General features: G+C 63.6%; 50 protein-coding genes (1 of these 50 only partly in view). 17 read left to right on the top strand and 33 right to left on the bottom strand.

Translation table 11 applies throughout. From position 1 onward, the window contains the following. The first annotated feature begins 470 nt into the window (after positions 1-470). Positions 471-1,541, top strand: a complete 1,071-nt coding sequence (locus ECTHA_RS0108295) for a hypothetical protein (RefSeq protein ID WP_128571868.1) — start codon at positions 471-473, stop codon at positions 1,539-1,541. Here the strand turns inward: ECTHA_RS0108295 and ECTHA_RS19895 are convergent. The 5 genes from ECTHA_RS19895 to ECTHA_RS0108270 form a co-directional block, all read right to left on the bottom strand. After that, on the bottom strand, positions 1,504-2,220 hold the full coding sequence (locus ECTHA_RS19895; protein WP_128571869.1) for a GNAT family N-acetyltransferase: 717 nt from the start codon (positions 2,218-2,220) through the stop codon (positions 1,504-1,506). The two genes, ECTHA_RS0108295 and ECTHA_RS19895, sit on opposite strands and share 38 nt — an antisense overlap. A gap of 46 nt (positions 2,221-2,266) precedes the next feature. Beyond that, entirely contained in the window at positions 2,267-3,133 is an 867-nt protein-coding gene (locus tag ECTHA_RS0108285; RefSeq protein WP_025281139.1) for a hydrolase 1, exosortase A system-associated, read from the bottom strand. After that, on the bottom strand, positions 3,130-3,945 hold the full coding sequence (locus ECTHA_RS0108280) for a hydrolase 2, exosortase A system-associated (RefSeq protein WP_025281140.1): 816 nt from the start codon (positions 3,943-3,945) through the stop codon (positions 3,130-3,132). Before ECTHA_RS0108280 ends, ECTHA_RS0108285 begins: the two co-directional genes overlap by 4 nt. Before the next feature lie 27 nt (positions 3,946-3,972). Beyond that, positions 3,973-4,227 (bottom strand): acyl carrier protein, encoded by a 255-nt coding sequence (locus ECTHA_RS0108275; RefSeq protein WP_025281141.1) that lies wholly within the window; start codon positions 4,225-4,227, stop codon positions 3,973-3,975. Positions 4,228-4,304: 77 nt separating this feature from the next. After that, positions 4,305-5,042 carry a class I SAM-dependent methyltransferase gene (locus ECTHA_RS0108270; protein ID WP_025281142.1) on the bottom strand — a complete coding sequence of 246 codons (738 nt, stop codon included), beginning with the start codon at positions 5,040-5,042 and terminating at the stop codon, positions 4,305-4,307. Between the two features lie 118 nt (positions 5,043-5,160). Between ECTHA_RS0108270 and ECTHA_RS0108265 the strand changes: the two genes are divergently transcribed. Then, positions 5,161-7,005, top strand: coding sequence for an asparagine synthetase B family protein (locus tag ECTHA_RS0108265; RefSeq protein WP_025281143.1), 1,845 nt, complete (start codon positions 5,161-5,163; stop codon positions 7,003-7,005). Positions 7,006-7,029: 24 nt separating this feature from the next. On the opposite strand, the gene wecB is transcribed toward ECTHA_RS0108265, so the two are convergent. Continuing rightward, entirely contained in the window at positions 7,030-8,160 is a 1,131-nt protein-coding gene (wecB, locus tag ECTHA_RS0108260; RefSeq protein ID WP_026623648.1) for a non-hydrolyzing UDP-N-acetylglucosamine 2-epimerase, read from the bottom strand. A 222-nt stretch (positions 8,161-8,382) separates the two neighbouring features. Between wecB and ECTHA_RS0108255 the strand changes: the two genes are divergently transcribed. Both ECTHA_RS0108255 and ECTHA_RS0108250 read left to right on the top strand, forming a co-directional pair. Further along, positions 8,383-9,600: a TIGR04063 family PEP-CTERM/XrtA system glycosyltransferase gene (locus ECTHA_RS0108255; protein ID WP_025280546.1), complete on the top strand. Its 1,218-nt coding sequence runs from the start codon at positions 8,383-8,385 to the stop codon at positions 9,598-9,600. Then, entirely contained in the window at positions 9,590-10,834 is a 1,245-nt protein-coding gene (locus tag ECTHA_RS0108250; RefSeq protein ID WP_025280547.1) for a glycosyltransferase, read from the top strand. The genes ECTHA_RS0108255 and ECTHA_RS0108250 overlap by 11 nt, the downstream gene beginning before the upstream one ends. A gap of 56 nt (positions 10,835-10,890) precedes the next feature. Here the strand turns inward: ECTHA_RS0108250 and ECTHA_RS0108245 are convergent, their stop codons facing one another. Together ECTHA_RS0108245 and ECTHA_RS0108240 are read right to left on the bottom strand one after the other, a co-directional pair. Beyond that, positions 10,891-11,871: a polysaccharide deacetylase family protein gene (locus ECTHA_RS0108245; protein WP_419397981.1), complete on the bottom strand. Its 981-nt coding sequence runs from the start codon at positions 11,869-11,871 to the stop codon at positions 10,891-10,893. Between the two features lie 32 nt (positions 11,872-11,903). Beyond that, on the bottom strand, positions 11,904-13,241 hold the full coding sequence (locus tag ECTHA_RS0108240; protein ID WP_025280549.1) for a phenylacetate--CoA ligase family protein: 1,338 nt from the start codon (positions 13,239-13,241) through the stop codon (positions 11,904-11,906). A 163-nt stretch (positions 13,242-13,404) separates the two neighbouring features. Between ECTHA_RS0108240 and ECTHA_RS0108235 the strand changes: the two genes are divergently transcribed. Genes ECTHA_RS0108235 through ECTHA_RS0108225 form a run of 3 tightly spaced genes read left to right on the top strand, consistent with a single transcriptional unit; the run spans position 13,405 to position 15,320 of the window. Beyond that, complete coding sequence (locus ECTHA_RS0108235) at positions 13,405-14,472, top strand: 3-deoxy-7-phosphoheptulonate synthase (RefSeq protein ID WP_025280550.1); 1,068 nt, start codon at positions 13,405-13,407, stop codon at positions 14,470-14,472. A 30-nt stretch (positions 14,473-14,502) separates the two neighbouring features. Beyond that, entirely contained in the window at positions 14,503-14,802 is a 300-nt protein-coding gene (locus tag ECTHA_RS0108230) for a nucleotidyltransferase domain-containing protein (protein ID WP_025280551.1), read from the top strand. Continuing rightward, positions 14,799-15,320: a hypothetical protein gene (locus ECTHA_RS0108225; RefSeq protein WP_025280552.1), complete on the top strand. Its 522-nt coding sequence runs from the start codon at positions 14,799-14,801 to the stop codon at positions 15,318-15,320. Before ECTHA_RS0108230 ends, ECTHA_RS0108225 begins: the two co-directional genes overlap by 4 nt. A gap of 109 nt (positions 15,321-15,429) precedes the next feature. Here ECTHA_RS0108225 and ECTHA_RS0108220 read toward each other — a convergent pair whose 3' ends face one another. The 13 genes from ECTHA_RS0108220 to ECTHA_RS0108160 form a co-directional block, all read right to left on the bottom strand. After that, the gene (locus ECTHA_RS0108220) at positions 15,430-15,723 is read right to left on the bottom strand and encodes a HigA family addiction module antitoxin (RefSeq protein WP_025280553.1); all 294 of its coding nucleotides are present in this window, start codon (positions 15,721-15,723) and stop codon (positions 15,430-15,432) included. Positions 15,724-15,860: 137 nt separating this feature from the next. Further along, entirely contained in the window at positions 15,861-17,759 is a 1,899-nt protein-coding gene (locus ECTHA_RS0108215; protein ID WP_025280554.1) for an XrtA/PEP-CTERM system amidotransferase, read from the bottom strand. Positions 17,760-17,916: 157 nt separating this feature from the next. Next, entirely contained in the window at positions 17,917-19,188 is a 1,272-nt protein-coding gene (locus ECTHA_RS0108210) for a glycosyltransferase (RefSeq protein WP_025281421.1), read from the bottom strand. Continuing rightward, on the bottom strand, positions 19,181-20,797 hold the full coding sequence (gene xrtA, locus ECTHA_RS17675) for an exosortase A (protein ID WP_025281422.1): 1,617 nt from the start codon (positions 20,795-20,797) through the stop codon (positions 19,181-19,183). The genes ECTHA_RS0108210 and xrtA overlap by 8 nt, the downstream gene beginning before the upstream one ends. Continuing rightward, positions 20,798-22,018 carry a TIGR03087 family PEP-CTERM/XrtA system glycosyltransferase gene (locus ECTHA_RS17670; protein ID WP_025281423.1) on the bottom strand — a complete coding sequence of 407 codons (1,221 nt, stop codon included), beginning with the start codon at positions 22,016-22,018 and terminating at the stop codon, positions 20,798-20,800. A gap of 127 nt (positions 22,019-22,145) precedes the next feature. Beyond that, positions 22,146-23,210, bottom strand: coding sequence for a FemAB family XrtA/PEP-CTERM system-associated protein (locus ECTHA_RS0108195; RefSeq protein ID WP_025281424.1), 1,065 nt, complete (start codon positions 23,208-23,210; stop codon positions 22,146-22,148). Further along, the gene (locus ECTHA_RS0108190; RefSeq protein WP_025281425.1) at positions 23,207-24,034 is read right to left on the bottom strand and encodes an XrtA system polysaccharide deacetylase; all 828 of its coding nucleotides are present in this window, start codon (positions 24,032-24,034) and stop codon (positions 23,207-23,209) included. Before ECTHA_RS0108190 ends, ECTHA_RS0108195 begins: the two co-directional genes overlap by 4 nt. 38 nt (positions 24,035-24,072) lie before the next feature. Beyond that, the gene (locus ECTHA_RS17665; RefSeq protein ID WP_025281426.1) at positions 24,073-25,107 is read right to left on the bottom strand and encodes an XrtA/PEP-CTERM system-associated ATPase; all 1,035 of its coding nucleotides are present in this window, start codon (positions 25,105-25,107) and stop codon (positions 24,073-24,075) included. An 8-nt stretch (positions 25,108-25,115) separates the two neighbouring features. Further along, complete coding sequence (locus ECTHA_RS0108180) at positions 25,116-26,480, bottom strand: TIGR03016 family PEP-CTERM system-associated outer membrane protein (RefSeq protein WP_025281427.1); 1,365 nt, start codon at positions 26,478-26,480, stop codon at positions 25,116-25,118. Continuing rightward, positions 26,477-27,550 (bottom strand): XrtA-associated tyrosine autokinase, encoded by a 1,074-nt coding sequence (locus ECTHA_RS17660; protein WP_025281428.1) that lies wholly within the window; start codon positions 27,548-27,550, stop codon positions 26,477-26,479. Before ECTHA_RS17660 ends, ECTHA_RS0108180 begins: the two co-directional genes overlap by 4 nt. Beyond that, positions 27,547-29,109, bottom strand: a complete 1,563-nt coding sequence (locus tag ECTHA_RS17655) for an XrtA system polysaccharide chain length determinant (RefSeq protein ID WP_025281429.1) — start codon at positions 29,107-29,109, stop codon at positions 27,547-27,549. Before ECTHA_RS17655 ends, ECTHA_RS17660 begins: the two co-directional genes overlap by 4 nt. An 84-nt stretch (positions 29,110-29,193) precedes the next feature. Further along, positions 29,194-29,817: an XrtA/PEP-CTERM system exopolysaccharide export protein gene (locus ECTHA_RS0108165; protein WP_025281430.1), complete on the bottom strand. Its 624-nt coding sequence runs from the start codon at positions 29,815-29,817 to the stop codon at positions 29,194-29,196. A 279-nt stretch (positions 29,818-30,096) separates the two neighbouring features. Then, positions 30,097-30,513 (bottom strand): OsmC family protein, encoded by a 417-nt coding sequence (locus ECTHA_RS0108160; protein WP_025281431.1) that lies wholly within the window; start codon positions 30,511-30,513, stop codon positions 30,097-30,099. 191 nt (positions 30,514-30,704) lie between these two features. On the opposite strand from ECTHA_RS0108160, the gene crp reads away from it, so the two are divergent. Further along, a complete protein-coding gene (gene crp, locus ECTHA_RS0108155; RefSeq protein ID WP_025281432.1) occupies positions 30,705-31,343 on the top strand; it encodes a cAMP-activated global transcriptional regulator CRP in 639 nt (212 codons plus the stop codon). A 22-nt stretch (positions 31,344-31,365) separates the two neighbouring features. Here crp and recQ read toward each other — a convergent pair whose 3' ends face one another. After that, a complete protein-coding gene (recQ, locus tag ECTHA_RS0108150) occupies positions 31,366-33,198 on the bottom strand; it encodes a DNA helicase RecQ (RefSeq protein ID WP_238984831.1) in 1,833 nt (610 codons plus the stop codon). Positions 33,199-33,211: 13 nt separating this feature from the next. Then, positions 33,212-35,842 carry an aminopeptidase N gene (gene pepN / locus ECTHA_RS0108145; protein WP_025281434.1) on the bottom strand — a complete coding sequence of 877 codons (2,631 nt, stop codon included), beginning with the start codon at positions 35,840-35,842 and terminating at the stop codon, positions 33,212-33,214. A 214-nt stretch (positions 35,843-36,056) separates the two neighbouring features. On the opposite strand from pepN, the gene ECTHA_RS0108140 reads away from it, so the two are divergent. After that, positions 36,057-36,359: a BolA family protein gene (locus tag ECTHA_RS0108140; protein WP_026623646.1), complete on the top strand. Its 303-nt coding sequence runs from the start codon at positions 36,057-36,059 to the stop codon at positions 36,357-36,359. A 2-nt stretch (positions 36,360-36,361) separates the two neighbouring features. Here the strand turns inward: ECTHA_RS0108140 and ECTHA_RS17650 are convergent, their stop codons facing one another. From ECTHA_RS17650 to ECTHA_RS0108115, 5 genes are all read right to left on the bottom strand, one after another. Beyond that, entirely contained in the window at positions 36,362-37,438 is a 1,077-nt protein-coding gene (locus ECTHA_RS17650) for a CobW family GTP-binding protein (RefSeq protein ID WP_025281435.1), read from the bottom strand. Further along, positions 37,435-38,313 carry a DUF2914 domain-containing protein gene (locus ECTHA_RS19000; RefSeq protein WP_084306860.1) on the bottom strand — a complete coding sequence of 293 codons (879 nt, stop codon included), beginning with the start codon at positions 38,311-38,313 and terminating at the stop codon, positions 37,435-37,437. The genes ECTHA_RS17650 and ECTHA_RS19000 overlap by 4 nt, the downstream gene beginning before the upstream one ends. Positions 38,314-38,430: 117 nt before the next feature. Continuing rightward, a complete protein-coding gene (locus ECTHA_RS0108125; RefSeq protein WP_025281437.1) occupies positions 38,431-38,838 on the bottom strand; it encodes a flagellar basal body-associated FliL family protein in 408 nt (135 codons plus the stop codon). 42 nt (positions 38,839-38,880) lie between these two features. Next, the gene (locus tag ECTHA_RS0108120; RefSeq protein WP_025281438.1) at positions 38,881-39,480 is read right to left on the bottom strand and encodes a DUF2058 family protein; all 600 of its coding nucleotides are present in this window, start codon (positions 39,478-39,480) and stop codon (positions 38,881-38,883) included. Then, positions 39,477-40,262: a M90 family metallopeptidase gene (locus ECTHA_RS0108115; protein ID WP_025281439.1), complete on the bottom strand. Its 786-nt coding sequence runs from the start codon at positions 40,260-40,262 to the stop codon at positions 39,477-39,479. Before ECTHA_RS0108115 ends, ECTHA_RS0108120 begins: the two co-directional genes overlap by 4 nt. 151 nt (positions 40,263-40,413) lie before the next feature. Between ECTHA_RS0108115 and gshA the strand changes: the two genes are divergently transcribed. Then, on the top strand, positions 40,414-41,985 hold the full coding sequence (gene gshA / locus ECTHA_RS0108110) for a glutamate--cysteine ligase (protein WP_025281440.1): 1,572 nt from the start codon (positions 40,414-40,416) through the stop codon (positions 41,983-41,985). A gap of 55 nt (positions 41,986-42,040) precedes the next feature. Here gshA and ECTHA_RS0108105 read toward each other — a convergent pair whose 3' ends face one another. After that, on the bottom strand, positions 42,041-42,322 hold the full coding sequence (locus ECTHA_RS0108105; protein ID WP_025281441.1) for a circadian clock KaiB family protein: 282 nt from the start codon (positions 42,320-42,322) through the stop codon (positions 42,041-42,043). Further along, on the bottom strand, positions 42,319-43,992 hold the full coding sequence (gene kaiC / locus ECTHA_RS17640; RefSeq protein ID WP_051582678.1) for a circadian clock protein KaiC: 1,674 nt from the start codon (positions 43,990-43,992) through the stop codon (positions 42,319-42,321). Before kaiC ends, ECTHA_RS0108105 begins: the two co-directional genes overlap by 4 nt. A 203-nt stretch (positions 43,993-44,195) precedes the next feature. Between kaiC and ECTHA_RS0108095 the strand changes: the two genes are divergently transcribed. The 3 genes from ECTHA_RS0108095 to ECTHA_RS0108085 are packed head-to-tail and all read left to right on the top strand — an operon-like array spanning position 44,196 to position 48,437. Then, a complete protein-coding gene (locus ECTHA_RS0108095) occupies positions 44,196-44,855 on the top strand; it encodes an ABC transporter ATP-binding protein (protein WP_128572013.1) in 660 nt (219 codons plus the stop codon). Next, positions 44,855-47,218 (top strand): ABC transporter permease, encoded by a 2,364-nt coding sequence (locus tag ECTHA_RS0108090; RefSeq protein ID WP_025281444.1) that lies wholly within the window; start codon positions 44,855-44,857, stop codon positions 47,216-47,218. The genes ECTHA_RS0108095 and ECTHA_RS0108090 overlap by 1 nt, the downstream gene beginning before the upstream one ends. A gap of 28 nt (positions 47,219-47,246) precedes the next feature. Then, a complete protein-coding gene (locus tag ECTHA_RS0108085; protein WP_025281445.1) occupies positions 47,247-48,437 on the top strand; it encodes an efflux RND transporter periplasmic adaptor subunit in 1,191 nt (396 codons plus the stop codon). 2 nt (positions 48,438-48,439) lie between these two features. Here the strand turns inward: ECTHA_RS0108085 and ECTHA_RS17635 are convergent, their stop codons facing one another. Next, on the bottom strand, positions 48,440-50,983 hold the full coding sequence (locus tag ECTHA_RS17635; protein ID WP_025281446.1) for a protein kinase domain-containing protein: 2,544 nt from the start codon (positions 50,981-50,983) through the stop codon (positions 48,440-48,442). A 160-nt stretch (positions 50,984-51,143) separates the two neighbouring features. Between ECTHA_RS17635 and ECTHA_RS0108075 the strand changes: the two genes are divergently transcribed. Beyond that, positions 51,144-52,130: a glutathione S-transferase family protein gene (locus tag ECTHA_RS0108075; RefSeq protein ID WP_025281447.1), complete on the top strand. Its 987-nt coding sequence runs from the start codon at positions 51,144-51,146 to the stop codon at positions 52,128-52,130. On the opposite strand, the gene msrB is transcribed toward ECTHA_RS0108075, so the two are convergent. Then, positions 52,063-52,491, bottom strand: coding sequence for a peptide-methionine (R)-S-oxide reductase MsrB (gene msrB / locus ECTHA_RS0108070; protein ID WP_025281448.1), 429 nt, complete (start codon positions 52,489-52,491; stop codon positions 52,063-52,065). The two genes, ECTHA_RS0108075 and msrB, sit on opposite strands and share 68 nt — an antisense overlap. A 164-nt stretch (positions 52,492-52,655) precedes the next feature. On the opposite strand from msrB, the gene ECTHA_RS0108065 reads away from it, so the two are divergent. The 3 genes from ECTHA_RS0108065 to ECTHA_RS0108055 are packed head-to-tail and all read left to right on the top strand — an operon-like array spanning position 52,656 to position 57,310. After that, positions 52,656-53,729: an EAL domain-containing protein gene (locus tag ECTHA_RS0108065; RefSeq protein ID WP_025281449.1), complete on the top strand. Its 1,074-nt coding sequence runs from the start codon at positions 52,656-52,658 to the stop codon at positions 53,727-53,729. A gap of 39 nt (positions 53,730-53,768) precedes the next feature. Then, positions 53,769-55,142: a glycoside hydrolase 100 family protein gene (locus tag ECTHA_RS0108060; RefSeq protein ID WP_026623645.1), complete on the top strand. Its 1,374-nt coding sequence runs from the start codon at positions 53,769-53,771 to the stop codon at positions 55,140-55,142. Then, the gene (locus ECTHA_RS0108055) at positions 55,139-57,310 is read left to right on the top strand and encodes an HAD-IIB family hydrolase (protein WP_025281451.1); all 2,172 of its coding nucleotides are present in this window, start codon (positions 55,139-55,141) and stop codon (positions 57,308-57,310) included. The genes ECTHA_RS0108060 and ECTHA_RS0108055 overlap by 4 nt, the downstream gene beginning before the upstream one ends. Positions 57,311-57,340: 30 nt before the next feature. Here ECTHA_RS0108055 and ECTHA_RS0108050 read toward each other — a convergent pair whose 3' ends face one another. After that, positions 57,341-57,450: the final stretch of an ATP-binding cassette domain-containing protein gene (locus ECTHA_RS0108050; RefSeq protein WP_025281452.1), read on the bottom strand. 1,789 nt of this gene lie beyond the right edge of the window; only the last 110 of its 1,899 coding nucleotides appear in the window; the start codon falls outside the window, past its right edge; the stop codon is at positions 57,341-57,343.

Below are 57,450 nucleotides of genomic sequence, written 5' to 3'. Positions count from 1 at the left end.
GTTGACGCCCGGCGGCGGCCCGCACGCGCCAGCACTGAACACCGGCAGGGCAAGCGTTGAGGATACAATCCCCAAGAACAAACTGAAAAGCCATTTATACATCGCTACGACACCCCCTAATCCACATCTTCAAGCCACCCCTTCCTTGCATCGTAACCCAAGCTCAAAGGACTTGCAGCCTGTATGGGGTCGAGGGTAGTTTTTTGGCGGCTTGCCCGCATAGGGAGCGCCGCTTCATGGTTTCGGCACGTTCGCACTCGCAACCATTTGTCCTTTATCCTCGAAGGGAAAAGTCATCCCGATACAGGTACACAGCCATGCCCGACCACCCTACGCCATCTGCCCCTGCGACTGCCGTCGTGGCCGGCCTTTGCGCCCACGGCCTTGCGGTAGTCCGCAGCCTCGGTCGGGCGGGCGTGCCTGTGGTAGCGCTGGAGGCCAGACGCGAGCTACCGGGCTACCGCACCCGAGTGGCCAAGGTCATACATACGCCGGACATCAATGGTATCGGGCTGATTGACGCGCTTCAAACATTGCGCAACCAGCTTCCGGCAACACCAGAACCGGTGCTGTTCCTCACCAACGACAACATGGTACGAGTGGTTGCGCGGCACTGGGAAGATATCGACGGCCTTTACAGGCTAAGCTGGGGGCATTGCCGGGATTCAATACTCTCCTTGCTGGACAAGGCCAGCCTTGAAGCCCACTGCCGGGAAAATGACCTGCCCTACCCCCGCACCTGGACCTTTCACAGCCAGGACAATCCTCACCATGTCAGTTTGAATAACCTCGAGGCACAGGGTCTCACCTTTCCCCTGATCGTGAAACCCACCCAACCGCTTTCCGGATTCAAGGTGCGGCTGGTTCGCAGTCGGAACGAGCTTGTGGAATTGGTCAATTCCTATCCCAACGCGCTACCATTTCTGTTACAGCACTGGATTCAAGGAGGAGATCGCCGCATCTTGTTTGTAGCTTTATACTTGGACCAAGGCCGTATCCTGGCGCGTTTTACGGGGCGCAAATTGGCCTCGCAACCACCAGCCATGGGACAGACAACCGTCGCTGAGTCTTACCAACACGAGCGCATGGAAGCGCTTGCCGAGGAGTTTTTCAAGCCATTGCGGCTATCCGGCCCGGTGTCGCTGGAGGCCAAGCTGGATGATCACGGGAACCCCTGGATCATAGAGCCCACCCTGGGACGCACAGACTACTGGCTGGATTGCTGCACCGCCAATGGGGTCAATCTGCCATGGGTGGAGTACCAGTCGCAGTGCGGCCTGCCTGGTACAACTCCAAGGCAGACAGCAGGAACGATCTGGTTTGACACGGAGAGCAGCCCGGCAAGTTACCTGCGTTTGCGTTGGCTGGGGGGCGAAACGGCAACTGCCCGCTGGAATGCCAGATTCGCCTACTGGGACCGAAGAGATCCGGCGCCGAGCGTCTGGGCCATGTGGCGGTTCCTGAAGTGGTTTATATCGCGCGCCTGGGCAAAAGCCATTCAGGTTATCCGACGGGGCCGTCCCCTAAGGGCCCAACCTTGATGTGCGGACCCGGGGTTCCGGGTCGAGAGACATACCACCTTGGGGTCTGCGAGCCAACGCTCACCTCTAGCCCTCCAAAAACCATGAAAATCCGCGAACCCACCACGTGGGCACCCAAGTGCCGGTGAGCACTCAGCGAGGCCGGATTGAAGGCCGATATACGGCTACAGGTATGAGTGAAACCCCGCTCACGCAATCGCCTCCCAGCCTCTTGCCAGAGTTTTGCAAAGCTTGCGCTCAACCGCTGTGACGGGCAGATAAAGACATCGAAATCCCAGACCGCGCGTCCCTCGGGCTGAGGCAGGAACAGGCAGCGCACCTCGTCTTCCTCGTACGCTCCCCCCTGCCACCAGAGATACCCCACCAAATCGCCGTGTTTGAGCAAGGCCAGACAGTGGGCGCCCTGTTGAAACCGTCGACGCATGGATTGCGGGTTGCGCCCCATGGCCTCCAGTAATGGATCGCCCTCTTCAACTTCCCTGACATGAAGTGCCGCGCCGCGATACGGCGGTATGTGGGGCATGTCGTTCAACGGCTGCACCAATAAATGATATTTGATGATTTGGGCGCGACCACCGCTCAGGCGCCCAACCAGTTCGGACAGCAGGAACCACACGCCGTCGCACCAACCCAATTGGCGCAACGTGAAAAACAAGTGGGTATTCCAGGCATATCTCAAGGTGAAACACCCTCAACATCAGAGCCTGCCCCAGAAGCGCGAGACATCACTCGCTGAACCACTCCAGGGTCCAGCGGGAGACCTGCCCCCTCCATTCCTTTCTGGAAAAGGTGTGATTGGCCTGGGCCAATTCTTGTACCGTCACACGCGATTCGTCCAGCAATCCCGCCCAAGTGGGTGATCCCGCCGCCACATCACGAAACTCCGCTGCCGTCAGGTCATCCCCGCTAAGAATCAGCAGGATGCGCCCCTCGAAGCGCTGCCAGCCACTCGCCATGCGCTCAGGCAGCCCCCCTTGAAGCACCGCATTTCGCGACGATGGCCCGTTGCTCGTGCCCGAGCGTTCAGGGGGTCGCGCCACGGTGCGACGCACGAGATCGGCGAGCGAACAAAGGGAACCAAGCGGATCGAATCGCCCACTGAGCACACCGGACCAAAAGTCGCGACTGAACGCACGTTTCACGTAATAGTGCTTGAGATAGGTCTTGGCAAGGCTTTGTTCGGTGCGCACCCAGGGGTTGAGCAGCACAAGGCCGGCCACTCGGGGGTCGCGCCAAGCATACATGAGGGCGGCCGAGGCGGCGTCGCACAGGCCCCAGATGACCACGCGCTCCAGATGGGGCATCCGGGATTGAAAGGCGTCGATTGCTGCCTCGATATCCTTATCGATATGCTCGAAGTCTCGCTGATCACCTCCGGCGTCGCCCATGCCCCGGTAATCAAAACGCATCACCGGGATACCCTGGGCGGAAAGATCCCGAGCCAGCAACAGGAATTGCCGGTGACTCCCCACCCGGTACTGGGGGCCACCCACGACGATCAAGACCCCGGTACGAGCCTCCTCCGCACCCGGGTGGATAATCCCCACCAGGGGCGCCTCGTCCACATGAAAGAGGAAGGCATCGGGGCTCATCGCGTGATGACCTCTTGGACGCGCCGGGTGGTGGCCTCGATCAATTCCGGCACTTCGCGGATCTCCTGCGTGGTCCAGAAGGGCTCGCCCATCAGCACTTCGGCATGCACGGCCATCCCGGACGCCGTCCAGGCCTGGATCTGACGCTGGGCAGCCGGTGAAAGCGGTGCATCGGCGGTGCCCGACACCTCGAACCAAGCCACCTCACCCGAGGGAGGGGGCTGCAGTGTGGCTGCTGAAAGACCCGCCACCCACTCCGGATGCAGGGCATAGCCCGCCACTTCCAGTGTCTCGCCGTTTTTCAGGCGTTCGCGCAAGCCCTTGGTGGTCTCGCCCTGGGTGCCTGACATCATGCCCGAGGCCAGGCGCAGGCGCAGGATCTGGTTCAGGTGGATATCCCCCTGGGTCACCGGTTGCCAGAGGATCGTCAGGGCAGGCGTGCATGGATGGGAGGACAGCAGGTCACTGATGAGCAGGCAGCCTGCCCTCAGGCCCCACAGGATGAGAGGTTGATGCGCGTCGTGGGGCAGTGCCTGCAAGCCGGCGTGCAGGTCTTCCAGCCACACCGCCCAGCGCGCTTCCTCGAAATCCCCGTCACTGTCGCCGCAGCCGTACAGGTCCGGCTGGAGCACCACCCAGCCTTGGGCGGCTAGTTGCCTCGCCTGAAGGGCGGCCATGCGTCGGGATTTGTTGTGTTCTTCCATGAGGGGATGAACGTATAAAACGGTGCCACGTACGGCGACACCTTCAGGTGGCCGATGCACCACCTGAAAGAGTGCACCTTGCCGGCCCTGGATAAAGCCCACATCCATGCGCGTGTTGGACAAATCCTGGGTCAATCAGGCCCCCGCCAGTTTGGCATCCACGAAATCCGTGAGTGAGCCCAGCGTCTCGAAGGTCTCCGCGCTGATTTCATCATCATCCACCATGATGCCGAACTGCTCCTCCAGGGTGGTGATCACGGTCACCACCGCCATGGAGTCCAGTTCCGGGATGTTCCCCAGCAACGGTGTGGAGGCATCGAACGAAGCCGCCCGCCCGTTCAGGCCCAGGACGGCGTCCAGGACGCCTTTGATCTGTTCCATGCTCGACATCGTGTTCCCCATGTCATTGGTTCGTTCAGGCTCCGTCGGGCGTTACCCCAGAAGATGGCCTGATGGTTATTGTTGGATCATGAATGCTCGCCCTTCCTGGCAGACACCAGAAAGGCATGACTGAACAGCCCCCCGAGCCAGGGCAGACGCTGCAGCAATTCATGCACGACCCCGGACTCCACCCACGGCTGAAACCGACTCAACCGCCCCGGCAGGATGGGAATCCAGTACACCCGGACCTGCTCGGCACCCACCTGCTCCAGGAGCGCCGCCAGCGCCCTGGGGTCATCGTAACGCAGGTTGAGCGGTCGGCGGCGCAGCCTGGCCAACAGGCGCTTGATCAGGGTGGTGAGGCAGCCCCGGTTGAGGGCGTCGATCCAGACCTGCCCCCCTGGCCGGGTGGCGGCCACCAGTTCAGTGACGGCCTGTTCGGGCCCCGAGAGTGCCTGCATGACGCCAAAGCACATGACGCCATCCATGGTGCCTGGCTTCAGGGGCAACCGGGTGGCGTCGGCCACCATCCACTCGATGGCGGCCTCGCTGCGCAACCGGGCCTTTTGCACCGAGGGAAGGGAGTAATCCGCCCCCAGGGGCGCCACGCCCTGCTCCGCCAGGTAACGGGTGTAGCTGCCAGCACCGCAGCCCACATCGAGCCATTGAGCGCCAGGTTCGTCCCCCGGCCACACCCTTTGAAAATGCCGCAGACGAGTCTCCAGGCCCGTATCGGTCCAGCCGGCAATGCCGGCATCGTCATCGAATAGACGCCCCCTTTCGGTAAAACGCCTGCGCCAGACTTCTTCGAATTGGGATCTCATGGCAAGCCAGTTGATCGGGCCGGATGCCCCAGGGGCATGGATGTTTTATGATGGCCCATTGAGTGATTACGTTCAGGCCACGAAGTATATAACCCAATCCCCACAGGCGAACAGGCATATGTCAGGACTCTGCGGTTGGTTTATCACGGATGGAAAGGGGTTGAGCCAGGTTGATGCCGGGTGTGCCGGGGCCTTGCCGGGCCTGCCCGGCGGTGACTCCGAAACCCTGACGACCCGGGGTGGCGCCTGCAACACGCGGGATGGGTGGGTGGCCGGAGGGTCCGGGGGCGTGATCGTCGCGCTGGCCGGGCATCCCCGATGGCGTGACCCTCATCTGGCCGCTCTGGCCCGGGACCACAGCCCAGCGGCTGCCCTGCTGGAAGCCTATCGGCGGCACGAACGCGGCGCCTTCGAGCGCGTGGGCGGGGACTTCTCGGCCTGCGTTCTGGACCCGGACAATCGCCGCCTGCTGGTGGGCATTGATCGCATCGGCCAGTTCCCCATGTTTTTCGCCCGCATCCCGGGCGGCGTGGCCTTTGGAACATCGGCGGCGAGCGTGCTGGCGCATCCGGGCATGGAGCGACGGGTCACCTCCAGCGGCCTGTTTCACTACCTCTTCTTTCACATGCTGCCGGCCCCGATGAGCCTGTATAAGGGGCTGGAAAAACTCCAGGGCGGGCAGTGCCTGATCCTTGAGGGCGATGAGCCGCCCCGGGTGAAGGCTTACTGGCAGCCTGCGTTCCAGGAACCGGACGGGGCCGATGCCGCCACCCTCGGCCAGGAGATGCGCGAGCACCTGGAGGCTTCGGTCACGCGGTTGAGTGAAGAACCCCATACCGGGGCCTTTCTCAGCGGCGGGCTGGACAGTTCCACCGTCAGCGGCTGCCTGGCCCGATTGCGGCCCGGCGAGGCCGATACCTTCAGCATCGGCTTTGATGCCCCGGGCTATGACGAGATGGAATACGCCCGCACGGCGTCGCGCCACTTCAATACCCGCGCCCACGAATACTACGTCACGCCCGAGGATGTGGTGGAGGCCGTGCCTTTGATCGCTGCCGCCTACGATGAACCCTTTGGTAACTCCTCGGCCCTGCCCGCCTATTTTTGTGCGCGCATGGCCGCCGATGCCGGCATCAAGCGCATGCTGGCCGGGGATGGCGGTGATGAACTCTTTGCCGGCAACGCCCGTTATGTGAAGCAGGATGTGTTCGAACTCTGGGGGCGTTTGCCCATGCCATTGCGCCGCTCCCTGCTGGAGCCCCTGTTCACCCGTCTGCCCCGTGGCGTGCCGCTGCTGGGCAAGGCCCGTAGTTATGTGGAGCAGGCACGCATCCCCCTGCCCGATCGGCTGCAAACGTACAACCACCTGCACCGGCTGAGCCTGGCTGACATGTTTGAACCGGACTTTCTGGGGCAGGTGGACCAGGACGCCCCGTGGTCACTGATGCGGGACATCTACCAGCGCCCCGCCGAGGCCTCCACCCTGAACCGCATGATGTATCTGGACTGGCAGCAAACCCTGGCGGACAACGATCTGCGCAAGGTAACCCGCATGTGCCAGATGGCGGGGGTGGATGTGGTGTTTCCGATGCTGGATGAAGATCTGGTGGCGTTCTCCTGCCGGGTGCCCTCTGAGATGAAGGCCTCGAAGGGGCGACTGCGGCACTTCTACAAGGAGGCCACCACCGGCTTTCTGCCCGATGAGATCATCCACAAGAAGAAACACGGTTTTGGTTTGCCGTTCGGGGTGTGGATGCAGGATCATCCGCCGCTCAGGGAGATGGCCTACGACGGGCTGCTGCGCTTCAAGGGGCGGGAGATCATGAAGCCGGGCTTTGTGGATGAACTCATCCGCCTGCACCAGCAGGAGCATGCGGCCTACTATGGGGAGATGGTGTGGATCCTGATGATGCTGGATCTTTGGATGGAGTCCCACCAAATCAAGGGCCAGCGTGCCTCCTGAAAAGCACGGTGACCGGGATGCCGGCTACGACGGCAACCAATCCCGCAGGATGGTCGCGATCCTCTGAGAGGCCTTGCCATCCCAATACTCGGGCCGCCTGGGTTCACCTCTGCGACGGCTGATCGCCTCTCCGACAGCCGCCATGATCCTCCGCGGATCATGGCCCACAAGCACATTGCCCCCTTCCGTCACGGTGATTGGGCGCTCCGTGTTCTCGCGCAGGGTAACGCAGGGGATGCCAAGTGCGGTGGTTTCCTCCTGAATGCCCCCGGAGTCGGTCAGAACGACGCGAGACTCCTTCATCACCCCCAGCAATTGCAAATAACCCATTGGTGGCGTGCACATGATCCGGTTCGACGCCATGCGCTCCATCAGGCCGAAGTCCTCCAGTCTTGCCCGGGTCCGTGGGTGAATGGGGAATATCAACGGGAGCTCGCAAGAGATCTGGCCCAGGCACCCGACGATGCCTTCGAGGATGTCGGGGTCATCCACGTTGGATGGTCGGTGAAGGGTCACCAACGCGAACCCGGCGGGATCATCTGCAATGCGAGGATCAATACCGTATTCTGCAAGGGTGTCGCCGATGGGCTGGGCTCTCGATAGATTGTAATGAAGCGTGTCAATCATGACATTACCGACGAAGTGAACCCGTTCGATGTCGATACCCTCACGAACCAGGTTGTCGGCCGCCGAGCGCTCGGTCGTGAAAAGCAGATCGGATATCTGATCCGTCAGGACCCGGTTGATTTCCTCCGGCATGGTTCGGTCGCGACTTCGCAGGCCTGCTTCCACATGGATCACGGGGATGCCCTTCTTGGAAGCCACGAGAGCGCAGGCAATGGTGGAATTGACATCCCCCACGACCAGGACGGCAGCGGGATGCTGCTCATCCAGGACCGGCTCCACCTTGCGCATGATGTCGGCTGTCTGCTGTGCGTGGGTCCCTGAGCCCACACCGAGATTGATATCGGGCTCGGGTATGCCCAGGTCCCTGAAAAAGGAGGTATTCATATCCTCATCGTAGTGCTGTCCGGTGTGCAGGAGCCATGCGGGTAGGCCCTCTTCACGGAATGCCCGCATGATGGGGGCGATTTTCATGAAGTTGGGGCGAGCGCCAACGACACACAGGATCGGGCGCGGCTGCGGACTGGACATAGGGGGCTCTCCTTGAAACGGCCTCCATGGTAGTCGGTGAACCTGCAGAATTGAAGCTCTGGCCTACCTCCCGCCGATTGCAGGCGAAATTGTGACCAAGAATTTGGCAAGCCGGTCCAAGAACCGGCACACTTCCCTGCGGAGCCAGTCAAGCACGTGCCGTTTTCGCCGCTCAGGGCTTCATGTCCTGTACATGCGCCCCAACACCCATTATCCAAGCCCATGAAAATCCTACACATCCTTGACCATTCCATCCCCCATCACAGCGGCTATACATTTCGTACTGTCGCCATTCTGAAGGAGCAGCGCCGGTTTGGCTGGGAAACGGCCCATCTCACCAGCCCGAAACATACGGGGAATGGGGTGCTTGAGGAGGATGTGGAAGGGCTGCATTTCCATCGCACGCCAGCCGGTCTACCCAAACTGCCGGTACTCCGGGAATTGCGCCTGATGCAACATCTGGGGCGGCGTTTGCGTCAGCTGGCCGAAACGATACGCCCGGATATCCTGCATGCTCATTCACCTGTTCTGAACGCGATTCCGGCGTTATGGGTGGGTAGACAGTTCGGCATACCCGTGGTGTACGAGGTTCGCGCCTTCTGGGAAGACGCAGCCGTGGATCACGGAACGAGTCGTGAAGGAGGCCTTCGCTACCGGCTCAGCCGCGCCTTGGAAACATTTGCGCTCAGGCGAGCCGACCACGTCACGACGATTTGCGAGGGGCTACGCAAGGACATCATTGACCGGGGTGTCCCCCCGGAAAAGGTCACAGTCATCCCGAACGCGGTCGACCCGGACCGTTTCACATTGGGCGGCCAAGCCGATCCGGCACTGCAAGAGTCGTTGGGCTTGAAAGGCTGCCGCGTGCTGGGTTTTATCGGATCTTTTTATGCTTATGAAGGTTTAAGGCTGCTGCTCGACGCTTATCCGCTGATCAAACAACAAGCACCGGACATACGGATATTGCTGGTTGGAGGGGGACCGCAGGAAGATAACCTCAAGCAGCAGGCCGCGCGCATGGGTATCGAGAAAGATGTCATCTTCACCGGCCGCATCCCCAACGAGCAGATACAGATGTATTACGATCTTGTCGATCTGCTTGTTTATCCTCGCCTATCCATGCGTCTCACGGAACTGGTCACCCCCCTCAAGCCACTGGAGGCCATGGCGCAGGGCCGCTTGTTGGTCGCATCCGATGTGGGTGGACATCGAGAGTTGATCCGCCACGGCGAAACGGGTTGGCTGTTCCAGGCTGGAGACTCCCGGGCCCTCGCTGAAACCATTATCGAAACTCTCGGGCGGCAGTCGGAGTGGGATTCCGTAAGAGCCTCCGGGCGACGCTTCGTTGAGGTCGAACGAAACTGGCGCGCCAGTGTTGCGCGTTATCAGGACGTTTATAGAGCTTCCCTGGACGCTCTGGAGAAAGGCCATGCCATCTGAGCGGCGCCCTCGACTCGTGGTTTACACCCACGTCTACCCGAATACAAGCCAGCCCAACTTTGGTTTGTTCGTTCGGGAGCGCATGCGCCGTGTCGCCCAGGAACTGGAACTGGTTGTCGTGGCTCCAGCACCGTGGTTTCCCTTTCAAGGATTACTGAGAAGATTCAAACCCGAATACCGGCCTCGCCTGCCACACCATGAGACCCAGGATGGCATTGATGTATACCATCCACGCTACTTCTCGTTTCCAGGCCTTTTTAAATGGACCGACGGATGGTTTCAGGCCCTGGGATCGTGGAGGGTCCTGCGTCAACTGAAGCGGGAAGACCGCTTCGACATCATTGACGCACATTTCATCTACCCGGATGGCGTTGCTGCCAGACTGCTAAGCCGTTGGTTGGGTTACCCTTACACGATCACCCTTCGGGGAAGCCTGCGGCGTTTCGAGCACAGCCCACTAGAAAAAAAACAGATCCAACAGGCGCTCAAGGGGGCATCCATTGTCCTGTCGGTTGCCGACTCATTACGACAGGATGCCATCGCCTGGGGACACCCGCCTGATCATGTGCGAGTGGTGGGCAATGGGGTGGATCTTGACCGATTCGGGCCGGAGGATCGCAGGTCAAGTCGCGACCGCTGGGGGTTGCCTGCCAACGCCCGCCTGCTGGTTTCGGTGGGTGGATTAACAGAACGAAAGGGCTTCCATCGCATTATCGATGTCATGCCCTCGCTGCTCAGGCGGATCCCGGACCTGCATTTTGTGATTGCGGGCGGGGCTACCCCCGAGGGCAACAATGAACCACAGCTGAGGCAGCAAATTCAGGACCTGAAGCTTGAGGATAGGGTCCATCTTCTCGGACCGGTTTCACCCGATGAATTGAAGTACGTCTATTCGGCCGGGGATGTCTTTGCATTGGCCACACGATTCGAAGGCTGGGCCAACGTCTTCCTTGAGGCGTCGGCTTGTGGTCTACCGATCGTCACGACGCGGGTGGGTGGTAACGCGGAAGTGGTCAACTCACCTGATGTGGGTGTGCTGGTGCCCTTCGGAGATGCCAAAGCCCTCGAGGATGCCCTGCATCAAGCACTAACAACCACGTGGAACACCGAAGTGATCCTGCGTCATGCCCGTGATAACGCATGGCAGCAACGCATCCCGGAGCTTGTCGACATCTTCCGCGACATCCATGCGAAGAACGCGTCCGTTGCATGCCCCGACCTTGAGAGCCATTGAGCGCGGCTCTATAAAGGGACCTGCAGAGTGGCGGCCAGAGGGCGTGAGTGAGTCAGTCAGTCAGGGTGGTGGCGCTTGAGAAGGTTTCTCGCAAGTCTGAGCCCGAAACGACCTGGCGTGGCGTCCCAGGGTGTGAAGCGGGCCAACTGGTAGCGATCGGTGTGCGGGGTGGAAACACCCCAAGTGGTGGAGACGGCGGCATCGAAACCGCACTCGCGCACCATGGCCGCGTGCTTGGGCAGGTAGTCTGAACCGGGCTTGCCGTTGGGGTAGGCAAACATCATCACCGGTTGCCCCAGGATTGATTCCAGCGCCTCTTTGCCCTGGTGGATCTCAGCCCGCGCTTGGTCATCCGTCAGGCGCGCCAGGATGGGATGGCTGTGCGTGTGCCCGCCAATCTCCATGCCGGCGGCAGCCAGGCCCTTCAGTTGCGCCGTGGTCATCATCAGGTCGTCGGGCAGGGCCTGCGGGCACTGGGCCGTCAATTGTTCAACCTTCTCCTCCCGCTCGCCACGCTCCAGGTACTTCACCGACTGGATCACCTCCTTGATCAGAGCCTTGCGTTCATCCAAGCCGTCGATGCTGCGCATGCCGAGTCCGATATGCTCAAGATCCAGCTCACCCGACGGCATGCGGCGAATACTCTCCAGCACGCGGTCATTGAACATCATGCCGCCATCAAGAAAGCCGGTGGCCACGAAGAAGGTGGCAGGCAGGCCCTGCTCACGCAGAATCGGCAAGGCCACTTCGTGGTTGTCGGCATAACCGTCGTCGAAAGTGATACAGGCCGCTCGGGAAGGCAAGGTGCCGTCTTGCAGTCTCCTCACCGCATCGGACAAGGGCAGCACGTTGAATAGCCGTGCGACCAGCTGCATCTGCCATCGAAAGGTGGCGGCATCCGGATCCCCGGTCAGCAAGGGATCGGGTTCGGGGAGCACGCGGTGATAGATCAGGATGGACAGGGGCGCCCGAGACCCGCCTGGGGCCAGCCATTGCAGCACAGGACGCATCGGCCCGATCAGCATTTGGGACATCATGGGCTTTTCTCCACGCCAGTTCCGGGGGGTGGTCATGCCGCCTCACTGATCACCCAACGATATTTGCCCGATTTCTCGGGTGGGATGGTCTCAGCCGGCTGGAAACGCACCGCCACGGATTCATCCAGAATGCGGCACAGACCTGCACGAATGTGTTCCTGTTCCTGGTCCGTCAGGGGCCGGGAGGGCACCACGATCAGGTCGAAGCTGCGATCCGGGCGCTGACGCAGCTGGTATTGGCGCAAGATGGGGATCTCACGAAGGATGTAGTTGGCGGTGGAGCTGTGGATGAGGCGACCCTCGCGGCCCACCAGGAAGTCATTGGCCCGACCCTGTATCTCCCGCAGACGCGGCAGGGGCGACCCGCAGGGACAGGGTTCGTCGGCCAGGGCACCGCGGTCGCCGATGCGATAGCGGATGAAGGGCATGCCGTACCCATCCAGATTGGTGACCAACAGATCACCCACGCCATCTTGATCAGGTTGATCCACCTCCACAATCACGTGCTCCCCAATGATATGAAGATGGCCCTCAGGGCATTCATGGGCGACCAAGCCGCCGTCCCGGGCACCATATTCATTGGCCACGGGGCATTCAAAGGCTTCCGCGATGGCCTCGCGCAGATGCGGCAGCAGCATCTCCGAGGTGCAGGCGATCAGCCGGGGGCGATAGTCGCCCAGCAGACCCGGGTGCTCCAGCAGGTGCTGGGCCACGCGATAGATCACGGTGGGGTAACCGTAGATCAGCCTGGGCTGGAAACGAGCCAGGAACTCCAGATATTCGGCGATACGCTGGGGCGTGAGGTTGGATGCGGAAAGCACCACCTGGTTGAGCAGCCAGCGGTCCTTGAGCACACGCAGCCGGCTCTGTCGGGACATCTCGATGGGCGAGCCCCAGAAGTCCACCTGTCGATCCCCCGGGTGCACGCCAAACCAGGAGCGGGCCCGCAGTTTCTGTGCGTTGAGGCAGGATTCGCGATGCTTGTCTGTGTAAAAGACCAAGGGCTCGCCCGTGGAGCCGCCGGTGCTGTAGCGGATGAGCCGGGGTTCCCAGCCTTCGGTGATCAGGCGCTGCCCCTCATCCCGCAGGGTGGAGCGCTCCAGGATGGGCAGCTGCTTCAGATCCTGCAGGTCGCAGTGCCCAGGGTCGGTCATGCCGATTCGTTCGAAGACCTCGCGGTAGTAGGGAACGTGATGGCCGCAGTGCTGCAGCATTTGCCGCAGTTTGGTGAGTCGCAGTTGGTGGAACGCCTCGGACGAGAGCCTTTCGTTGGCGCGAAACCGCTTCCATTCCCGAACGGTATCTCGCCCCCGCAGTCGTTCATGCAGCGGCAGCAGGGCATGGCGGGTGAGTTGCTCTTTAAGGGTCATGGGCCGAAATCATCCCGGATAGATGGCATTGATCCCTGCCTTCCTCGATCAAGCTTGTGACAGAGGCTCCAGTCTATTCGGCCACTCCCTACCCCGCAACGCACAGCCCCTGCTTTTCGCGTTAAACTGACGAGATTGCCATTCATATCACCCGGACAGCCGCATGAGCACTGCACAGACCGACAACCTCAACATCGCCTCCGTGGACTACATGCCCTCGCCTCGGGAGATCAAGGCCCAGTTGCCCATGTCCGAGGCGGCGGAGCACACGGTGCTGCAGGGGCGCCAGGCCCTGTGCGACATCCTGGATCGCAAGGATCCGCGGCTGTTTGTGGTGCTGGGGCCCTGCTCCATCCATGACCCGGAGGCGGGGCTGGATTACGCCCGGCGGCTGAAGGTGTTGGCGGACGAGGTGGCCGACACCATGCTGCTGGTGATGCGCGTGTATTTCGAGAAGCCCCGCACCGCCGTGGGCTGGAAGGGCTTCATCAATGACCCGTATCTGGATGACAGCTTCCGGATCGATGAGGGCATGGCCAAGGCGCGGCGCTTTCTCATGGACATCAACGAACTGGGCCTGCCAGCGGCCACCGAGGCCCTGGACCCCATCGCGCCTCAGTATTACGGGGATCTGATCGCCTGGACGGCCATCGGCGCCCGCACGGCGGAGTCGCAGACCCACCGGGAGATGTCCTCGGGGCTGTCCACGCCGGTGGGCTTCAAGAACGGCACGGATGGGGATCTGGGCGTGGCGGTGAACGCCATCCTGTCGGCATCCAACCCGCATAGTTTCCTGGGTATCGGCAGCGATGGGCAATCGGTAATCCTGCGCACCCGGGGCAACCGCTACGGGCACCTGGTGCTGCGCGGCGGCAATGGCCAGCCCAATTACGACACGGTCTCCGTAGCCTTGGCCGAGCAGGCCCTGGAGAAGGCGGGCATCCCCAAGAACATCGTGGTGGACTGCTCTCACGCCAATTCCTCCAAGAAGCCAGAATTGCAGCCGCTGGTGATGAAGGATGTGATGCATCAGATCCGCGAGGGGAATCAGTCCATTGTCGGGCTGATGGTGGAGAGTTTCCTGGAGGAAGGGAATCAGCCCATGGCGGAGGATCGTTCCAAGCTGCGCTATGGCTGCTCCATCACCGATGCCTGCGTGAACTGGGCCACCACGGAGGAGATGATCCGGGAAGGGGCCGAGGTGCTGCGGCAGGTGCGCAAGCAGGCCTGAGGGGCCTGCTTTCAGTGTTCGAGTGAGCCGATGCGACTGTCAGCTGAGCAGACCAGCGTCATCAAGCAAACCGCACGGGATCTGTTTGGCCCCGAGGCGCAGGTGTGGCTGTTTGGCTCGAGGGTGGATGATTCCTTGCGGGGTGGGGACATTGACCTGTTGATCCAGTGCCCCCACCCCCTGGAGGAGCGAAAGCGCCAGTCCCTGCGGATGGTGGCGCGGCTTCAGATGGCACTGGGCGACCAACCCATCGATGTGCTGGTACTGGACCCGAATACACCCCGCCAACCGATCCATGATCGGGCGCTGAAAACAGGTATACCTTTATGAGTCGGGAGGAATTTTTACCGGTTGATCGTTTTCTCCACACCCTGGAGATTGTATCTCGAGAGGGGCATCACCTGGCCTACAGTTGGCGACGCCTTTACACCGAAAACATCTCCGAGGAATGGGTTCGCCAACTGGAAGATCGGCCGGAAATGGCTGAAAGGCTCGAGGCCTTTGTATCGAGATTCTCCAGGATGCAGGACACCATCGCCGACAAGCTGCTGCCTCGTTGGCTGAGGGCACTGGCGGAGACTCCCGGCAGCCAGATTGAGGTGCTGAACCGGGCTGAGCGACTTGGGGTGCTGAGCAGCACGTCGGAGTGGTTGGAAGCACGGAAGCTTCGCAACGAACTGGTTCACGAATACATGACCTGCCCCGCAGAGTTTGCCGCGAGCCTGCTGCTGGCCAGGGATCATGCTCTGATGCTGATGGACACCTATGACAGTCTGCGCGAGGATGCTCAGACGCGCCTCAATCTGCCGGACACTCGGCTGCCCGGACAGATCAAGCGTCCGTGTTAAGCGTCTCGGAAGAAGGGCTGGATGCCCGGCCCCGGTTCATGATTCCACCGTATGCAGATCGATGAGGGTGGGACTGAAGACCTCGGACAGAGCGGGACGTAATAACGGATCACGCGGAAATCAGTTCCACCTTGTGGACCCTATCGAGGTCAATGCTCCTGCCTGCGTGCCAAAGATCATAGGAATCTTGCATCGCAAGCCAGCTTTGCGGTGTGCGGCCAAGTGCTTTCGATAAACGCAATGCCATTTCAGGGCTGACGCCGCTTTGCTGCTTGAGGATCCGGCTCAGAGTAGATGGAGAGACGTCCAGCTGCTCTGCCAGGTACCGGCAACTGAGCCCAAAGGGCTCCATATAGGTTGCAAGGATGAACTCGCCAGGATGGGGGGGATTGTACATAGCCATCAGTGATAATCCTCGTCATCAAGCAGATACGCATTGCCATCGTAGAATTCGAGGGTTAGTCGCATGATTTGATCATGACAGACGAGCGCAGCGCACCGCGCAACAATGCCTTCATGTAATGTGAGTCAGCGCGGTCCTTACCCCACACCCTCGTTCCTCCGCAAAAACGCCTCAAACATGAACAGACTCCACAGCGGGGCGCTGTAGTCCCGCTGGCCGCTCACGTGGGCATCCACCAGGTGCTGGAGGGTGTTCATGTCGAAGATGCCGGAGTCTCTGAGGCGGTCGCCCAGGATGGTTTCCTGAAGGCGTTGTTTTAGAGGCCCACGGAACCACTGGGCCAGGGGGACGGCGAAGCCCTGTTTGCGGCGGTAGAGGATGTCTTGGGGCAGGTGCGGCTCCATGGCCTTCTTGAAGATGTACTTGCCCTCCCCGCCCTTGAGCTTCATGTCCGGTGAGAGGCCGGAGATCCATTCCACCAACGGGTGATCCAGGATGGGCACGCGCACTTCCAGGGCGTGGGCCATGCTGGCGCGGTCCACCTTGGTGAGGATGTCGCCGGGGAGGTAGGTTTTCATGTCCAGGTACTGCACCAAGGATAGGGGGTGATCCGTAGGGGAGCGCTGGGCGTGGTAGCGCAGGACCTCCACGGGATGATAACCCTGCAGGCTGCGGCGGAAGGATTCGCTGTACAGGCGCTGCCGCTGCTCGTCGCGGATGATCGCGTTATTGTTGAAATAACCCTGCACAGCATCCCGGGCCAGGGCCTGGAAGGTGGCCTTGGCCCGGAACATGCGGGGTGCCCAATCGGCCTTGGGGTAGAGGTGCGCCATGGCGCCAAACAGGGGGCGGCGCAGACCCAGGGGCATCATGGAGCGCAGACGTTCCTCCTGCATGTGGAACCTGTAGCGCCGGTAGCCGGCCAGGGTTTCATCGCCGCCGTCGCCGGACAGGGCCACGGTTACCTGCTCCCGGGCCAACTCGCACACACGGTAGGTGGGCAAGGCTGAGCTGTCGGCATAGGGTTCGTCGTACAACTCGGCCAGGCGATCCAGTAGTCCAAAATCGTCTGGATCCACCTGACGCACCTGGTGACTGGTGCCGAAACGCTGCGCCACCTGGGCAGCGTGGGCGGATTCATCATAGGCCGGGTCGCTGAAGGCGATGGAGCAGGTCTTGACCGGATCGGATGACAGACCGGCCATCATGGCCACCACGGCGCTGGAGTCTACACCGCCGGATAGGAAGGCCCCAAGCGGTACCTCGGCCACCAGCCGCACACGCACGGCCTCGCGCAGGCGTTCCTCCAGCCCTTCCATGGCCTCTGCCTCGCTCATGGGGCCCGTATCCCGGAACGGCACGTCCCAGTAGATGCGCGGTTCGGGCACCCGCAGGCCGCGGTGGATAGACAGGGTGTGCCCTGGGGGGAGTTTATGAACGGCGTCGTAGATGGTGCGCGGCTCGGGGACGTAGCCATAGGCAAAGTAGTCGTCCACGGCCTGGGGATCCAGGGCACGGGGCAGATCCGGATCGGCCATCAGAGCCTTGAGCTCGGAGGCGAAGGTGAGTATGCCGTCGGGCCTGATGGCGTAGTAGACAGGCTTGATGCCCAGACGGTCCCGCGCGATGAACAGCGTGTCCACGTTCCGGTCCCACACGGCAAAGGCAAACATGCCCCGGAAGCGTTTCACGCAGGCCTCGCCCCATTGCTCCCAGGCGTGGACGATCACCTCGGTGTCGCAGTGGGTCCGGAACTGGTGGCCGGCGGCCTTCAGTTCTTCGGTGAGCTCCGGGAAATTGTAGATCTCGCCGTTGTAGGTGACGACCACGGACCCGTTCTCGTTGAACAGGGGTTGCTGGCCGCTGGACAGGTCGATGATGGACAGGCGCCGGTGGGCGAAACCCAGCCCCGGTTCCACGTGGATGCCGCCCTCGTCCGGCCCCCGATGGAACTGGGTCTTGTTCATGCGTTCCAGCAGCGCCCGGTCGATGGGGCGCTGTTCGCGGGTGTCGAAGATCCCTGTGATGCCGCACATAAACTTGTTCTCTTTAATTGAGCCCCTCTCCCGCCTGCGGGAGAGGGGTTGGGGTGAGGGCCACCGCTGGTACCGTGCCCTCCGTTCCCCTCATCCCCGGCCCTTCTCCCCCGAGGGGAGAAGGGAGTTTGAAGACTTCTCGCTGGGCATGGGAACTTTAGACCCCCTCTCCCCTTTGGGGAGAAGAGGGGTTGGGGTGAGGGGCTGACCCAACCAGCCCATCATAAACATCCATATACCCCTGAACCATCGCATCCATGCTGAAGGATGCCTCAGCGCGGGCGCGTGCATTGGTCCCATGGGCTGCCGCAGTCTCCGGCGAGGCCAGATACCCGGCCAGAGCGTCCGTCAGGGCGCCCACGTCCCCGGCGGGGATCAAACGGCCGGTGCGCCCCTCCTCTACCAGGTCCGGGTTGCCCCCCACATGGGTGGCAGTGACCGGCAGACCCGTGGCCATGGCCTCCAGGATGGTATTGCAGATGCCTTCGGCCAGCGAGGGCACGACGAACAGATCCATGGCCCGCATCAAATCGGGCACGTCATCCCGGGCGCCGGGCAGCCAGGCGCGATCGGTCAAGCCAGCCTGCTCCAGGCGCTCACGTAAACCGGCCAATTTCGGGCCATCACCGATCATGACCAGGCGGGCGCTCTCGTGCCCCGGACGCTGGCACAACTGGATGAAGGCCTCCAACAGTACCTCGGGCGCCTTCACCGCCTGCATGCGCATCACGGCCCCGATCACGGTGGTCCCCTCCGGCGCAAATCCCTCTGGCAATGCTGCGTCCCTGCCCCCCCGTGGGAGCGGCCCTCGGCCGCGAATATCGAAGCCACCATCAGCCTCCCTGACCCCGGAATCATCCGGTAAAGCCGCCGGCCGAAACCGCCCCGTGTTCACACCGTTACATACATGATTCAACCGCGAGGCCGGCACCCCGATTGCGTCCTGCAGATACCCCAACTGGTGCCGCGACAGGGCAATGTACTGCCCCACCAGCGGCCTCACCAGCCGGCGCAGACGCTGGGTCTTGATGCGGGAGCCATCCAGATCCCCCATGTCCCAACCATGCTCACCATGCACCCGATGGCGCACGCCGGCCAGGGCCGCTGTCACCTGGGATTCCAGGGTGGCCATGTTGCGGGTGTGAACGATATCGGGCCGCAGTTCCCGCAGCAGTCGCCAGAGCCGCCCATGTACGACCAAGTCCTTGCCCTCGCGCTTGTTCAGGGCGTGCAGGCTCACGTCGTCACGCTGGATGCGCTGGGCGAAGTCGGTGTAGTCGGTCATGCAGATGATGGCGTGCCGATAACGCTGAGGCGGCATGTGGTTGATCAGGTTCACCAGACCGTTTTCCATGCCGCCCACATCCAGTCGGTGAATGATGTGGGCGACCAGTGGCGGTACGGCATCCTTGCGAGGGCCCTCACTCATCCGCGGCCACCTGGGGCGTCGATTCAACCACGGCCACCCGGCGGGGCGACTGTTCCAGGAATCCCGCCAGGGTGTCCCGGGCCTCGTCGGCTGAGATCTCGTATTCAGCGCTCACCACTACCAGCAGGGAGCCTTCCCGATGACCGGTGAGGCGGGCGCTGGCCTCCAGAAGCTTCACCTCGATGGGACGGACGGTGGTCTGTCCGGCCACCTGATACCAGTGCCATACCACCCGGTCATTCCCTTCCCTGCCCCGCAGCAGCGTCTCGCGCACCGGGCGCTGACTGCCATCAGGCAGGGTCACGTTTTGGCTGCCCTGGCTGATGCGCCGCCAGCGGTCGCCATCAAAGATGCGGTTGTCATAGCGGATCAGGTCAGTACCGGGCTGATCATGCCGGTAATGATACACATGCCATTCCATGTGTCCGCGCGGGCTGGCGTAGGCCACCTGGAGGCGAGTGTCCGGCTCGGCCCAACGAGGGTTCCAGGGGGCCTCGTCCAGGGTTTCCGGACCATCCCAACCGGCCATCAACGGGGCCTCGGGCCGCAGGTCGCCGGCCAGGGCGGCCATGCGCTGGTCAAGCCAGGTCTCGCCGCTGGGGGCCAGGGCAAGGGCCACCACAACGGCCACGATGGGGGTGGCATGGGAGGCGAGGCTGCGGGTCAGCGGAAGGCCTGTGCCCGCACCCGGTGCGGCATCTTCCCCTTTGACCTTGGCACTGAGCGGTTCGTGGTCATCCCTGAAGAAGGTGCCGATCCAGAACAACAGGAACATCACGAACCCGAAGAACAGCCAGCCATAGATCAGGTGATCCACCCCCACGGCGTGCTCCATATTGGTCCAGTGGGCGATCATGATGATGCCGTAGGCGCGCAGGCCATTGGCAACGATGGGTACGAGGATGGACAGGGCCACAAAGGCCAGACGGCGCCAGATGCTGCGATAGACCAGATAGGCATACACCAGCCCCAGGGCCACGGAGGCGATCAGGTAGCGGATGCCGCTGCATACCTCGGCCACCACGAAATCTCCGGCGGGGATGCTGATGTAATAGCCTTCGCTGAAGGTGGGGATGCCACTGGCCCGTAGCATCCACACGGTGAACCAGGCTGTGTAGTCCTGCAGGATGGGCACCAGAAAGTTGCCCACGGGCCAGGCAAAGAACAGATAGGCCAGCGGGAAAATGAGCACCCGGGAAACCTGCCAGCCCAGGATGGCCAGCACCAGCGCCGGGACCATGGCCACCACCACGAAGGTCTGTACCACGGTGACATCGGCGGCGCGGGCCAGGAACCAGCCAACGCCGAGGGCCAGGATGACCAGGGCGCCGAAGAGGCTGGGGCTGGGCGTGACCTGTGCCAGTCGGTGGCGCTGGGTCCAGGCCAGGAAGAGGCTGATGGGGAGGATGACCATGCCGTGGGCATAGGTGTCGGAATTGGCCCAGATGCCCACCAGGCTTTGCACGCTGGGCCAATAGAGGGCCAGCATGGCCAGGAAGGCGGCGGCGAGCAGGCCGAGGGCCAGGGGCCATGGGAGGCCACTCTTCCTGGCCTTGATGGGGGCCGGGGCATCGGGTTGAGCTTGTGTGCTGGATGGGCTGGTGTTCATCTATTTTCCTGCCCCCCGATCACTCTCCAGCAAATCCACAAATCGCCCCATGTGCTCCGCCCAACTGTAATGCCTGCACACGCACGCCCGATTCCGCGCCCCGGTGTCATCGGGGATTTCCCCCGTCAACACCGCGACCGCCAGTGCATTCAGGGCATCGGGTGTGTCAGCCACCATGGGATCCACATCCTCACACACCCGCAGGCCATCCATGGCCTGGGAGGTGGCGATCACCGGGCGGGCCATGGCCATGGCCTCCAGCACCTTGTTTTGCACCCCGCGCGCAATGCGCAAGGGGGCGACGGCGGCTGCGGCATAAGCCAGGTACGGGCGTACGTCCTTGACCGCCCCGGTCACCTGCACACCCTCGATCTCTTCCAGCCGTTTCACCTCCGGACTGGGGCGGGCGCCCACGATGGTGAAACGGGCCTTGGGGCACTGTTTGTAGATCCCCGGAAAGATCGACTCGGCAAACCAACGCACCGCATCCACATTGGCCCAGTAGTCCATGGCGCCCGTGAAGACCAGATGATGCTCCCCTATCTGGAAGGGCGAGGGATAGGCGTGCTCTGGTGAGAAGTAGTCCACATCCACGCCGTTGTCGATGGCATGGGTGATCCGGGCGGTCTCGGGGGACAGTTGGCGGAACAGTTCCGCCTCTTCGTGGCTGACGAAGACCCCGGCCGTGGCCCGCGCAGAAGTCTCGCGTTCGAAGGCCAGCAGTTCGCGTGACTCGCGCAGGTAGAGCTGCTTCATGGGAAACCGATGCGATGGGGCGTACTGACGCCATTTATCGGAATCCACATCCACGAAGTCCACCACCACATGGCACTTTGCATGGTCCTCGGGCCGCAGGTACTGAGCCATGGCCGAGGAAAACACCAACACCCGGTCGATGCCGGCATCCAGCTTTTTATGCACCCAGTCATGCATCCGGGCGTCGGCATAATAGGGCACCGTGAGGGCCTGGCCGGTCAGCAAGCCACGCAGGCTCTTGAGCTTGGCCAGGCGGGGGTGCAGGGCCTGAAGGTGGGCTTCTTCGCAATAGGCGGTGATATCGTCCTGGTAGCGCCAATCTGCCGGGTCGTCCACGAAGCAGCCCAGGTGGATCCGGTAGTGGGCCGCCAGGTGCTTGAGCAGGTTGAAGGAACGGATCTTGTCCCCCTTGTTGGGGGGATAGGGGATTCGGTGGGCCAGGAACAGAAGGTGGGGTTTTGGCATTACCGGGCTCCGGCCTTCGCGGCCGAGGGCCGCTCCCACGGGGTGGTGCTACATAGAGTGGTGCTGGCCCCGCTCCCTGTGGGAGCGACCCTTGGTCGCGAAAGTCGAAGGCACGGACTCCACACCATCAGCCCAACCCCCTTGAGATCACCGGCCCCAACACATTGGCCACCGGCAACGGCAACCGCTTCCAGCCAGCAATGAACAACCGATACTTGGGATTTAAGGGATTGATATCCGGCACATCCTTCGCCCGTACCAGATGGTATTCGTAGTGCAGCGGCTCCGGCTCGAAACCCCAGTTCTTCTTGAAGCTGAAGGAGCCTGTGCCCCGCTTGCTGCGACCATAATCGAACAGGCAGTAGCCCTCCTGGCTGGCCCGGCGCATCACCTCCCAATAGAGAAAATCAAAAGCGGCCAGGTCACGGGCCTCGGGGGTGCCCCCGCCGTAGTAAGGTAGCACCTCATCCCGGAACAGGAAGCTCAGCACGCTGCTCACGGGCTGCCCGTCATGGCTGACCGTGGTCACCTGGGCCGCCTCGCCAAACTCATCCATCAGGGCCTGAAAGAACCGGCGGGCGAACACCGGCGTGCCGTGGCGGCGCACGCTGTCGGCATAAATGGGGAAGAATCGGTCGATGCCCGTATCCCGCTCCGAGGCCAGTTCCCGCTTGATGCCTTTGCGCACCATGGCCCGCTGCTTGCGGGGGATGGCCTTCATGTTCACGTCCGGGTCGGGATCGATGGGCTTGCGGAAGGTCACGTACAGGTCGTCCTTGCAGGGCCATTCGGGCAGGCGACGCTCCCGGTGGCGCAGTTCCAGATAATCCACCTGGAGTTCCTCGGCCAGGTCCTGGGCGGCCTGGATCAGCGCCTGCTCGGCCTCGGCATCCTCGGCGGCCACGCCACCGTACACGCAGAAGGGCACGGAGATCAGGGCATTGCCAAACAGCAGGGTCTTCACATGCCCCAGGGGCAGCACACCGCGGATGCGGCCCCCGGATTCGGCGTAAAGGTAATAGCCCTTATGCCCCAGGGCCTGCTCCAGCACCCGTTTCCAGCCGGCACGGTGGAAAAAGGTGGCGTCGGGGCAGGCATCCACGAAGGCTTCCCAGCCAGACTCCATCGCCGGCTCCAGGCGCTGGATGGTCAGGTTCGTGGACGGGCTTGAGGTCTGTGGCTGTGCGGTCATGGGCTGGGGGCAGGCTCCAGGAACACGCGGTCCATGCGGTCCCAGTGAAAGTCCTTGAGCAGTAGCTTGAGGCGCGATTCCGTGCGCTTCAGGTTGAGGTAATGGCGAACCCGGGTCTTGAGGCCGATGTTCTGCTGGCGGGGCTGGTCCGGGTCGATCTCCCAGGGGTGGAAATAGAACACCGCCGGCTGCCCCTCGGCCTGATTGATACGCTGTATGGCCCAGCGGGACAGGTGATAGGGGAATAGGCGGAAATAGCCGCCACCGCCGCAGGGGAACTTCTGGCCCGCCAGTTCCAGGGTGGTCACCGGCACCTCCAGCAGGTCGCCCTCCACGGGGTAAAAGGCGAAGCGGGGGGCCTCGGGCATGCCGTAGAGGTCGTGGCGGATGGGGTAGATGCTGGAACTGTAGCGATACCCCGTTTCCTGAAGGACATCCAGGGCCCAGAGGTTGTTGCGGCCAATGGAGTAACTGGCGGCCCGATAGCCCTGCACCGGGTCGCCGGTCACGTCCTCCAGCAGCGCCTTGGTGCGGGAGACATCCTGACGGAAGGCCTCCTGGGTCTGTTCCGTGGCACGAATATGGGACCAGCCGTGGCTGGCGATCTCGTGGCCCTCGTCCCGGGTGCGCCGCACCAGTTCCGGATAGCGGCGAGCCACCCACCCCAGATAGAAAAAGGTGGCCTTCACGCCCTGGTCCGAGAAGATCTCCAGGATGCGATCCACGTTCTGTTCCACCCGGCAGGGCAGATCATCCCAACTCCCCCGGGAGATGTGTTCCTCAAAGGCGGAGACCTGGAAGTAGTCTTCCACATCCACGGTCATGGCATTGCGGATGCACTGGGGGGCGTTGGGAACCTGGGTCACTGGGGCTTCTCCTTCAGGAAATGCTTGATGAAGCGGCGGACCTGGGAGATTTCCCGGTAGAAGGTCTTTTCCATGGTCTGGATGCGGCTTTCCAGTGCCGAGACCCGCAGTTCCAGGTTGCTCCAGGAGTAGTGGGCCGGCAGGCCCTCGGCGTCGTACACACCGCCGCGATCCAGGCCCCCTTCCAGTGGCCCGGAACCGGTTTCTTCCGCGAGGGCGTTCATCTCCTCGCCCAGTTCCTGGGCCACGGCACGCACCACGGCACCGTCGATCTCGTGCCGCTCCTCCAGGAAGGCGAACAGCAGCAGGCGGTCGGCCAGGCTGTTGATGCGTCGGGGGATGCCTTCGGTCTGGCGGTGGATCTCGGCGAAGGATTCAGGGGTAAAGTCCGGGTCTCGCTGCCAGCCGGAGTTCTCCAGGCGATACTCGATGTATTCCCGGGTTTCCTCTTCCGACAGGGGCGTGAGGTGGCAAGCGGCCAGGAAGCGCTGGCGGAACTGTTCCAGTTCGGCCATCTGCAGGGTGCGGCGGAACTGGTTCTGACCGAGCAGGAAGCTTTGCAAAAGTGGACGACCGGACACCTGAAAGTTGGAGAGCATGCGCAGCTCTTCCAGGGCATGGGGGGGCAGGTTCTGGGCCTCGTCCACCACCAGCAGCATGCGCTTGCCTTCCCGGGCCCTCTCGGTGAGGAAACGTTCCAGGCGGGAGAGGATGGTCGCCTTGCTGTCCTTCTCCACCTCCAACCCAAAGGCGATGGCCACCATGCGCAGCAGGTCATCGGCCTGGAGTTGAGTGGTGACGATCTGGGCGGCGATGAGGTTGTCATCGTTGAGCTCGTTGAAGAGCATGCGCACCAGGGTGGTCTTACCTGTGCCCACATCCCCCGTGATGGCAATGAAGCCTTCACCCTGGCTCAGTCCGTAACGCAGATAGGCCAGCGCCCGCCGATGAATGCGGCTGCCAAAGAAGTAGCGCGGGTCAGGGCTGAGCTGGAAGGGTTTGCGATCCAGCTTGAAGTAGGCTTCGTACATGACGCTCCCTAGAACGTGGCGCTGAGTGTGGCGGTCACCCGGTTTTCTTCGTAATCGCCGTCCGGCAGGTCCGAGTCACGCTGCTGATGGCGGTAGGTCAGTGAGGCGGAGGTGCGTGGGCCCAGGGTACGGCTCAGGCCAAGGCTGAGGGCGTAGAGGTCGTCCTTGCGGTTATCCACGTCGTAATCGGTGCCCTGCCATTGCAGGCTGGCCTGGGCGCTGGTGCGGGGGGCCAGTTGGTAGCTGGCGGAGGTGGTGAGGGTGTTGACCTCTTCGTCACCTCGGTCCGTCTGGTATTCGCGCTCCACGCGGGAGCCGCTTACCGTCCACGACACTCTAGATCGCTGACCGGAAGCACTGACGCTGAGTTGTCGGGAGATGAATGTGTCTGTGGATGGGTCAAAAACATCGTCCAACTCACCTCGTTGGGTGTCTACGGTCTCGGAGTAAGCAACAGACCACGTCGCATGGCGAAATCGATGATTTAAAGTCAAACCATAGGTGTCCCCAAAAAAACGCTCGCCATAGAACGCATCAAGCGATGTTCGGGGAGTGGGCAGCCAGGTGGCACCTGCGCGCCAGAAACTGTCATCGGGGTCATCGGTCCCGGCATCGCGCTGGAAGTCGTTGCGCTCCTCCCCGCCGGCAGCAAACACGCTGAACTGCGGCGTGAGATTCAACCGCACCAGCCCCTCGATGGATTCGAAGGTGGTCTGGGAACCGTCCTCGAAGTCGACCTGGTCCCAGCTGTAGGTCAGGCCCCAACCAATGGTGGTGAACTGGGGACCACTGTTCAGGCTGGCCTGCACCCGATTGGACTCACTCCCGGAACCCCCAATGCTGGCATCCTGATAATCCGTCTTGTCCCATGTGTAGCGCACCTCACCACCGGCAAACCGCCCGAACTGCTGGCGCCAAAAGGGGCTGATCCGGTAGTTAGCGACCCCCGTCCGGTTGCCATCGGTGAGAGTGTCATCCGCAAAACCATCGCGACCATCCACCAATCGCTCCCGGTAGCTAGCGGAAGCATCCACGAAAAAGGTCTCCCTGAGGAGCTCGGTGGTGCTGTTGCCCGAGAAGGTGTGGTTCACCGTGTTACGGCTGTCATCTCCCCAATAGGCCAGGCTTTGCAGGTTGTACCCCAGACTCAGGTCGGTGCGTCCACCGTCCCGACTCAGGGAAAAGCCGGTATTGAGTTGACTGACCGATTCCGATTCCTTGTCATCGGAGGAGGAGGCCAGATTCACGTTATCCGTGTAGGTCTGCGAGACACTCACCCGCGGCGTAAAATCCCACCGGTTGGCCGAGGCGTCGGCGCTCAGGAACAGAACGGCGGCGCCTCCCAGCAGCGCTCCACTCCATGGAGGATTCATGCGGCGGATCCCTGTGCGGGTTGATCGTTGCCCTGTTTCGCGTAGCTGTAGCCATAGCCGTAACCATATCCATAGCCGGCGTAGCGACTGATCAGGGACGAGCGCATCTTGTTAAGCACCAGCCCGATGGGCTTGGAATGATCCAGCAGGGCCAGAGCATCGTTCACCGCCCCATGGAGGGTCTTTTCCGACTCCACCACGAAGACCACCTGGCCCAGCAGGCCGCCCAGCACCGAGGCCTCGCTGGTGAGCAACAGCGGTGGGGAGTCGAAGATCACCATACGGTCCGGGTAGCGTTCCGCCAGCTCCTTGGTGAGGCGCAGCATGTCCTCACTGGCCAGCAACTCGTTGGCATGGGGGTGATACTTGCCCATGGGCACCACCCGCAGCTTGGGGATGTTGGTCTTGATCATCACATCGCCCACGTCCAGCTTGTCGTCCAGCAGCAGGTCGATGAGCCCGGGCCCCATGGGGGTGCCCAGGATCTCATGCACCCGGGAGCGCCCCACGTCGGCATCCACCAGCAGCACCGTCTTGTCCATTTCCATGGCGATGCTGATGGCCAGGTTGACGGCCGTGAAGGTCTTGCCCTCGCCGGATTTGGCGCTGGTCACCATCACCAGATTGCCCTGATCCACGAGATCGGCCCCGCGACCGAAGGCATTGGCCAGCAGCGGGCGCTTGATCATGCGGAACTCTTCGGCCACCTGGGTGCGCTCAGACCCGGCGGTGACAAAGCCCTGCTCGCGCAAATGGGCCAGATTGAGTTCCACATAACGATCGCTGTCCGGCTTCAGATCCGGCGGGGGCGGTGGCACATCCGGCAGCGGATGCAGGGGGACCTGCTCTGCCGGGCCGGCCTCAACACCGTTCGCGTCGTGGGCAGCCACTTGTACTGCTTCCGAATCCGGTTTCGGAGCGGACTCGGGCTGGTCGGCCACCCGGGCATCGACCTGTGTCCGCTCAAAACCAGACGAGGCCGACGGGGCGCTTGCCTTGCCGCTCTCCTGCTCTCGCAGGCGGCGCTCTGCCTTTTCGATCAGGCTCAGTTCTCGATCGTTATCGCTCATCCCAGCAGCCGCTCCACGATGGGTAGATGAATTCCGCCCGCTGCCACCACCACGAAGTAGGTGAGGATCAGCAGGCCACCGAAGGACGCAAACGCGGCCAGTTCGATTCGCTCACGCCGCTTGATGCGGGCATTGCTCACCTGGGAGACCACACCCAGCACCGGGAAGCCGGTGACCGAGTTGAGCGTGCGACGGTTGTCGAACACGGGGCGCAGCAGACCGATCAGGAAGGCCAGGCCAGCACCCACGGCCAACCCACCCACCAGGGAGGCACTGAACATGGCCGGTCGGTTCGGGGCAGACGGCGAGGACGGCACGCGTGCCGGCTCGATCACCCGGAACTGCACCTGATCGCCACCCTCTTCCACCCTACGACTGATGGCGGCCGATTCACGGCGCTGAAGCAACTGGTTGTACTGTTGCTGATTGATGTTGTAGTCCCGGTCCAGGCGCTTGAGTTCAGCCTCGACCTCGGGGATCACGTTCACCATACCCTGGAGATTTTCCACGGTCTCCTGCTGACGCTGCAGCCGGGAGCTGAGACTGGCGATCTCCACCTCCACATTGGACAGGCTCATGCGCATCTGCTGATACACGGGGTTGGTATCCAACTGCTCGGGCGTGGGGCCACTCTGGCGGGCCAGCATGATCTCCTCTTCCCGCTGTTCCTCCAGATCCTCAATGGTGCGGCGGATGCTTTGTACATCCGGGTGCCGTTCGGTGTAGGTCAGCAGCAATTCATCGAGGCGGCTTTGCAGATTCTGGATACGACTGTCGATGGCGGCCGTGGCCTGCGAGGTCCGAGTGCCCCCCATGATGCCGAAGGTGGGTTCCTCGCCCGCAATCTGCCGGCGAATCTCGTTACGGCGATTTTCTGCCTCCCGCAGGCGCTGCTGGGTCTCTTCCATCTGGTTTCTGGCCTGCTGGAGCCGGGAGTAATAGGTCCCCCCTTCGCCCGGCAGCAAGCCCGCATTGTCCCTACGAAAATCTGCCAGCCGACGCTCAGCAGCCGTGAGGCGCTGTTCGTACTCTTCGATCTGCTGTTGCAGGAAACGTTGAGCATGATCCGTCCCGGCGCGGGTGTCGCCCAGGGCCCCTTCCACAAATCGGTTGATGAGCGCCTGCACCACATCGTAGGAATGCTGTGGATTCCCGTGGGTGTAGGAGATGGTGTACACATCATTCTGGCGAGTGGAGGAGATATTGATCCCACTGCGCAGCCGATTCACGATCCGCTGCATGTCGCTGTCATCACGCGCCTGCAGATGCAGATCCACTTCCCGGGCCACCTCTTCCAGGTTGGGGCCGGTGAGCATGGTGCGGGTCATGAATTCCACTCGCTGGGAGATATTGGTATCCACAGCCAAGCCCCGCAACAGAGGCCTCAACATGGATTGCGTATCCACGTGGACCTGGGCGGAGGCGCGGTATTGGTCGGGCAACTGGGTGACGTGAGCCCACCCGGCAAGGCTGATGATCCAGGCCACGATGAGCACGATCCACCGGTAGCGCCAGGTGGACCTGACGTAACCCAGGACCTGATTGAGGATTTCCTGCATGGCGGCGACCTCCTCGCCTACGCGAACTGCTGCTTACTGCACATCAACTAAGGGGGAGCCATCCCTGGCCACCCGACACGGGCATTAGAACCAGGATTCCGGAATGATCAGGATGTCCCCGGGGAGCACATGGGCGTTGGCCTCGATGTCACCCCGGTTGAGCAGATCGTTCAGCCGCACGTTGAACTGACGGGTCTCGCCGTTGGCATGGCGCACGATGGAGGCCCGATTGCCCGCCGCGAACTCGGTGAGCCCGCCAACGGCGATCATCACATCCAGGACGGTCATGTTTTCATTAAAGGGAATGGCCTGAGGATTGGCGGCCTGGCCCACCACACGGATTTGCTGATCATAGGGCCCACGGAAGCCGGTGACGATGACCGTGACCACCGGGTCCCGCACATACACGGACAGGACCTCTTCCATGTCCCGGGCCAGTTCGGTGGGGGTCTTGTTGGCGGCGGGTACGTCTTCGATCAACGGGGTGGTGATCTTGCCATCGGGGCGCACCGGCACCGACATGGAGAGCTCGGGTTGGCGCCAGACGAAGATGTTCACGTTATCTCCGGGGCCAATGATGTAGTCGGGACTGCCGTCCAGCGAGACATCTTCCAGCGGGGGGTGCTTGGTGGCACAGGCGCCCAGCGCCAACGCCGCGAGGAGGACGAGAAGGTATCGGATGAACCCCTGGACACTTGGCTTGCTCACGTGCTTCTCCTTTTCTGGCGCCTACCCTGCTCCGCGGACCCGAATGCCCGGGTGGACGGAATATTCGCGTGAAACCCCTCATCCCAACGGGCTGACGCCTGAAACGCAGGCGGGACCCGAAGCCGAAGGGCAACGGTCACTGCTTGAGAGATTAATGTGAACCAGTTCACATTTCAATACCGCACCAAAGAAATCGGCGATTCATGGATTCCCTCAGGGCGATTGAGTGTATCACCCGTCTTCGCGGCAACGACAGATCACACCGCTGCACCGCCTTGCTCAGGGCGACCGGATCTCGAAATCATGGGTGATCTCGGCCACCTTGCCCAGCATGATGGAGGCCGAGCAGTACTTTTCTGCCGACAGGCTGACGGCCCTGGCAACGTGCTTCTCCGACAGCTCGTGACCGGTGACGATGTAGTGCACATGGATACGGGTGAACACCTTGGGGTCGGTCTCCGCGCGCTCGGCGGACACTTCCAGCTCGCAGTCGGTCACCGACTGCCGGGATTTCCTGAGGATCTGCATCACATCGAAGGCCGTGCAGCCGCCCATGCCCAGCAGCAGCATTTCCATGGGGCGCGGGCCCAGGTTGCGCCCACCGTGCTCCGGCGGGCCGTCCATCACCACGGCATGTCCGCTGCCCGACTCGCCCACAAAGGTTGCGTTATCCAGCCACTTGATCCGGGTTTTCACGGCCCTTTCTTCCTCTCGGCACGCTCGGCCGATGCAAATATTCGACAATCCACCCGGGCTACCATAAACTCGGCGCAGGGAAAATAATAAGATAAGCGCCCTCAGCTCATCCGACGCATCAGCGGCTACAGGCCCCGCCTTCCCCCTTGTTCGCGTTGGCGGTTTGTCGTCCTGCCCCTACGAGGTGGACAATGAGTAGTCTACTCAAGCAACAACAGGCGCCTGAAGAGGCACTGGATAAATTGCTTGCCCATTGCCATCGTCGCCAATATCCCGCCCGTGCCACCATCATCCACGCGGGGGATCGCCCGGACACGCTCTACTATATCATCCAGGGTTCGGTCAGCGTGATGATCGAGGATGAGCTGGGGCACGAGATGGTGCTGGCCTACCTGAACCCGGGGCAGTTCTTCGGGGAGATGGGGGTGTTCTCCTCCCAGGCGCGCAGTGCCGGCATCGTGACCCGCACCCCCACCGAGACGGCGGAGATCCACTACCCCAAGTTCATCGAACTGGCCATGCAGGACCCGACCATCCTGTTTCTCCTGGCCACCCAGATGGCCGTGCGCCTGCGCGAAACCAGCCGCAAGGTGATCGACCTGGCCTTCCTGGACGTGACCGGCCGCATCGCCCGCACCCTGATGGAACTGGCCCAGCAACCGGACGCCATGACCCATCCCAAGGGCATGCAGATTCGCATCACCCGCCAGGAACTGGCCAAGATCGTGGGCTGCTCCCGGGAGATGGCCGGACGGGTACTCAAGGACCTGGAAGAGCGGGAGCTGATCACGGCCAAGGGGAAGACAGTAGTCGTATTCAACGCGCGGTGATCAGGGTTACTCAAACCTCGGGTTACTCAAACCTCAAGATCACCTCCAGGAATTCCTCTCCATAAGCCTCCAGCTTCCTCTCCCCCACGCCGGAGATCGCCGCCATGGCCCTGAGGCTCTCCGGTCGCATCTCCGCCATCTCCATCAACGTGGCATCATGAAACACCACATACGGTGGCACCCCCTGATCGTCCGCCAGCCGACGACGGCAGGCGCGCAGGGCCTCGAACAGGCGCTGATCCTCGGGGCTGTCCAGACCGGCCGCCGCCGTGCGCCGAGGCTCCCTGGGTGCACGAGAAGGGCGCACCTCCTTGCGCAGCATCAGCTGCATCTCCCCCCGCAGCACCGGCCGGCAGGCCTCGTTGAGATGCAGGCCGCCGTGGCCTTCCAGGTCCACCGTGAGCAGGCCCCGGGCGATCATCTGCCGAAAAATCCCCTTCCACTCGTTCACGCCCAGGTCGCTGCCGATGCCGAAGACGCTCACGCGATCATGGCCGAACTGCTTGATACGGGCATCGTCCTTGCCGCGCAGCACATCCACCAGGTAGTTCACCCCGAAACGCTGCCCGGTGCGATGCACGCATGAGAGCGCCTTCTGGGCGGGCACGGTGGCATCCCAGGTCTCGGGGGGTTCCAGGCAGGTGTCGCAGTTGCCGCAGGGCTCGGATTCCGTTTCGCCAAAATAGGACAACAGGGCCTGGCGCCGGCAGGTGGTCATCTCGCACAGGCCCAGCATGGCGTCCAGCTTGTGGCGCTCCACCCGCTTGTGGCTCTCGTCCGCCTCGGAGCTGTCCACCATCTGCCGCAGGGTGATCACATCCTGCAGGCCGTAACTCATCCAGGCATCCGCCGGCAGGCCATCGCGGCCCGCGCGCCCCGTCTCCTGGTAATAGGCCTCGATGCTCTTGGGCAGGTTCAGGTGGGCCACGAAGCGCACATTGGGCTTGTCGATGCCCATGCCGAAGGCGATGGTGGCCACCACGATCACCCCTTCCTCGTTGAGAAAGCGCCGTTGATGGGCCTCGCGCACCTGGGCGCTCAGGCCCGCGTGGTAGGGCAGCGCGGTCAGTCCCTGATCGCAGAGCCAGTCGGCGATCTCATCCACCCGCTTGCGGGACAGGCAGTAGACGATGCCCGCCTCGTCCGGGTGAGTCTGTTCGATGAAGCGCAGCAGGTCCCGGCGGGCATTGCTGCTGCTCTGGGTGATGCGGTAACGGATATTGGGGCGGTCGAAGCCGCTGATGAACACCCGGGCCTGGTCCAGACCCAGGCGCTGACGGATCTCCTGACGGGTGCGCTCGTCGGCAGTGGCGGTGAGGGCGATGCGGGGGATGTCGGGCCAGTGCTCGGCCAGCAGGGAGAGCTTGATGTATTCGGGCCGGAAATCATGGCCCCACTGGGACACGCAATGGGCCTCGTCGATGGCGAACAGGCTGATGCGCGCCCGCTTGAGCAGGGCCAGGGTGCGCTCATTGAGCAGGCGTTCGGGGGCCACGTAGAGCAGATCCAGCTCGCCACGCAGCAGAGCCCGTTCCACTTCCTGGACCTCTTCCCAATGCAGGGTGGAGTTCAAATAGGCCGCACGCACCCCCGCCTGGCGCAGGGCAGCCACCTGATCCTGCATGAGGGCAATCAAGGGGGACACGACGACGCCCGTGCCCGGCAGGGCCATGGCGGGGATCTGATAGCACAGGGACTTGCCGCCCCCCGTGGGCATCAGCACCAGGGCATCGCCGCCCTGCATGAGGGTGTCGATCACCTGGTCCTGGGGCGGGCGGAACTGCTCGTAGCCGAAGGTGGATCGGAGGATATCCAGGGGTTGATCGTCCATGATCGTCGCGCTGTGTGTGTGCATGCCGCCTATCTTTTCACCCCAGACTCCGCGAGGCAATCTCGTACACATCCCGGGACAGCCCCGGGTGGGCGACGATGCGCTCCAGGCACGCCCGCATCAGCCCCTGGCGCTGTTCATCGAATCGCTTCCAGCGGCTCAGACTGGTGACCAGCCGGGCGGCGATCTGGGGGTTCAGGGCATCCAGTTCCAGCACCTGATCGGTGATCAGTTCGTAGCCGCTGCCATCGGCGGCATGAAAATGCACCGGGTTGGCCATGGCGAAGGCCCCCAATACGGCACGCACCCGGTTGGGATTGCGGATGGAAAAGCCCGGGTGCTGCATGAGTCGCCGGATCCGATCCAGGGCCCCGGGCGCACTGGCGGTGGCCTGCAGGCCGAACCACTTGTCCAGCACCAGCGGCTCTTCCCGCCAGCGGGCCTCGAAGTGGGCCAGACTGCGCTCCTGGATCTCCCCTGGGCAGTCCATCAGGGCACGCAGGGCACCCATGGCATCGGTCATGTTGTCGGCGGACTGATACTGGGCCTCGGCCAGAGCCTGGGCATTGGCATCCTCGGCTGCGCACAGATAGGCCAGGCACAGGTTGCGCAGGCGCCGGCGGCCCATGGCGGCGGCATCCATCCCCTGGGTGTCCTGCAGCGCGTCATACACGGCCCGGAAGCGCGCGGCCAGGGCCTGCCCCAATGCGCGGCGGGTGAACTGGCGCGCCTGATGGATGGCATCCACATCCACCACCTCCATCTGCTCGGCCAGGTAGGTCTCGCCGGGCAGGGTGAGGGCCTCGGCCACCAGGGCGGGATCCAGGGTATCGTTGTCCAGCACCCGGGCGAAGGCCTCCTGGAACAACGGGTCCAGCGTGGGTTCACGACCGGCCTGGATGTGGGCAATCTGCCCCTGCAGCATCTGCACGGCGAACTGCTGGCCCGCCTCCCAGCGGTTGAAGTCGTCGGTGTCGTGGCCCATGAGGAAGGCCAGTTCCTCGGAGGTGTAGGGGAATTTCAGCTTCACCGGCGCCGAGAACCCCCGCAGCAACGAGGGCACCGGGGCCTCGGGCACGTCGCGGAATACCAGCACATGATCCGGGGCGGTGAGTTCGATCACCCGCTCGCCCGGGGTGGCCTGGCTCTCCCCTTCCAGGCGCAGGGGGATCTCCCGGCCCTGGCTGTCCAGCAGGGCCAGGGTGAGGGGGATATGGAAGGGCAGCTTTTCCGACTGCCCCTGACTGGGCGGGCAGGACTGGCGCACGGTCAGGCGATAGCTTTGGTTGGTCTCGTCGTATTCACCGGCCACGTCCAGCACCGGGGTGCCGGCCTGGTCATACCAGCGGCGGAAGCGACGCAGGTCCCGGGCATTGGCGTCTTCCATGGCCTTGACGAAGTCATCGGTGGTGACCGCCTGGCCGTCATGGCGCTCGAAATACAGGTCCAGCCCGCGGCGAAAGCCCTCGCGGCCCACCAGGGTCTGGATCATGCGCACCACCTCGGCGCCCTTCTCGTACACCGTCATGGTGTAGAAGTTGTTGATCTCGATATAGGACTGGGGCCGCACCGGATGGGCCATGGGGCCGGCATCCTCGGGGAACTGCAGCGAGCGCAGGCGCTGCACATCGCCGATGCGCTTGACCGCCCGCAGGCTCTGGTCGGCGGTGAACTCCTGGTCGCGGAAGACGGTGAGCCCTTCCTTGAGGGAGAGCTGGAACCAGTCCCGGCAGGTGACCCGATTGCCCGACCAGTTGTGGAAATATTCGTGGGCGATCACGCTCTCGATGGCCACGAAGTCATCGTCGGTGGCCGTGTCGGGCCGGGCCAGCACGTATTTGGAATTGAAGACGTTCAGGCCCTTGTTCTCCATGGCCCCCATGTTGAAGTCGTCCACGGCCACGATCATGTAGATGTCCAGATCGTATTCACGCCCGTAGGTGTCCTCGTCCCAGCGCATGGATTTTTTCAGCGAACGCATGGCGTGATCGCACTTGTCCAGGTTGTGACGCTGCACATAGATGCGCAGGTCCACCTCCCGGCCGGAACAGGTGGTGAATCTGTCCTGCTGGCAGACCAGATCCCCGGCCACCAGGGCGAACAGGTAGCTGGGCTTGGGGAAGGGGTCGTGCCACACGGCATAATGGCGCCCCTCGGGCAGGTCGCCGGCGTCGGCGAGATTGCCGTTGGACAACAGCACCGGGAAGCGGTCCTTGTCCGCCTCCAGGCGCACGGTGAACAGGGTCATGACATCGGGCCGATCCAGGAACCAGGTGATGCGCCGAAACCCCTCCGCCTCGCACTGGGTGCAGAAGTTGCCGCCGGAAACGTACAGCCCCGACAGGGCCGTGTTGGCCTCGGGGCTGATGGCCGTTTCCATCTCCAGGGTGCACTGGGCGGGGAGTTCGTGGAGGGTGAGGCTGCCCTCATCCTGCTGGAGATTGCCCGGCGCCACGGGTTCGCCGTCCACGGTGAGGTTGATCAGCTTGAGTTCCTCCCCCTGGAGCACCAGCGGCGCCTCCTGGCTCACCGCACGGCGCAGTTGCAGCCGGGATCGCACACGGGTGTCGACCGGGTCCAGCTGGAAGCACAGGTCCACGTGCTCAATGCGCCACTGGGGCGGTGCATAGTCCGTGAGGTGGATGGCGGCGGGGGTGGATTCTTTCATGGGGCGATGTCCATTCTGGCCGGGCGTTCAGGCCGGGGTGGCAGGCTATTCCTTACTATAACGTTTGGGATAGGAAGCGGCCAAGGGGGCGCAGATGAATGAGCCGCCCCGGGGTCAGGCGTGACCGGAAACGCAGAGGGACAACAGAGACTTGCCTGCCCGGTGCGGATATCGGATGATGCGGTCACCAATCCATAGCAAAACGGTCGGAATTATGAGTGTGCAGTCCGAGATCGAACGCAAGCTGTCCCAGGGGCTGAACCCCGCCTATCTTGAGGTGGAGAACGAGAGCGATGGGCACAATGTGCCGGCGGGCTCAGAGTCTCATTTCAAGGTCACGGTGGCCGCGGATGCGTTCGAGGGTCAGCGACTGCTGGCCAGGCACCGCAAGGTGAATGCCTTGTTGATGGATGAGTTGCAAAGCACGGTACATGCGCTGGCGCTGCATACCTTCACGCCTGCGGAGTGGTCGGCGCGGGGTGGCCGGGTGAAGGAATCGCCGCCATGTATGGGGTGAAGTCAAAGCCCCTCTCCCGCTTGCGGGAGAGGGGTTGGGGTGAGGGCCTGCAGCAACAACGCCTCCACTGCCGCCCAATCCAGCGCCTCATCGGCAATCAACTCCACCCGACTGTCCCGCCGCCAGGCGATGGGGGCGGTGGAGAATCGGCCCTCGGCCCAGTCGACGCGATACCACTCCCGACCGGTACGCACCACACCCTTGGCACGCACCAGCTCACTGAACGGTGGCTTGCTGAACAACCCCTCCAGCACCTTCAGATCAAAACGATCCTCCGGCGGGAATCGCCAGCCACGGGCGGTATCGGCGGCAGGGGCCTGGGTGGCCGGATCCGCGAGACCAAGGGATACAGGTGATACGACGGATGCACTGGAGGCACTGTACCCGGTGGATAGACCAGACTGAGGGGTGAATGCTGGCGTCACCCGCGTGAAGACACCCTGCCCCCCGGCGCCACTCATGCCACCCACCCCCGAAGCCTCCAGATCCAGCAGGGCCGGATCGATCTGCCCGTGGGTGGTGCGCACCACGGCCTGCTTCGGTGGATACAGCCCTGCCACGAAGGCCTCGAGGGCTTCCAGCTGGTCCACCGGGGCCACATCCGTCTTGTTGATGACCACCACATCGGCCAGGGTGAGCTGATCCTTGTAGATCAAGGACTTCTCCAGACGCTCCTCACTGAAACCGGCCGGGTCCACGATGCAGGTGATGTTGCCCAGCCGGGCAGCAGAGGCCAGCCAGGGGTCGCGCAGGGTATCCACGATGCCGGTGGGATGCCCCAGCCCGGTGGGCTCCACCAGCAGGCGATCCGGGCGGATCTCCCGCAATATTTTGGTGAGAGCCACCCGCAGGTTCATGGCCCCGGTGCAGCAGATACAGCCACCGGCCACCTCCCGCACGCGGATCTCGTCGCCAGCGGCATCGGCGAGGATTTCCCCGTCGATGCCCACCTCGCCGAACTCATTGACCAGCACCGCCCAGCGCTCATGGGCCGGGCGGTGGGCCAGCAGGTGCAGGATGGCGGTGGTCTTGCCTGCTCCCAGAAAGCCGGTGATCAGGTTGAGAACGGCTCCACTCACCGCAACTCGAACCGATAGGTGTCCAGCACCTCGCCGTCCTGGGTGACCACTTCCACGTGCCAGGGGCCGGTCCAGGCCGGATCCAGGGTCTTGATGGACCAGATGCGCCAGCGGGGGCCACCCACGTCGAAGTGGATGTCGCCCATCTCCTGATCATCCCGGTAACGCCAGCGATGGATGATCTCACCACCCTCATGGTCCATGATCTCGCTGAAGAAATACACCTGCTCCGTATCGGCATCCACCCGGGTCAGATTGTCCACCGGTTCGCGGTTATCGATACCCGAGGTGAACTGGCCGCGGGACACCTGGCCACGCGGGCCCGGTTCAGGGGCCATCTCCGGCTCCTCGGCGGTGGGCTCCGGCTGGGCAGGCTCCGTTGGTTCTTCGGCAGGCGCGTCCATGGGTTCGTCGGTGGTGTCCGGCGCGGTCATGTCGGGTTCGGTCACGTCCGGCTCGGCGTCCATGGCCGGGGCGTCTTCAGGCATGGCATCGTGGGGCTCGTCCACTGCCGGGGCACCGGCAGGATCAACCTCCGGGGCATCCACAGAAGGAGCAGCCTCGGGGGCCTCGTCCAGGGTCGGCTCATCCATGTCGGCGCCGCCATCCTGCACGGGTGGCATCTCGGGGGCGTCGGCCTCCGCAGGGCTGACGGGCGGCTCATCCATGGCAGGCGCCTCCCGCGGCATGGTCTCGGAGGGCTCTTCGAAATTACGGGCCGCGTCCGTCTCGGGTGCCGCACCATTGGCGCTGGCGGTTTGCTCGTGTCCGGTGTGGTTGTGAGCCAGGGCCGTGCCCGAGGCGCAGGCCAGGGCCAGGATGCCGGGCATGAGCACCGAGCCGACAATACTGGAGGAACGTGGATTGCTTCTCATCACGGTATGGACTCCCTGCAGCTGTGGTTTTTAGGGGAGGATAGGGGGAATCGGCACCCATTACCACTGACCGGGCTCAACTCCGCGGAACCCGTCACAGCCCGGTTTGGGGCGGGTTCACTGGACGATGAAGCCGGTGAAATAGAGGTTGCTGATGGATGGAGCACCAGACGTCTCCTCCATGGCCTCGCGCAAGTGATCCAGGACCTCGGCCCGCATCCGTTCGCGTTCCTGAGCGCCGCGCACCTTGTCCGGGTCGCGCCCCCCAAAGTAGGTGATCATGCGATCGCGAATCACGGGCATGTGCTGCTGTACCCGTTCGGCGTCGGCTGCGGTCTCCACATAGAACTGGGCCTGGATCTGCAGGAACTGGGCACGGCGCGGGTTATCCAGGTTCACCACCAGGGCGGGTTCCAGGGCGATGTAGCCGGGGTAGTCGCCGTCGCCGGCCGATGCAACCTGGGCAGTGACGAAGAGCAGCAACATGGCCAGCAGGGGCGGCAGGATGTAGGTCCGTGTCTTCATGGGCGATGTTTTTCCTCTTGGGGTTGGGTATGCACCATGGTCTCATCCCGAGGTGGGCAAGGGATCGGCCTCTTCATCAGGCTCTCCGGGGAAGACCACGGTTCGATTCGGGTCCCGCTCCAGGATCTGACGACCGATGACTGCAGGCAGCAGATGCCGGCGTCCGTCCAGAAAGGCGATGCATAGCTGCCCTTCGGCCAGCTGCGTCTGCTGTTGCTCGGTCACATACAGATGCTTGATGGTCTGCCCCACCTGAAAGTGATAGGGCTGCTCGGCCTGCTCCTGATTGACCCGATGCGCGGCAATCAATTCCCTGAGCTCCTGCTTGAGGGCGCGGGCCTGGGGACTGGGCTGGCCCTGATGGCCCCTGGAGGACCTGGCAGGCCTGTCGGGTGCCGATGCAGGCGCGCGCGCCTCGCGCTCCGGCGCCCGCCGGGGCTTGTCCGGACGGCCCGGAGGTCGGGCCTTCTTGGTGCGAGCCGCCCCGCCCTTGCGGTTGTCCGACCGGCCCTGCCCGCCGCCGCCCCGCGCCGGGCGCCCATCCCGGGCGCGGGGCGGACGACTCTGAACCTCCTCGGCCTTCTGGGCCTGTTCCTCGGTGACCAGGCCGGCCTTGAGGAGTTGGTCGCGAAGCTGGCTCATCTGTCACTCCTGATGGGCATGGACGCCCTCAACATCCGACGCTCTGCCGGATCCTGGCGGTAGAACTGGCGGAACTGTGCATGGACATCCGGATACTCCCGCTGAAGCAACCGGGGCCGGGCGAAGAAATACTCACTCATCACGGCAAAGAACTCTCCGGGATCGGTGGCGGCATAGGGATCAAAGTCGCTGGGTTGTTCCAGATCCAGGCGCCGGTTCAGGTCATCGTAGGCCGCGGTCATGATGCGGGTCCAGTCCGACACCCGCATCTCCCGGTGCAGGGGGGGCATGCCGTTGGCGGCGCCATTGCGCATGTCCAGGGTGTGGGTGAACTCATGAATGGCCAGGGTTTCGCCCCGGGCCATGGCCCCCCAGGATAACAGCACCGGGCCACGTTCCCAGGCCTCGCCGCTGTAGGGCATGTCTTCCACATGCAGGACGCCCATCTCGTCCATCACTTCGTGACGGGGGAGAAAATCATCTTCGTAGACGATGATCGTGGCCCACTCGTCATACCAGTCCAGGCCAAGCTCGAGGATGGGCAGGCAGGCCTGCAGGGCGATGTTCAGCGCCATGTCCGGCCCCACCTCCAGGCCGTGGGCCCCGTAGAGACGTTTTTCCGCCAGAAAGGGCACCACCAGGCGCCGCAACCGCTCCAGGGAGGCGTCGTCCATGCCATCCAGCAGCACCAGGGAGTCCACCCCCTGCTGCCACAGGGCGGGTGGAATCGGATCACGGGAGAGCGCTCGGCGGCGTTGCCAGGCGCGAAGCAGGGAGGCCATGGATGGGTCGGCGCGGGCTTGGGTCTGCCCGCATTATCAGCCAGATGCGGCGGCATGTCATGGGGCACGGCCCACAGGCGCGCCGCCATGCAGTATTCTTGGGAATGCAACCATCCACAGAAGCCATTCAAAAGACGAAGGATCCGCCACGTTGTACGCATCCTACCAAGCCCGCCTGGAGCGTCTGCTGTCCCGCGAACAGGCCCACACACTGCGCAGCGGCCTGATTGGTCTGGAAAAGGAGAGCCTGCGCGTGCGCACGGACGGCGGCATCGCCCAGACGCCGCATCCGGCGGCCCTGGGTTCCGCCCTCACCCACCCCTGGATCACCACGGATTATTCCGAGGCCCTGCTGGAGTTCATCACCCCGCCCTGCACCGGCGCCCGGCAGGCCCTGGACTTCATGCGGGATCTGCATCGGTTCACCTATCCGCGCATCGGCGAGGAACTGCTCTGGGCCACCAGCATGCCCTGCGTGCTGGAGGGCGAGCGGGGCATCCCGGTGGCCCGTTACGGACACTCCAACGCCGGGCGCATGAAAACCGTCTACCGCCTGGGACTGGGGTTGCGCTACGGGCGACTGATGCAGGTGATCGCCGGGGTGCACTTCAATTTCTCCATGGGGGAGGCGTTCTGGCCGGCGTATCAGGAAATCCTGGGGGCCGGCGGCGATGAGCGCACGTTCAGGGACGAAATCTATTTCGGCATGCTGCGTAACCTGCAGCGCCTGGGCTGGCTGGTGCCCTACCTGTTCGGGGCCTCGCCGGCGGTATGCAAGTCCTTCCTGGCGGGCAAGCCCACCACCCTGGCCGATTTTGATGAGAGCACCTACTACGAGCCCTATGCCACCAGCCTGCGCCTGGGGGACATCGGCTATCAGAACCGCAAGGAGGAAGAGAGTGGCATCAAGGCCAACTACGACAATCTGGAAGGCTATGTGCAGAGCCTGAGCCGGGCCATTGCCACACCCTCGCCCGAGTACGAGCGCCTGGGCGTGGTGGTGGACGGGGAGTATCGCCAACTTAACGCCAACATCCTGCAGATCGAGAACGAGTACTACAGTACCGTGCGTCCCAAGCCCAGCCCCCAGGGCAATGAGAAGCCCACCGCGGCCCTGCGCCGGGGCGGAGTGGCCTATGTGGAACTGCGCTCGGTGGACATCAACGCCTTTGAGCCCCTGGGGGTGGGCGAGTCCCAGCTGTATTTCCTGGAAGCCCTGATGATCTTTGCCCTGCTCAACGACAGCCCGCCCATCAGTGAACTGGAGCGGTTTGCCATCGACCACAATCAGGGCGCCACTGCCCACCGGGGCCGGGACCCTTCCCTCAAGCTGATGCGTGGTGGTGAGCAGATTTCGCTGCGTTACTGGGCCGAGGAGGTCCTGCAGGCCATGGAGCCGCTGTGCAGGATCCTGGATGGCAGGGATCCGCTCAAGCCCTATACAGCCTCCCTGGCACAGCAGAAGGCCAAGGTGGACAACGCGGAGCTGACACCATCGGCTCAGATGCTGGCCAGCATGGCGGCCAATGAGGAAGGCTTTCATCACTTCGCCAAGCGGGTTTCCCGGGAACACGCGGCCTGCTTCCGGGATGCGCGGCTGGACGGCGCGAGGGAGGCGGAACTGGAGGAACAGGCCCGTTCATCGCTGCGTCAACAGCGGGCCATGGAGGCGGAGGACGAGCTGGAGTTCGGGGAATATCTGCGGCGATATTTTGCCCAGTAAAAAGAAGAGCCCCTCTCCCCTTTGGGGAGAGGGGTTGGGGTGAGGGGGCGGCCCTTTACCGCTCCAGAATATCCAACCCCACCAGCACCCGCTCACGCTCGGACAGATCCCCCACCACCCGCCGCACCGGGGGTGGGAGCCTGCGCACCACCACCGGAGTGGCCAGGATGCGCTCATCCTCCGCCAACTGCGGACGCTCCAGGATATCCACCACTTCCACCTGCATGTCCATTTCCTGCCCCGCCATATCTGCCGTCAGGGCCTCAAGATTCTTGATGGCACGGCGGGCGGCAGGGGTCATGCCGGCGATATAGAGTCTGAGCAGGTACTGCGTCATTGGCGGCTCCTGCGGATGGCCGAGCGGGCACCCTCGATGGACGCCAGACGCCGCTCCAGTTCCATCACCTGGCGATCCAGGTCCACCGCACGGGCCTCGCGCTCTGCCCGAGCCAGGCGTTCACGGGCCGCATTGATCTCTTCCGTCTCCTCACGCAAACGCCGGGCCTGCTCCAGTTCCCGATGCAACTGCGCAATGACCTGCTCATCCTCCGCCTGACGCGCATGCCGGGCCGTGCCGTAGACGATGCCGCTCTCGCCCACATACGGATCCTCGATGGTCATCCCCGAATCAGTCATGCGGAATTCCTTGACCTGATTGGAGATGGCCAGACCACGGGCCTTGATCACCGTGATCAGTCGGTTCAGCTCGCCATTGCCCTCGTGGCGGCGCAGCTTGATCCAGACATCGATCATGGACGACACGTCCAGATGACTCACACCGCCGCTGGAATCGCTCAGCAGTTCCGTGGCCACCGTGGTGATGCCCTGCTCCTTGATCAGATACATGAGCCTGAGCAGCATCTCCTTGGCGCAGTCGCCTTCATGCCGGTTGGTGAAGCTGCTGATGGGATCGAGCACCACCAGATCAGGCTGGTGACGACTCACGGAGCGCATGATCCGCATCAGGTGCTCTTCAAGTCCCATCTCGATGGCCCGCACCGGCTCCATGATCAGGCGGTGCCCGCCCTCCGGGCCGGCATGATGGGCCAGATCGCCGCCGATGCTGCTCTGGTTGCGCACCAGTTCGTCGATGCTCTCCTCGAAACTGATGTACAGCACCTTCTCGCCGCGCCGGCACGCCGCCTGGGCAAAGGCCGAGGCCAGGCTGGTCTTGCCGGTACCGGCCTGCCCGGACAGCAGGATGGTGGACCCCTTGTAGGGCCCCTTCCCGCCGAGCATCTGATCCAGACCGGGCACACCGCTGGAGATACGTTCGCTGGAAACCCGGGCATCCAGGGCGGCGCCGCTCACCGGCACCATGAATATGCCCTGGGAGTCCAGCAGGAAGGGAAACTCGCCGGCGCCATGGGGGCCACCGCGGCGCTTCACCACCCGCAACAGGCGGGTCATCACCCGGTGCTGCACCTCCTGCTTGAGGGCAATCACGCAATCGGCGATGTAGTCCTCCAGGCCAAAGCGGGTGCTGAAATTCTCCACCTCTCCGGTGGTGATCAGGGTGGTGACTCGCTGATCGCGCACCCAGTCAAAGACACGATTGAGTTCCTTGCGCAGACCGGACTGCCCCGGGAAGGCTCCCTCCATGCCGTCGATGGCGTCCAGCACCAGGCGGTGGGCGCCGGTCTGCTTCAGGGCATATTCGATGCGGGTGAGGACGGCGGTGAGCTCGATCCCCTCCCCGGCCGTCTCGCTCTGATCGGGGCGCATGTCGAGGATGCGCAGGCTGCCTTCCTTCAAATAGGTGTCAGCGGGGAAGCCGAATCCCCGGGCATGGTGAAGCAGGGCATCCGGGTCCTCATCGAAGGTGACCAGCACGCCGGGCTCGCCCTGAGTGATGCCATGGCAGAGGTACGTCAGGGAGATCACCGTCTTGCCGGTGCCCGGACCACCGCGGATCAGGGAGGGGCGACCGCGCGGCAAGCCGCCCTGCAACACGAAGTCCAGTCCCTGGATGCCGGTATCGACGGTTTCCGGTTTTGATGGATTCAAGGTGATCTCCGATTGAGATTGGGCTGGCGCCGCCGGAAGCTGCTGCCAGGTGTCCGGGACACTGGCCGATTGCTTGTAGGCCTGATGCGTGCATCGCATACTGCGTCCATGGCCCTTTGTTTTCAAGGGAATAGCGTGTGCCCGATCATGCCCATAACAAAGAAACGGTCTTTTTCACCCGGCACCTGACCAAGACCTACGTGATGGGAGAGGTGGAGATCCACGCCCTGCGCGGGGTGGACCTGTCCCTGTACGCAGGCGAGCTGGTGGTGATGCTCGGGGCCTCGGGCTCTGGCAAGTCCACCCTGCTGAACATCCTCGGCGGTCTGGACACGGCCTCCGCTGGTGAAGTCCGCTACCGGGACCAGGATCTGGTGAACGCCACCGAGAGGGACCTCACCCGGTTTCGTCGCCATCACGTGGGCTTCGTGTTCCAGTTCTACAACCTGATCTCCAGCCTCACCGCCCGGGAGAACGTGGCCATAGTCACCGAGATCGCCCGCAACCCCATGACACCCGAGGCAGCCCTGGAACTGGTGGGGCTGTCGTCGCGACTGGACCACTTCCCGTCCCAACTCTCCGGCGGCGAACAGCAGCGCGTTGCCATTGCCCGGGCGGTGGCCAAGCGCCCCGACGTGCTGCTCTGCGACGAGCCCACCGGCGCCCTGGATTCCACCACCGGCATCCGCGTGCTGCAGGTATTGCAGGATATCAATGATGAGCTGGGCACCACCACGGCCGTGATCACCCATAATGCCGTCATTGGCGAGATGGCCGACCGGGTGATTCGTCTGGCCGATGGACGGGTGCAGGAGGTCACCGATAACCCGCAGCGCAAGCCCCCCGCCCAGCTCTCCTGGTGATGGCTCCCCTGCACCGCAAGCTGATCCGGGACCTGGCCCGCCTCAAGGGCCAGGCGGCGGCCATCGGCGTGGTCATTGCCGCCGGGGTGATGGTACTCATCCTGGCAGTCACCACCCTGGATGCCATCTCCCTGTCCAAGGCCCGCTTTTACGACAGCCATCACTTTGCCCAGGTGTTCGCCGACCTGAAACGGGCCCCCGAGGGGGTGGCCGGGCGCCTTGCCGACATTCCGGGCGTGAACCAGGTGCAGACCCGGGTGAAGGCGCCGGTGCGCCTGGAGGTGCCCGGCTTCGACGACCCGGTGCGCGGCCTGCTGGTGTCGGTGCCCGATGGCGAACAACCCCGGCTCAACCGGTTGTACCTGCGTCAGGGCACACTGCCCGAGTCCGGTCGCAACGATCAGGTGGTGATCAGCGAGCCCTTTGCCCAGGCCCACGGCCTGGCGCCCGGCGATCACATCACCGCGATCATTGATGGCCGCCTGCAGCGGCTGACCATCAGCGGCGTGGGCCTCTCCCCCGAATTCATCTATCAACTGGGGCCGGCGGACCTGCTGCCCGACTATGCCCGCTTCGGCGTGCTGTGGATGAACCGTCGTGCCCTGGGCCACGCCATGGACATGGACGGGGCTTTCAACAACGTGGTGCTGAGCCTGCAGGCCGGGGCCCGGGAAGCGGAGGTGATCGACGCCGTGGACCGCATCCTGGCCCTGTACGGAGGCATCGGCGCCACCGGGCGCGATGATCAGATCTCGCACCGCTTCCTGTCGGAAGAACTGAACCAGCTGCGGGTGATGGCCTGGGTGCTGCCCACCATCTTTCTGGGGGTGGCCGCCTTTCTGCTCAACGTGCTGATGGGCCGCGTCATCCGCACCCAGCGCCAGCAGGTGGCCCTGCTCAAGGCCTTTGGCTATGACAACCGGGATCTGGCCCTGCATTACGGCCTGTTCACCGGGGTCATCGTGGCCGCAGGCGGGGCGCTGGGGGTGGCCCTGGGGGCCTGGGCCGCCGAGGCCATGGCGGAGATCTATGCGGAGTATTTCCGCTTTCCTGAACTGAGTTTCCGGCTGCAGCCGCGCATCCTGGCCCTGGCCTTCATCATCTCGGCTGGCGCCGCCCTGCTCGGCACATGGCATGCGGTGAGCGCGGCGGTGCGACTGCCCCCGGCCCAGGCCATGCAGCCACCGGCCCCGGAACGCTTCCGGGCCTCCTGGCTGGAGCGCTCCGCCCTGGGGCGGCGTCTGGATCAGCCCACGCGCATCATCATTCGCAACCTTTCCCGTCACCGGCTCAAGGGGCTGATGTCCATGGTGGGCATCGGCCTGTCCGGCAGCCTGCTGCTGTTGGGCAGCTATCAGTTCAACGCCGTGGATCATCTGCTGGACCTGCAGTACCGGCTGGTGATGAGGATGGATGTGCATGTCACCTTCACCGACCCGACGCCGGAGCGGGCCCTGGCGGAACTGCGGGCAATGCCCGGGGTGAGCTTTGCCGAGGGCTATCGCGGCGTGCCCGTGCACCTCACCCACGGGCGGCGGGACTATCGCACCAGCATCATGGGCATGGAGGCAGAACCCGCCCTGCGAGGGCTACTGGACCAGGACCATCGCCCCACCCGTCTGCCCCCCGAGGGTCTGCTGCTCACCCATTATCTGGCCGATCACCTGGGCGTGCGCCCGGGGGATACCCTGGAGGTGGAGATCCTGGAAGGCCACCGGCGCACCCTGCGCGTGGAGGTGGCCGGCACCGTGGACGAACCCATCGGCGTGAGTGCCTACATGGAGCGCCGCGCCCTGAACCGGCTGATGGGCGAGGGCCCGGCCATCAGCGGCGTGTGGCTGCTCACGGACACGGCCCATGAGGCGGATCTGTTCGATCGGCTATGGGAGGCCCCCAGGGTCGCCGGCATCGGCCAGATCGATGACGTGGAGCGTCAGTTCCGGGAGTACATCGGTGATACGGTACTGGTGATGATGGGCATCCTGCTGCTCATGGCCGGCTCCATCACCTTTGCGGTGGTCTACAACAATGCACGCATCGCCTTTGCCGAGCGGGCCCGGGAACTGGCCACCCTCAGGGTGCTGGGTTTCAGTCGGGGCGAGGTGAGCTGGATCCTGATCGGCGAGATCAGCGTCATCACCCTGGCCGCCATCCCCCTGGGCTGGCTGGTGGGCACCGGATTTGCGTTCCTGCTCAATGAGGCCATGACCATGGACATGTACCGGGTGCCGATGATCATCACGCCCCGCAGCTATGCCTTCTCCGCCGGCGGCGTGCTGCTGGCCTCGACGCTGTCGCTATTGATGATCGCGCGACGGTTGAGGCGGCTGGACATGGTGTCGGCGTTGAAGACGGCAGAGTGAGGGGTTAGATGAACAGAGGTAAGCCAGCATGACCTGGAAGAAAAAGCTCCTCACCATCCTCGCAGCCGCCACCCTCCTGCTCCTGCTGACCCTGGCCCTGATGCCATCGCCGGTCCCGGTCAGCACCAGCCAGGTTCAGCAAGGCCATTTCGCCGAGGTGGTCGAGGACGAGGGTCGCACCCGTCTGCGCGAACCCTTCACCGTGGCCGCGCCCATCCATGGCTATTTGCAGCGGGTCACCCTGGAACCGGGCGATGCCGTGCAGGCGGGCATGCCCCTGTTCCGGATCGAACCCGCCCCGGCACCCGCTTTGGACCCCCGCGCCCGGGAGCAGGCCCAGGAAGCCATGGCGGCGGCGCGGGCGCGCCTGGAGGCTGCCCAGGCCAACCGGGAGGCCCGCGCCACTGAGCATGAGCTGGCACAGGTGGAATACGAACGGGCCGAGCGCCTGCATCAGCGTGAACTGATCTCCTCGGAAGAAAGGGACCGCCGCCGCGCCCAGCGGGACGCCACCCGGGCCGCCGAACAGGCCGCCCGGCATGCGGTGGACGTGGCCCGCTTCGACCTGGCCTCGGCCCGGCTGCAACTGGAGATCGCCGATGGCCAGCGGGCCGACGAGGCAATCCCTGCCCTTGCCCTGGAGGCCCCCATCGACGGTGTCATCACCCGGCGCCATCGGCGCGACGAGGGTCCCGTCCAGGCCGGCGAGGCCATTCTGGAACTGGGCAATCTGGATGATCTGGAGGTGAAGGTGGATCTGCTGTCCCTGGAGGCCGTGCGGGTGCGTCCCGGGATGCGGGTGATCCTGGAGCGCTGGGGTGGCGGCGACCCACTGGAGGCCCGGGTGCGACGCGTGGAGCCGGCGGGATTCGAGAAGATCTCGGCATTGGGGGTGGAAGAGCAACGGGTCTGGGTCTGGTCGCGGATCACCTCACCCCGGGCGGACTGGGCGCATCTGGGGGATGGCTATCGGGTGGAGGCCCGGTTCGTGATCTGGGAGGGGGAGGACGTGGTGCACATCCCCACCAGTGCCCTGTTCCGGGATCAGGACCGTTGGGCGGTGTTTGTGGCGGAGGATGGCCGGGCCCGTTTGCGTTCCGTGGAACCGGGGCGCCGCAGTGGTCTGCGCACGCAGGTCGAGTCGGGGCTGGAGCCGGGGGAGCGGGTCATCACCCATCCGGGGGAGCGGGTGCAGGATGGTGTGAAGGTGACAGAGTGAGGTTAATGATCATGATAATAATCCGATGCCGACCCACTGAACTGCCCCGGCCGGGGCATGCGCCGGAAGGCTTCGATGCAGCCACGCAGGGCGCGGGCCATCTCGCCGCCGGTCTGATAGCGCTTGGCCGGGTCCTTCTGCAGGCTCTTGGTGACGATCACCCCCACCAGCGGGCCCAGTTCCGGGCGCACATCGGTGATGTCGGCGGGATGGGTCTGGGTGATCTGGTAGACCAGACCAGCCATGGTGTCGGCGGTGAAGGGTAACTGGCCGCTGAGCATCTGGTAGAGCATCACCCCCAGGGAAAACAGGTCGGTACGACTGTCCACCGGCTTGCCGGCCACCTGCTCGGGCGACATGAACGCCGGTGTGCCCAGGATGGTGCCGGTGCGGGTCTTGTTGTGATCGGTCACGCTGGCGATGCCAAAGTCCGTGATCTTCACCAGGCCCTTGCCCTGATCGTAGATGACGTTGGCCGGCTTGATGTCCCGGTGAATCACCTCCTGCTGATGGGCATAGTCCAGGGCGTCGGCCACCTGGGCGCAGACCTCCAGGACCTCGGTGATGGGCAGCAGGGTCAGGGGCTGGGTGAACTGATCCAGGGGCACCCCCTGCAGGTAGTCCATGGCGATGAAGGCCAGGTCATGCTCTTCGCCCACATCATAGACAGTGACGATATTGCGGTGATTCAGCCGCCCCGATGCCTCGGCCTCCCGGAAGAACCGCCATTTCGCCTGCTCCAGCAGTTCCGGTTCGAACTCCCGGTTCAGGGCCAGGGTCTTGATGGCCACCTTGCGCTGGATATGCGGGTCCACCCCCAGATAGACAATGCCCATGGAGCCCCGACCCAGCTGACGCTCCACGTTGTAACGCCCGATCATGGGCTTTTCCAGGCTGTCATCGTCCACGGCCAGTTCCCGACCGCCGCCCATGCGCTGCATCTCCCCCAGCCGGGGCTGGCGGCTGCCCACGAAGGGCTTGAGCCGCTCCAAGCGCTGGGTGGTGTCGCGAAAATCCGAATGCCGGGATTGCAGGAACCGGAACACCTCCACGGCGCGACCGTACTGGCGCCGACGCTCGAAGTCGCGCCCCAGCTGGTAGAGCTGGGCGAACAGGGTGTCGCTGTCCAGACGGCAGTGACGATAGGCGTCGAAGGCCGGCTCCAGATGCCCCTGCCCCTGCTGGCCGATACCCAGTTGCAACCAGGCCTCGGAGGCCTCGCGTCGATCCCCCTCCAGACGATCCAGCAGCCAGCAGCGCAACGCCAGCAAAGGATGTCCCAGGGCAATCACCAGGGCCGGCAGCACCACGGGCAACCACCATTGCAGAAGCAGCACCAGCCCGATGGACAGGTTGAGCAGCACGAAGACCGTCACGCCGCTGATCAATAGTCCCGTGGTGGACAGGTGCAGCCGCGCGGGCAGCCACAGCAGGTACAAGGCCGCCAGGAGGATCAGCAACCGCTCGGCCCCATGGAACCAACCGCCCGTAGCCACCCGGTGCCCCTCCACCAGGGCGGCCGTGGTCCAGGCACTCCAGGTGGCCTGGGGCAGTGTCAGGCCCGCGTGGGACATGAGCGGCTGACCGGCGCCCTCCGCCATGCCCAGAATCACCGCGCGCCCCTGGATCTGGCTGTTGCCCAGGTCCCCGGCCATGAGGGTGTCCAGGCGATGAACCTCCACCTGACGACCACGCGGATCACGCCGGGGCGGAATCACCCCCAGTGAACGATCCGGCCCCAGGGTGATCCGGGTCTCTCCCAGGCGCAGGCCGCGGCCCGGTTCCACGATGATGTCATCAACAGCAACACTCCGGACAGCAGCGGCCAGCGGCACCGCAAAACCCGCCAGATAGCCCTCCTCCACCGGCACGATCCCAGGGGCCAGGGGACGGGGACGATCCGGCGTGGCGGTGGCGGCGGGCAGGCCGGCAGTGACCAGCGCCTGGGTGGGCCAGTGCACGGTCAGATTGCGACCGGGTGGCTCGGCGGGTCGAAACAGGGGGCGAAACACGCCCCAGTCGTACCAGGCTCTCGCCGAGCGATCCACATTCAACAAGGCATCGGGGTGAGGCACCGACGCTGTCCCGGCCCCCATGGCCAGCGGCGCGGCCAGCACGCTCCGGCCGTGGCCGGTCAGTGCTTGGGCAAGGCGATCATCGGTATCCAGTTCATGGCGCCAGGACTCGGCCATCTCAGGCCCCAGAGCATTCCGGGCCTGCCCCAGCCAGGGCTCCAGGCGGGGCGGCGTATGGGGGTGGTCCAGGGGCAGATGCAGTCCGATGGCCGCCGCGCCCATGGCATCCAGACGTTCCACGGCACGGGCCAGCCGGGCCCGATCCAGGGCCTGAGCGGAGTCGTGAATCTCGATCAGGGTGACCGGCACACCGGGGCGCATGTCCGGCACCAGCCGGGTGGCCAGGCTGCGCAGGCCTTCATCCAGAGGGCGCAGGGCGTCGCTGAAGCTGCCCGCCAGCACGACCAGCAGCACCAGGCCAATCAGGCCAGCGGGGCCAAGAACCGCCTTGCGCAGCGTCGGAAGTGACAATACCGGGTCTCCTGTGCAGTCGCCCACGTTTTACCAGAAAATCAGCGGCAAAGCCCGCCCGCCAAGCAGTGACGAACGGTGAACGATTGTTCCTGCATCCCGGTCCCATGGAATAATGACCAAGGGCCCACAATGGCCCGACATTCCTCAGGGAGGCATCATGAGTCTGCTCATCAAGGGCCAGTTGCGCAGCGACTGGCTGGCCGCGGAGACCGAGGATGGCGAGTTCATCCGCCAGGACTCCCAGTTCCGCCACTGGATCACTCCGGATGGGACCCCTGGCCCCAGCGGCGAAGGGGGCTTTGCCGCCGAACCGGACCGCTATCATCTGTATGTCTGCCTGGCCTGCCCCTGGGCCCATCGCACCCTGATCTTCCGGGCCCTGAAGGGGCTGGAGAATCTGATCAGCGTGTCCGTGGTGAACCCCTACATGCTGGACGAGGGGTGGAACTTTCACCCCTATCCGGGCAGCACCCCGGACCATGTGAACGGCTTCGAATTCCTCCATCAGGCCTACACCCTGGCCGAGCCGGAATACACCGGCATCATTACCGTGCCCACCCTCTGGGACAAGAAGCGCCGCACCATCGTCAACAACGAATCGGCGGAGATCATCCGCATGTTCAACAGCGCCTTCGACGCCTTCATCGATCGGCGCACGGATTATTACCCCAAGGACCTGCGCGGGGAAATCGACCAGGTCAACGAGCGCATCTACGAGAACCTGAACAACGGCGTTTACCGCTGCGGCTTTGCCACCGAGCAGGCGGCCTACGAGCGGAACTACGACAGACTGTTCGACACCCTGGACTGGGTGGAGGAGCACCTGTCACGCCAGCCCTATCTGGCCGGGGATCGGATCACCGAGGCAGACTGGCGACTGTTCACCACTCTGGTGCGGTTCGATGCCGTTTATTACAGCCACTTCAAGTGCAACCGCCGCCGCATCATCGACTACCCCAATCTGTGGGAATACACCCGCGAGCTCTACCAGGTGCCAGGGGTGGCCCAGACGGTGAACATGGACCACATCAAGACCCACTACTACGGCAGTCACGAGCACCTGAACCCCAGCGGCATCATCCCCCGTGGTCCGGATCTGGACTTTTCGCGCCCGACGGCTCGAAATCCAGGGCAGCGGAGTTGATGCAATAGCGCAGCCCGGTGGGATGGGGGCCGTCATTGAACACATGCCCCAGGTGGGCGTCGCAGGATGCGCAGCGCACTTCCACCCGCTTCATCCACAAACTGCGGTCGGTATGCTCGGTCACGGCCTGCTTATCCACCGGTTGCCAGTAACTGGGCCAACCGCTGCCGGAATCGTATTTATGATCACTGGAGAACAGCGGCGCACCGCAGCAAATGCAGCGGTACAGGCCTGACGCCTTGTGGTCGTAATACTCCCCGGTGAAGGGCGGCTCGGTGCCCGCCTCGCGGGTCACCCGGTAGGCCTCCGGGCTGAGTTGCTGCCGCCACTGGGCATCGGTTTTGCTGTTCTTTTGCGTCATGAATCACCTCATGTTTTCAACGCTGACAATGGATCGGGTATGATCCCCCCGGAGTGGCAGCGGCTTGCGGCACTGCTGCGCACGCCGATGGTCCCTTGGACCATTCTGGCTGACAAAGGCTCCGGGAGAACACCGCCCAAGGGGATAATGGGGAGGGGAAGAGCATGACATGCAAAGATTGCCAGGTGATTGAACGCAGTCCCCAAGGACCGGGCAGCCTGTTCCTGGCACCTTTCCTTTCCCACACCCTCAAGGCCCTCAAGCAGCAGCTGAGCAACCAGGGCATCCAGGCCCAGGAGGTGGATGCCGGGGTGCTGCAAGTGCCCGTGCCCACGGGCGGCCCCGGCGCCGTGGACGCCACCCTGCGCAAGCACCTGAGCGAGGCGGAGATCACCGACTGCCGCGCCGTGTTCCTACCCGAGGGCCAGCCCTTCACCCTGGCCACCCTGCCCCACACGCAAAGTCTGATGACCCTGCTGGCCCGGGCCGGCAGCGGCTGGCTGGCCGACATGATCGAGGCCGAGCGTTTCATCTTTCACTTCCAGCCCATCGTCCACTGCCAGAATCCAGGACAGATCTTCGCCCACGAATCCCTGGTGCGCGGCTATCTGTGTGACGAGGATCGAACGCTGGTCTTCCCGGACCGACTCTTTGGCCAGGCCCGAGCTTCGCAAATGATGTTTCAACTGGATCGGGCGGCTCGCATCAACGCCATCCGCCAGGCCGTGGGGCACGGTTTTGATGGGCGGGTGTTCATCAATTTCAATCCCACCACCATCTACGATCCCACTTATTGCCTGAAGACCACCCTGGACGAGGTGGAGCGTCTGGGCGCCGACGCCCATCGGCTGGTGTTCGAGGTGGTGGAATCCGAAGAGGTTTCCGACTCGGGGCATCTGCGGCGCATCGTGGATTTCTATCGGAACGCCGGTTTCCAGGTGGCCCTGGATGATCTGGGGGCGGGCTATGCCTCACTGAACCTGCTCTCGGAACTGCGGCCGGATTTCGTGAAGTTCGACCGGGCCCTGGTGAGCCACGTGGATCAGGACGTCTTCAAGCAGAAGGTGCTCGCCAAGCTCATCGAGATGGCTCACGATCTGGGCATCCTGACCATTGCCGAGGGCGTGGAGGAAAAAGCCGAATGGCAGTGGCTCAAGGCCCATGCCGTGGACTATGTTCAGGGGTATCTGTTTGCCCGGCCGGGCTCCCCTCCGCCCCGACCGGTGGTGCCCACTTAAACCTCACTCCATGCCCCACACCACCGAGGATCATCGCGCTTGACCGACCCCATCAGCTCCGCCTACCGGCTGCTCGAGGCCTCCCTGGTGTATCACCGGGGTGATGTCGTGGGCACCATCGCCAGTCTCGACTCCCACGCCCCGGCAGACAATTACTCGGACTGCTTCGTGCGCGACTTCGTCCCCTCCGGGCTCGTGTTTCTGCTGGATGGCCGCAGCGACGTCGTGCGCAACTTTCTCTCCCTGGTGCTCAAGCTCAGGGACCAGCAGGAAGAGGTGGAGGGTCATCGGGCTGTGGCCAAGGTGATGCCCGCCAGCTTCCGGGTGCTGTGCAACGAGGAGGGAGAGGAGGAGATCCACACCGACTTCGGCGACCGGGCCATTGGCCGGGTGGCCCCGGTGGACTCCATGATGTGGTGGCTGATCCTGCTGGTGGCCTACGAGCGCATCTCCGGGGATACCGACTTCACCCGCTCCCGGGAGTGCCAGCGGGGCATCCGCATGATCCTCAACATCTGCCTGCAGGACCGCTTCGAGATCTTCCCCACCCTGCTGGTGCCCGATGGCTCGTTCATGGTGGATCGGCGCATGGGGGTATATGGCCATCCCCTGGAGATCCAGTCGCTGTTCTTCGGCGCCCTCAAGGCCGCGCTGGCCATGCTGGATGACGCCGATCCGGACAACCAGGGCGTGCGCGAACAATCCGCCAAGCGCCTGGAACAATTGGTGGATTATGTGCGTCATTATTACTGGCTGGATGATGATCGGCTCAACCGCATCCACCGCTTTCGGACCGAGATATTCGGCTACGACTCGGAAAACGCCCTGAACATCCATCCGGAGAGCATCCCCGACTGGGTGAGCGACTGGCTGCCCCTGGACGCGGGCTACCTGGTGGGCAACCTGGGCCCGGGGCGCATGGATTTTCGCTTCTTTGCCCTGGGCAACCTGCTAGCGGTGCTGTTCGGGCTGGCCGACGAATCGCAGTCGAAGCGGTTGATGCACCTGTATGACCAACGCTGGGACGACCTCATGGGCATGATGCCGGTGAAGCTGTGCTTTCCCGCCATGCAGGGGGAAGAATGGCGCCTGAAGACCGGCTCGGACCCCAAGAACATCCCCTGGTCATACCACAACGGCGGCAACTGGCCGGCCCTGCTCTGGGCCTTCACGGCGGCGGCGCTGCATGCCGGGCGCGGCGATCTGGCCCTGCGGGCCCGGGAGGTGGCCACCGAGCGCCTGGCGGCCAACGGCTGGCCTGAATATTACGATGGTCGCAATGGGCGCCTGATTGGTCGTCGTGCCAATTACAACCAGACCTGGTCCGCCACCGCCCTGATCCTCACCCACAAGTTCATCGAAGATCCGTCCACCCTGGACGTTTTGAGTCTGAAGGGATCTGATAAGGCATGAAAAAAACCCAAAGCAAGGCAACCCGCGGCGAGGGGTTGTACATCGTTCTGGTGAGCATCCATGGCCTGGTGCGCGGGGAGAATCTGGAACTGGGCCGGGACGCGGATACCGGTGGTCAGATCAAGTATGTGGTGGAACTGGCCCGGGCCCTGGGGGGCCACCCGGAGGTGGGCCGGGTGGACCTGCTCACCCGCCGGGTGGAGGACAGCAGGGTGTCGGATGATTACGCCCAACCGGAGGAGGATCTGGGCGAAGGCGTGCGCATCGTCCGTCTGGACTGCGGCCCGCGGCGCTACCTGCGCAAGGAAAAACTCTGGCCCTATCTGGACTGCTTTGCCGACAACGCCATCAAGTACATCCGCGGCGTGGGTCTGATGCCGGACGTGGTCCATGGCCACTATGCCGATGCCGGCCATGTGGCGGTGCGGGTGGCCAACCTGATGGGCGTGCCTCTGGTGCAGACCGGGCACTCCCTGGGCCGGGTCAAGCGCGAGCGACTGCTGGCCAAGGGGGCCTCCGAGAAGGAGATTGAATCCCGCTACAGCATCAGCCGGCGCATCGACGCCGAGGAAGAGGCGCTGGGCAACGCCTACATGGTGATCGCCAGCACCCAGCAGGAGGTGGAGGAGCAGTACGCCTCCTACGATCACTATCAGCCCGAGCGCATGGTGGTGATCCCGCCGGGCACCGATCTGCGCCGTTTTCATCCCCCCAAGGCACGCTCGCCACGACCGCCCATCTACAAGACCCTGGCCCGGTTCCTGAAAAAACCGGACAAGCCCATGGTCCTGGCCCTGTCGCGCCCCGACGAGCGCAAGAACATTCCGACCCTGGTGAAGGCCTTCGCCGAACACCCGGAGTTGCGGGAACTGGCCAACCTGGTGATCGTTGCCGGCAACCGGGACAGCATCCGTGAACTGGACCGGGGCGCCCGGGACGTGCTCACCGAAGTACTCATGCTCATCGACGATCACGACCTGTATGGATCGGTGGCCTATCCCAAGCACCACAGCGCCGATGACGTGCCGGACCTGTACCGCCTGGTCACCCGCACCCGCGGTGTATTCGTGAATCCAGCGCTGACCGAGCCCTTCGGCCTCACCCTGATCGAGGCCTCTGCCAGCGGCGCGCCCTTCGTGGCCACCGACGATGGTGGCCCTCGGGATATCCTGCGCTACTGCCAGAACGGGGTGCTGGTGGACCCCCTGGACGCGGACGGCATGAGCAAGGCCATCTTCGACATACTCAGCGATGCCGAGCGCTGGAAAAAGCTCTCGGATCGGGGCCTCAAGGGGGTGCGCAAGCACTATGCCTGGGAGGGGCATGCCCAAAACTACGTCAAGCGCATCAAGAGCCTGCGCCGCGAGGCCAGCCGCAGTCGTCGGGGTCAGCAGCGCCTCTCCGGCAAGCTGGCCAAGGCTGATCGGGCCCTGATTTCCGATATCGACAACACCCTGCTGGGAGACAAGGGTGGCCTGCGATCCATGCTGCAACGCCTGAAGGAAGAGGGGCGCGAGGTGGCCTTCGGCATCGCCACCGGTCGACGCCTGGATTCCGCCATCGACATCCTCAAGGAATGGGGCGTACCCACGCCGGACGTGATGATCACCTCGGTGGGCTCGGAGATCCACTACGGCCCGGAGATGACCAAGGATGAAGGCTGGGCCCGGCACATTGATTACCGCTGGCAACCGGAGGCACTGCGCGAGGCCCTGCTGGAACTGCCGGGCATCCAGTTACAGCCCAAGGTGGATCAGCGCCGCCACAAGATCAGTTTCTTCGTGGATCCGAGCTTGTCCCCCTCCATGAAGGAGATCGAGCGTCTGCTGCACCAGAAGGATCTGCACGCCAATATCATCTACTCTCACGACCATTACCTGGACCTGCTGCCGGTGCGTGCTTCCAAGGGTTTCGCGGTGCGTTATTTCGCCGACAAATGGGGCATCCCCCTGGAGCGGGTGCTGGTGGCCGGTGATTCGGGCAACGATGAGGACATGCTGCGCGGCAGCACCCTCGGGGTGGTGGTGGGCAATCACCAGCAGGAGTTGGAGAAGCTGTACGGTTTCAAGCGGGTGTACTTCGCCGATGCCACCCATGCAGGCGGGATCGCCGAGGCCTTTGACCACTATCAGTTCTTCGGCCGCTGCGGGGTGCCGGAAGAGGGGTGAGCCCCTCCCGGAAGCCCGCTTTCGGGGAGGTCAGTCAGCCTGCTCCAGGGCCTCGCACGCCTCCATCCACTGAGCCTCCACATCCTCCAGCTCCCGGTTGACCTGGGCCTGGCGACCCAGGAGTTCCTGGAGTCGGGCCT

Origin of the sequence: Ectothiorhodospira haloalkaliphila ATCC 51935, assembly GCF_000633935.1 — a bacterium.
In the GTDB taxonomy this organism is placed as follows: domain Bacteria; phylum Pseudomonadota; class Gammaproteobacteria; order Ectothiorhodospirales; family Ectothiorhodospiraceae; genus Ectothiorhodospira; species Ectothiorhodospira haloalkaliphila.
This window is presented reverse-complemented; position numbering and strand designations above follow the sequence as displayed.

Coding starts and splice junctions, on each gene's coding strand:
- ECTHA_RS0108285 (WP_025281139.1), bottom strand. CDS start 3,133: ATGAGCCCCGATGCCTTCCTCTTTCATGTGGACGAGGCGCCCCTGGTG.
- ECTHA_RS0108280 (WP_025281140.1), bottom strand. CDS start 3,945: ATGGATGTGGGCTTTATCCAGGGCCGGCAAGGTGCACTCTTTCAGGTG.
- ECTHA_RS0108275 (WP_025281141.1), bottom strand. CDS start 4,227: ATGTCGAGCATGGAACAGATCAAAGGCGTCCTGGACGCCGTCCTGGGC.
- ECTHA_RS0108270 (WP_025281142.1), bottom strand. CDS start 5,042: ATGAGATCCCAATTCGAAGAAGTCTGGCGCAGGCGTTTTACCGAAAGG.
- ECTHA_RS0108265 (WP_025281143.1), top strand. CDS start 5,161: ATGTCAGGACTCTGCGGTTGGTTTATCACGGATGGAAAGGGGTTGAGC.
- wecB (WP_026623648.1), bottom strand. CDS start 8,160: ATGTCCAGTCCGCAGCCGCGCCCGATCCTGTGTGTCGTTGGCGCTCGC.
- ECTHA_RS0108255 (WP_025280546.1), top strand. CDS start 8,383: ATGAAAATCCTACACATCCTTGACCATTCCATCCCCCATCACAGCGGC.
- ECTHA_RS0108250 (WP_025280547.1), top strand. CDS start 9,590: ATGCCATCTGAGCGGCGCCCTCGACTCGTGGTTTACACCCACGTCTAC.
- ECTHA_RS0108245 (WP_419397981.1), bottom strand. CDS start 11,871: ATGATGTCCCAAATGCTGATCGGGCCGATGCGTCCTGTGCTGCAATGG.
- ECTHA_RS0108240 (WP_025280549.1), bottom strand. CDS start 13,241: ATGACCCTTAAAGAGCAACTCACCCGCCATGCCCTGCTGCCGCTGCAT.
- ECTHA_RS0108235 (WP_025280550.1), top strand. CDS start 13,405: ATGAGCACTGCACAGACCGACAACCTCAACATCGCCTCCGTGGACTAC.
- ECTHA_RS0108230 (WP_025280551.1), top strand. CDS start 14,503: ATGCGACTGTCAGCTGAGCAGACCAGCGTCATCAAGCAAACCGCACGG.
- ECTHA_RS0108225 (WP_025280552.1), top strand. CDS start 14,799: ATGAGTCGGGAGGAATTTTTACCGGTTGATCGTTTTCTCCACACCCTG.
- ECTHA_RS0108220 (WP_025280553.1), bottom strand. CDS start 15,723: ATGGCTATGTACAATCCCCCCCATCCTGGCGAGTTCATCCTTGCAACC.
- ECTHA_RS0108215 (WP_025280554.1), bottom strand. CDS start 17,759: ATGTGCGGCATCACAGGGATCTTCGACACCCGCGAACAGCGCCCCATC.
- ECTHA_RS0108210 (WP_025281421.1), bottom strand. CDS start 19,188: ATGAGTGAGGGCCCTCGCAAGGATGCCGTACCGCCACTGGTCGCCCAC.
- xrtA (WP_025281422.1), bottom strand. CDS start 20,797: ATGAACACCAGCCCATCCAGCACACAAGCTCAACCCGATGCCCCGGCC.
- ECTHA_RS17670 (WP_025281423.1), bottom strand. CDS start 22,018: ATGCCAAAACCCCACCTTCTGTTCCTGGCCCACCGAATCCCCTATCCC.
- ECTHA_RS0108195 (WP_025281424.1), bottom strand. CDS start 23,210: ATGACCGCACAGCCACAGACCTCAAGCCCGTCCACGAACCTGACCATC.
- ECTHA_RS0108190 (WP_025281425.1), bottom strand. CDS start 24,034: ATGACCGTGGATGTGGAAGACTACTTCCAGGTCTCCGCCTTTGAGGAA.
- ECTHA_RS17665 (WP_025281426.1), bottom strand. CDS start 25,107: ATGTACGAAGCCTACTTCAAGCTGGATCGCAAACCCTTCCAGCTCAGC.
- ECTHA_RS0108180 (WP_025281427.1), bottom strand. CDS start 26,480: ATGAATCCTCCATGGAGTGGAGCGCTGCTGGGAGGCGCCGCCGTTCTG.
- ECTHA_RS17660 (WP_025281428.1), bottom strand. CDS start 27,550: ATGAGCGATAACGATCGAGAACTGAGCCTGATCGAAAAGGCAGAGCGC.
- ECTHA_RS17655 (WP_025281429.1), bottom strand. CDS start 29,109: ATGCAGGAAATCCTCAATCAGGTCCTGGGTTACGTCAGGTCCACCTGG.
- crp (WP_025281432.1), top strand. CDS start 30,705: ATGAGTAGTCTACTCAAGCAACAACAGGCGCCTGAAGAGGCACTGGAT.
- recQ (WP_238984831.1), bottom strand. CDS start 33,198: ATGCACACACACAGCGCGACGATCATGGACGATCAACCCCTGGATATC.
- pepN (WP_025281434.1), bottom strand. CDS start 35,842: ATGAAAGAATCCACCCCCGCCGCCATCCACCTCACGGACTATGCACCG.
- ECTHA_RS0108140 (WP_026623646.1), top strand. CDS start 36,057: ATGAGTGTGCAGTCCGAGATCGAACGCAAGCTGTCCCAGGGGCTGAAC.
- ECTHA_RS19000 (WP_084306860.1), bottom strand. CDS start 38,313: ATGAGAAGCAATCCACGTTCCTCCAGTATTGTCGGCTCGGTGCTCATG.
- ECTHA_RS0108125 (WP_025281437.1), bottom strand. CDS start 38,838: ATGAAGACACGGACCTACATCCTGCCGCCCCTGCTGGCCATGTTGCTG.
- ECTHA_RS0108120 (WP_025281438.1), bottom strand. CDS start 39,480: ATGAGCCAGCTTCGCGACCAACTCCTCAAGGCCGGCCTGGTCACCGAG.
- ECTHA_RS0108115 (WP_025281439.1), bottom strand. CDS start 40,262: ATGGCCTCCCTGCTTCGCGCCTGGCAACGCCGCCGAGCGCTCTCCCGT.
- ECTHA_RS0108105 (WP_025281441.1), bottom strand. CDS start 42,322: ATGACGCAGTACCTGCTCAGACTCTATATCGCCGGCATGACCCCTGCC.
- ECTHA_RS0108095 (WP_128572013.1), top strand. CDS start 44,196: ATGGGAGAGGTGGAGATCCACGCCCTGCGCGGGGTGGACCTGTCCCTG.
- ECTHA_RS0108090 (WP_025281444.1), top strand. CDS start 44,855: ATGGCTCCCCTGCACCGCAAGCTGATCCGGGACCTGGCCCGCCTCAAG.
- ECTHA_RS0108085 (WP_025281445.1), top strand. CDS start 47,247: ATGACCTGGAAGAAAAAGCTCCTCACCATCCTCGCAGCCGCCACCCTC.
- ECTHA_RS0108075 (WP_025281447.1), top strand. CDS start 51,144: ATGAGTCTGCTCATCAAGGGCCAGTTGCGCAGCGACTGGCTGGCCGCG.
- msrB (WP_025281448.1), bottom strand. CDS start 52,491: ATGACGCAAAAGAACAGCAAAACCGATGCCCAGTGGCGGCAGCAACTC.
- ECTHA_RS0108065 (WP_025281449.1), top strand. CDS start 52,656: ATGACATGCAAAGATTGCCAGGTGATTGAACGCAGTCCCCAAGGACCG.
- ECTHA_RS0108055 (WP_025281451.1), top strand. CDS start 55,139: ATGAAAAAAACCCAAAGCAAGGCAACCCGCGGCGAGGGGTTGTACATC.